General features: G+C 61.3%; 61 protein-coding genes and 2 pseudogenes (1 of these 63 running past the window's edge). 27 read left to right on the forward strand and 36 right to left on the reverse strand.

All coding sequences use genetic code 11. The features are described 5' to 3' along the window. Positions 1–122: 122 nt before the first annotated feature. Genes AC1Q9F_RS27205 through AC1Q9F_RS27215 form a run of 3 tightly spaced genes read right to left on the reverse strand, consistent with a single transcriptional unit; the run spans position 123 to position 2,375 of the window. Complete coding sequence (locus AC1Q9F_RS27205) at positions 123–533, reverse strand: SRPBCC family protein (RefSeq protein ID WP_102718238.1); 411 nt, start codon at positions 531–533, stop codon at positions 123–125. Between the two features lie 25 nt (positions 534–558). Continuing rightward, positions 559–1,356 carry an SDR family NAD(P)-dependent oxidoreductase gene (locus AC1Q9F_RS27210; RefSeq protein WP_007952959.1) on the reverse strand — a complete coding sequence of 266 codons (798 nt, stop codon included), beginning with the start codon at positions 1,354–1,356 and terminating at the stop codon, positions 559–561. Next, positions 1,353–2,375 (reverse strand): aldo/keto reductase, encoded by a 1,023-nt coding sequence (locus AC1Q9F_RS27215; RefSeq protein ID WP_492618683.1) that lies wholly within the window; start codon positions 2,373–2,375, stop codon positions 1,353–1,355. Before AC1Q9F_RS27215 ends, AC1Q9F_RS27210 begins: the two co-directional genes overlap by 4 nt. Before the next feature lie 112 nt (positions 2,376–2,487). Between AC1Q9F_RS27215 and AC1Q9F_RS27220 the strand changes: the two genes are divergently transcribed. Together AC1Q9F_RS27220 and AC1Q9F_RS27225 are read left to right on the forward strand one after the other, a co-directional pair. Then, the gene (locus tag AC1Q9F_RS27220) at positions 2,488–3,381 is read left to right on the forward strand and encodes a LysR substrate-binding domain-containing protein (protein ID WP_492618682.1); all 894 of its coding nucleotides are present in this window, start codon (positions 2,488–2,490) and stop codon (positions 3,379–3,381) included. A gap of 63 nt (positions 3,382–3,444) precedes the next feature. Beyond that, entirely contained in the window at positions 3,445–4,371 is a 927-nt protein-coding gene (locus tag AC1Q9F_RS27225) for a LysR substrate-binding domain-containing protein (protein WP_492618681.1), read from the forward strand. On the opposite strand, the gene AC1Q9F_RS27230 is transcribed toward AC1Q9F_RS27225, so the two are convergent. Together AC1Q9F_RS27230 and AC1Q9F_RS27235 are read right to left on the reverse strand one after the other, a co-directional pair. Further along, positions 4,286–4,885, reverse strand: coding sequence for a DinB family protein (locus AC1Q9F_RS27230; protein WP_262161191.1), 600 nt, complete (start codon positions 4,883–4,885; stop codon positions 4,286–4,288). The two genes, AC1Q9F_RS27225 and AC1Q9F_RS27230, sit on opposite strands and share 86 nt — an antisense overlap. 108 nt (positions 4,886–4,993) lie before the next feature. Next, positions 4,994–5,911 carry a pyridoxal-phosphate dependent enzyme gene (locus AC1Q9F_RS27235; RefSeq protein WP_492618680.1) on the reverse strand — a complete coding sequence of 306 codons (918 nt, stop codon included), beginning with the start codon at positions 5,909–5,911 and terminating at the stop codon, positions 4,994–4,996. Positions 5,912–6,043: 132 nt separating this feature from the next. Here AC1Q9F_RS27235 and AC1Q9F_RS27240 point away from each other — a divergent pair, with 132 nt between their 5' ends. Further along, positions 6,044–6,703, forward strand: coding sequence for a methyltransferase family protein (locus tag AC1Q9F_RS27240; protein WP_492618679.1), 660 nt, complete (start codon positions 6,044–6,046; stop codon positions 6,701–6,703). Here the strand turns inward: AC1Q9F_RS27240 and AC1Q9F_RS27245 are convergent. Together AC1Q9F_RS27245 and AC1Q9F_RS27250 are read right to left on the reverse strand one after the other, a co-directional pair. Beyond that, on the reverse strand, positions 6,661–7,365 hold the full coding sequence (locus tag AC1Q9F_RS27245) for an HAD family hydrolase (RefSeq protein WP_492618678.1): 705 nt from the start codon (positions 7,363–7,365) through the stop codon (positions 6,661–6,663). The genes AC1Q9F_RS27240 and AC1Q9F_RS27245 overlap by 43 nt on opposite strands. Positions 7,366–7,428: 63 nt before the next feature. Beyond that, positions 7,429–7,842 carry a response regulator gene (locus tag AC1Q9F_RS27250; RefSeq protein ID WP_085602624.1) on the reverse strand — a complete coding sequence of 138 codons (414 nt, stop codon included), beginning with the start codon at positions 7,840–7,842 and terminating at the stop codon, positions 7,429–7,431. A 188-nt stretch (positions 7,843–8,030) separates the two neighbouring features. Here AC1Q9F_RS27250 and AC1Q9F_RS27255 point away from each other — a divergent pair, with 188 nt between their 5' ends. Then, complete coding sequence (locus tag AC1Q9F_RS27255; protein ID WP_474731315.1) at positions 8,031–8,972, forward strand: class I SAM-dependent methyltransferase; 942 nt, start codon at positions 8,031–8,033, stop codon at positions 8,970–8,972. Positions 8,973–8,978: 6 nt separating this feature from the next. Here AC1Q9F_RS27255 and AC1Q9F_RS27260 read toward each other — a convergent pair whose 3' ends face one another. Further along, complete coding sequence (locus AC1Q9F_RS27260) at positions 8,979–9,752, reverse strand: helix-turn-helix transcriptional regulator (protein WP_492618677.1); 774 nt, start codon at positions 9,750–9,752, stop codon at positions 8,979–8,981. Between the two features lie 112 nt (positions 9,753–9,864). On the opposite strand from AC1Q9F_RS27260, the gene AC1Q9F_RS27265 reads away from it, so the two are divergent. Then, on the forward strand, positions 9,865–10,968 hold the full coding sequence (locus AC1Q9F_RS27265) for a polyamine ABC transporter substrate-binding protein (RefSeq protein ID WP_492618676.1): 1,104 nt from the start codon (positions 9,865–9,867) through the stop codon (positions 10,966–10,968). Positions 10,969–11,007: 39 nt separating this feature from the next. Beyond that, positions 11,008–12,126, forward strand: coding sequence for a DmpA family aminopeptidase (locus AC1Q9F_RS27270; protein ID WP_492618675.1), 1,119 nt, complete (start codon positions 11,008–11,010; stop codon positions 12,124–12,126). A gap of 18 nt (positions 12,127–12,144) precedes the next feature. Here the strand turns inward: AC1Q9F_RS27270 and AC1Q9F_RS27275 are convergent, their stop codons facing one another. After that, positions 12,145–12,729: an NAD(P)H-dependent oxidoreductase gene (locus AC1Q9F_RS27275; RefSeq protein WP_492618674.1), complete on the reverse strand. Its 585-nt coding sequence runs from the start codon at positions 12,727–12,729 to the stop codon at positions 12,145–12,147. Between the two features lie 100 nt (positions 12,730–12,829). Between AC1Q9F_RS27275 and AC1Q9F_RS27280 the strand changes: the two genes are divergently transcribed. Further along, positions 12,830–13,462 carry a TetR/AcrR family transcriptional regulator gene (locus tag AC1Q9F_RS27280; RefSeq protein ID WP_492618673.1) on the forward strand — a complete coding sequence of 211 codons (633 nt, stop codon included), beginning with the start codon at positions 12,830–12,832 and terminating at the stop codon, positions 13,460–13,462. Positions 13,463–13,655: 193 nt separating this feature from the next. Here the strand turns inward: AC1Q9F_RS27280 and AC1Q9F_RS27285 are convergent, their stop codons facing one another. Next, positions 13,656–14,282 (reverse strand): TetR/AcrR family transcriptional regulator, encoded by a 627-nt coding sequence (locus AC1Q9F_RS27285; RefSeq protein ID WP_262195702.1) that lies wholly within the window; start codon positions 14,280–14,282, stop codon positions 13,656–13,658. 156 nt (positions 14,283–14,438) lie between these two features. On the opposite strand from AC1Q9F_RS27285, the gene AC1Q9F_RS27290 reads away from it, so the two are divergent. After that, the gene (locus AC1Q9F_RS27290; RefSeq protein ID WP_492618672.1) at positions 14,439–14,879 is read left to right on the forward strand and encodes a hotdog fold domain-containing protein; all 441 of its coding nucleotides are present in this window, start codon (positions 14,439–14,441) and stop codon (positions 14,877–14,879) included. Between the two features lie 71 nt (positions 14,880–14,950). On the opposite strand, the gene AC1Q9F_RS27295 is transcribed toward AC1Q9F_RS27290, so the two are convergent. The 3 genes from AC1Q9F_RS27295 to AC1Q9F_RS27305 all read right to left on the reverse strand — a co-directional run bounded on the left by AC1Q9F_RS27295 (position 14,951) and on the right by AC1Q9F_RS27305 (position 17,220). Then, positions 14,951–15,637 (reverse strand): GNAT family N-acetyltransferase, encoded by a 687-nt coding sequence (locus AC1Q9F_RS27295; RefSeq protein ID WP_492618671.1) that lies wholly within the window; start codon positions 15,635–15,637, stop codon positions 14,951–14,953. Between the two features lie 66 nt (positions 15,638–15,703). Next, the gene (locus AC1Q9F_RS27300; protein WP_492618670.1) at positions 15,704–16,261 is read right to left on the reverse strand and encodes a YceI family protein; all 558 of its coding nucleotides are present in this window, start codon (positions 16,259–16,261) and stop codon (positions 15,704–15,706) included. A 53-nt stretch (positions 16,262–16,314) separates the two neighbouring features. Next, the gene (locus tag AC1Q9F_RS27305; protein ID WP_492618669.1) at positions 16,315–17,220 is read right to left on the reverse strand and encodes a LysR family transcriptional regulator; all 906 of its coding nucleotides are present in this window, start codon (positions 17,218–17,220) and stop codon (positions 16,315–16,317) included. Positions 17,221–17,342: 122 nt separating this feature from the next. Between AC1Q9F_RS27305 and AC1Q9F_RS27310 the strand changes: the two genes are divergently transcribed. Next, entirely contained in the window at positions 17,343–18,779 is a 1,437-nt protein-coding gene (locus AC1Q9F_RS27310) for an amidase (protein ID WP_492618668.1), read from the forward strand. A gap of 6 nt (positions 18,780–18,785) precedes the next feature. On the opposite strand, the gene AC1Q9F_RS27315 is transcribed toward AC1Q9F_RS27310, so the two are convergent. Both AC1Q9F_RS27315 and AC1Q9F_RS27320 read right to left on the reverse strand, forming a co-directional pair. Continuing rightward, positions 18,786–19,784, reverse strand: a complete 999-nt coding sequence (locus tag AC1Q9F_RS27315; protein WP_207983195.1) for an acyltransferase family protein — start codon at positions 19,782–19,784, stop codon at positions 18,786–18,788. Between the two features lie 83 nt (positions 19,785–19,867). Continuing rightward, positions 19,868–21,223, reverse strand: a complete 1,356-nt coding sequence (locus AC1Q9F_RS27320) for an MATE family efflux transporter (RefSeq protein WP_433898054.1) — start codon at positions 21,221–21,223, stop codon at positions 19,868–19,870. 147 nt (positions 21,224–21,370) lie between these two features. Here AC1Q9F_RS27320 and AC1Q9F_RS27325 point away from each other — a divergent pair, with 147 nt between their 5' ends. Both AC1Q9F_RS27325 and AC1Q9F_RS27330 read left to right on the forward strand, forming a co-directional pair. Further along, positions 21,371–21,937, forward strand: coding sequence for a chorismate mutase (locus AC1Q9F_RS27325; RefSeq protein WP_492618667.1), 567 nt, complete (start codon positions 21,371–21,373; stop codon positions 21,935–21,937). Between the two features lie 126 nt (positions 21,938–22,063). Continuing rightward, positions 22,064–22,345: pseudogene (locus AC1Q9F_RS27330) on the forward strand (hypothetical protein); the annotation flags it as partial. 213 nt (positions 22,346–22,558) lie between these two features. Here the strand turns inward: AC1Q9F_RS27330 and AC1Q9F_RS27335 are convergent. Both AC1Q9F_RS27335 and AC1Q9F_RS27340 read right to left on the reverse strand, forming a co-directional pair. Further along, positions 22,559–23,647 (reverse strand): polyamine ABC transporter substrate-binding protein, encoded by a 1,089-nt coding sequence (locus tag AC1Q9F_RS27335; RefSeq protein WP_492618666.1) that lies wholly within the window; start codon positions 23,645–23,647, stop codon positions 22,559–22,561. Between the two features lie 51 nt (positions 23,648–23,698). Then, complete coding sequence (locus tag AC1Q9F_RS27340; protein WP_492618665.1) at positions 23,699–25,000, reverse strand: NAD(P)/FAD-dependent oxidoreductase; 1,302 nt, start codon at positions 24,998–25,000, stop codon at positions 23,699–23,701. Positions 25,001–25,160: 160 nt separating this feature from the next. On the opposite strand from AC1Q9F_RS27340, the gene AC1Q9F_RS27345 reads away from it, so the two are divergent. Next, complete coding sequence (locus tag AC1Q9F_RS27345; protein ID WP_492618664.1) at positions 25,161–26,045, forward strand: LysR family transcriptional regulator; 885 nt, start codon at positions 25,161–25,163, stop codon at positions 26,043–26,045. Positions 26,046–26,097: 52 nt separating this feature from the next. Here the strand turns inward: AC1Q9F_RS27345 and AC1Q9F_RS27350 are convergent, their stop codons facing one another. Together AC1Q9F_RS27350 and AC1Q9F_RS27355 are read right to left on the reverse strand one after the other, a co-directional pair. Then, positions 26,098–26,481 carry a c-type cytochrome gene (locus AC1Q9F_RS27350; RefSeq protein ID WP_492618663.1) on the reverse strand — a complete coding sequence of 128 codons (384 nt, stop codon included), beginning with the start codon at positions 26,479–26,481 and terminating at the stop codon, positions 26,098–26,100. Positions 26,482–26,536: 55 nt separating this feature from the next. Further along, on the reverse strand, positions 26,537–27,868 hold the full coding sequence (locus AC1Q9F_RS27355; RefSeq protein WP_492618662.1) for an aminotransferase-like domain-containing protein: 1,332 nt from the start codon (positions 27,866–27,868) through the stop codon (positions 26,537–26,539). Between the two features lie 89 nt (positions 27,869–27,957). Between AC1Q9F_RS27355 and AC1Q9F_RS27360 the strand changes: the two genes are divergently transcribed. After that, complete coding sequence (locus tag AC1Q9F_RS27360) at positions 27,958–28,851, forward strand: DMT family transporter (protein ID WP_085602576.1); 894 nt, start codon at positions 27,958–27,960, stop codon at positions 28,849–28,851. A gap of 3 nt (positions 28,852–28,854) precedes the next feature. Here AC1Q9F_RS27360 and AC1Q9F_RS27365 read toward each other — a convergent pair whose 3' ends face one another. Further along, positions 28,855–29,676 carry a cupin domain-containing protein gene (locus AC1Q9F_RS27365; protein WP_492618661.1) on the reverse strand — a complete coding sequence of 274 codons (822 nt, stop codon included), beginning with the start codon at positions 29,674–29,676 and terminating at the stop codon, positions 28,855–28,857. Between the two features lie 134 nt (positions 29,677–29,810). Here AC1Q9F_RS27365 and AC1Q9F_RS27370 point away from each other — a divergent pair, with 134 nt between their 5' ends. Continuing rightward, a complete protein-coding gene (locus AC1Q9F_RS27370; RefSeq protein ID WP_492618660.1) occupies positions 29,811–30,329 on the forward strand; it encodes a carboxymuconolactone decarboxylase family protein in 519 nt (172 codons plus the stop codon). Between the two features lie 17 nt (positions 30,330–30,346). Here AC1Q9F_RS27370 and AC1Q9F_RS27375 read toward each other — a convergent pair whose 3' ends face one another. After that, positions 30,347–31,792, reverse strand: coding sequence for a SulP family inorganic anion transporter (locus AC1Q9F_RS27375; protein ID WP_492618659.1), 1,446 nt, complete (start codon positions 31,790–31,792; stop codon positions 30,347–30,349). 174 nt (positions 31,793–31,966) lie between these two features. On the opposite strand from AC1Q9F_RS27375, the gene AC1Q9F_RS27380 reads away from it, so the two are divergent. Beyond that, positions 31,967–32,266 (forward strand): DUF7693 family protein, encoded by a 300-nt coding sequence (locus tag AC1Q9F_RS27380; RefSeq protein WP_207983209.1) that lies wholly within the window; start codon positions 31,967–31,969, stop codon positions 32,264–32,266. Positions 32,267–32,271: 5 nt separating this feature from the next. Here the strand turns inward: AC1Q9F_RS27380 and AC1Q9F_RS27385 are convergent, their stop codons facing one another. Continuing rightward, on the reverse strand, positions 32,272–32,730 hold the full coding sequence (locus AC1Q9F_RS27385; protein WP_207983210.1) for a GNAT family N-acetyltransferase: 459 nt from the start codon (positions 32,728–32,730) through the stop codon (positions 32,272–32,274). Positions 32,731–32,854: 124 nt separating this feature from the next. Between AC1Q9F_RS27385 and AC1Q9F_RS27390 the strand changes: the two genes are divergently transcribed. Further along, entirely contained in the window at positions 32,855–33,496 is a 642-nt protein-coding gene (locus AC1Q9F_RS27390) for a TetR/AcrR family transcriptional regulator (protein ID WP_492619429.1), read from the forward strand. 9 nt (positions 33,497–33,505) lie between these two features. Here the strand turns inward: AC1Q9F_RS27390 and AC1Q9F_RS27395 are convergent, their stop codons facing one another. The 3 genes from AC1Q9F_RS27395 to ggt form a co-directional block, all read right to left on the reverse strand. Then, on the reverse strand, positions 33,506–34,525 hold the full coding sequence (locus tag AC1Q9F_RS27395) for a lysozyme inhibitor LprI family protein (protein WP_492618658.1): 1,020 nt from the start codon (positions 34,523–34,525) through the stop codon (positions 33,506–33,508). A 109-nt stretch (positions 34,526–34,634) separates the two neighbouring features. Continuing rightward, positions 34,635–35,168, reverse strand: coding sequence for a cysteine hydrolase family protein (locus AC1Q9F_RS27400; protein ID WP_492618657.1), 534 nt, complete (start codon positions 35,166–35,168; stop codon positions 34,635–34,637). 66 nt (positions 35,169–35,234) lie between these two features. Then, the gene (gene ggt / locus AC1Q9F_RS27405; RefSeq protein ID WP_492618656.1) at positions 35,235–36,962 is read right to left on the reverse strand and encodes a gamma-glutamyltransferase; all 1,728 of its coding nucleotides are present in this window, start codon (positions 36,960–36,962) and stop codon (positions 35,235–35,237) included. Positions 36,963–37,098: 136 nt separating this feature from the next. Here ggt and AC1Q9F_RS27410 point away from each other — a divergent pair, with 136 nt between their 5' ends. Beyond that, positions 37,099–37,614 carry a methylated-DNA--[protein]-cysteine S-methyltransferase gene (locus tag AC1Q9F_RS27410; RefSeq protein ID WP_207983214.1) on the forward strand — a complete coding sequence of 172 codons (516 nt, stop codon included), beginning with the start codon at positions 37,099–37,101 and terminating at the stop codon, positions 37,612–37,614. Here the strand turns inward: AC1Q9F_RS27410 and AC1Q9F_RS27415 are convergent. The 4 genes and pseudogenes from AC1Q9F_RS27415 to AC1Q9F_RS27430 all read right to left on the reverse strand — a co-directional run bounded on the left by AC1Q9F_RS27415 (position 37,611) and on the right by AC1Q9F_RS27430 (position 40,707). Beyond that, positions 37,611–38,201 (reverse strand): NUDIX domain-containing protein, encoded by a 591-nt coding sequence (locus AC1Q9F_RS27415; RefSeq protein WP_207983215.1) that lies wholly within the window; start codon positions 38,199–38,201, stop codon positions 37,611–37,613. The genes AC1Q9F_RS27410 and AC1Q9F_RS27415 overlap by 4 nt on opposite strands. Before the next feature lie 143 nt (positions 38,202–38,344). Further along, positions 38,345–39,370: pseudogene (locus AC1Q9F_RS27420) on the reverse strand (chitinase); the annotation flags it as partial. 40 nt (positions 39,371–39,410) lie between these two features. Then, complete coding sequence (locus AC1Q9F_RS27425) at positions 39,411–40,046, reverse strand: lytic polysaccharide monooxygenase auxiliary activity family 9 protein (RefSeq protein ID WP_207983217.1); 636 nt, start codon at positions 40,044–40,046, stop codon at positions 39,411–39,413. Positions 40,047–40,269: 223 nt separating this feature from the next. Then, positions 40,270–40,707: a hemerythrin domain-containing protein gene (locus tag AC1Q9F_RS27430; protein ID WP_492618655.1), complete on the reverse strand. Its 438-nt coding sequence runs from the start codon at positions 40,705–40,707 to the stop codon at positions 40,270–40,272. Between the two features lie 137 nt (positions 40,708–40,844). Between AC1Q9F_RS27430 and AC1Q9F_RS27435 the strand changes: the two genes are divergently transcribed. Then, positions 40,845–41,270: a GNAT family N-acetyltransferase gene (locus AC1Q9F_RS27435; protein WP_011334932.1), complete on the forward strand. Its 426-nt coding sequence runs from the start codon at positions 40,845–40,847 to the stop codon at positions 41,268–41,270. A gap of 62 nt (positions 41,271–41,332) precedes the next feature. Here the strand turns inward: AC1Q9F_RS27435 and AC1Q9F_RS27440 are convergent, their stop codons facing one another. Then, positions 41,333–41,683: a hypothetical protein gene (locus tag AC1Q9F_RS27440; protein WP_007958217.1), complete on the reverse strand. Its 351-nt coding sequence runs from the start codon at positions 41,681–41,683 to the stop codon at positions 41,333–41,335. Positions 41,684–41,818: 135 nt separating this feature from the next. Between AC1Q9F_RS27440 and AC1Q9F_RS27445 the strand changes: the two genes are divergently transcribed. From AC1Q9F_RS27445 to AC1Q9F_RS27485, 9 genes are all read left to right on the forward strand, one after another. Beyond that, on the forward strand, positions 41,819–42,148 hold the full coding sequence (locus AC1Q9F_RS27445; RefSeq protein WP_207983220.1) for a DUF6388 family protein: 330 nt from the start codon (positions 41,819–41,821) through the stop codon (positions 42,146–42,148). A 25-nt stretch (positions 42,149–42,173) separates the two neighbouring features. Next, on the forward strand, positions 42,174–42,875 hold the full coding sequence (locus tag AC1Q9F_RS27450; RefSeq protein ID WP_207983221.1) for a YoaK family protein: 702 nt from the start codon (positions 42,174–42,176) through the stop codon (positions 42,873–42,875). Between the two features lie 100 nt (positions 42,876–42,975). Continuing rightward, positions 42,976–43,368: a sulfurtransferase complex subunit TusD gene (gene tusD, locus AC1Q9F_RS27455; RefSeq protein ID WP_492618654.1), complete on the forward strand. Its 393-nt coding sequence runs from the start codon at positions 42,976–42,978 to the stop codon at positions 43,366–43,368. A 1-nt stretch (position 43,369) separates the two neighbouring features. Then, a complete protein-coding gene (tusC, locus tag AC1Q9F_RS27460; protein ID WP_007958208.1) occupies positions 43,370–43,726 on the forward strand; it encodes a sulfurtransferase complex subunit TusC in 357 nt (118 codons plus the stop codon). Continuing rightward, positions 43,726–44,019: a sulfurtransferase complex subunit TusB gene (gene tusB / locus AC1Q9F_RS27465; protein ID WP_085687391.1), complete on the forward strand. Its 294-nt coding sequence runs from the start codon at positions 43,726–43,728 to the stop codon at positions 44,017–44,019. The genes tusC and tusB overlap by 1 nt, the downstream gene beginning before the upstream one ends. Continuing rightward, positions 44,016–44,351: a TusE/DsrC/DsvC family sulfur relay protein gene (locus AC1Q9F_RS27470; protein WP_011334938.1), complete on the forward strand. Its 336-nt coding sequence runs from the start codon at positions 44,016–44,018 to the stop codon at positions 44,349–44,351. The genes tusB and AC1Q9F_RS27470 overlap by 4 nt, the downstream gene beginning before the upstream one ends. Next, positions 44,348–45,349, forward strand: coding sequence for a glycosyl transferase family protein (locus AC1Q9F_RS27475; RefSeq protein WP_492618653.1), 1,002 nt, complete (start codon positions 44,348–44,350; stop codon positions 45,347–45,349). The genes AC1Q9F_RS27470 and AC1Q9F_RS27475 overlap by 4 nt, the downstream gene beginning before the upstream one ends. Before the next feature lie 45 nt (positions 45,350–45,394). After that, positions 45,395–46,420, forward strand: a complete 1,026-nt coding sequence (locus AC1Q9F_RS27480; protein ID WP_492618652.1) for a hypothetical protein — start codon at positions 45,395–45,397, stop codon at positions 46,418–46,420. Between the two features lie 145 nt (positions 46,421–46,565). Then, entirely contained in the window at positions 46,566–47,567 is a 1,002-nt protein-coding gene (locus AC1Q9F_RS27485; protein ID WP_492618651.1) for a glutathione S-transferase family protein, read from the forward strand. Positions 47,568–47,612: 45 nt separating this feature from the next. On the opposite strand, the gene cysG is transcribed toward AC1Q9F_RS27485, so the two are convergent. From cysG to AC1Q9F_RS27515, 6 genes are all read right to left on the reverse strand, one after another. After that, entirely contained in the window at positions 47,613–49,007 is a 1,395-nt protein-coding gene (gene cysG, locus AC1Q9F_RS27490; protein ID WP_179694435.1) for a siroheme synthase CysG, read from the reverse strand. Next, entirely contained in the window at positions 49,008–50,288 is a 1,281-nt protein-coding gene (gene serS, locus AC1Q9F_RS27495; RefSeq protein WP_492618650.1) for a serine--tRNA ligase, read from the reverse strand. A 15-nt stretch (positions 50,289–50,303) separates the two neighbouring features. Further along, complete coding sequence (gene crcB / locus AC1Q9F_RS27500) at positions 50,304–50,678, reverse strand: fluoride efflux transporter CrcB (RefSeq protein ID WP_007958188.1); 375 nt, start codon at positions 50,676–50,678, stop codon at positions 50,304–50,306. Continuing rightward, positions 50,678–52,000 (reverse strand): replication-associated recombination protein A, encoded by a 1,323-nt coding sequence (locus AC1Q9F_RS27505; RefSeq protein WP_064597723.1) that lies wholly within the window; start codon positions 51,998–52,000, stop codon positions 50,678–50,680. The genes crcB and AC1Q9F_RS27505 overlap by 1 nt, the downstream gene beginning before the upstream one ends. Before the next feature lie 24 nt (positions 52,001–52,024). Continuing rightward, positions 52,025–52,645, reverse strand: coding sequence for an outer membrane lipoprotein periplasmic chaperone LolA (lolA, locus tag AC1Q9F_RS27510; RefSeq protein WP_007958184.1), 621 nt, complete (start codon positions 52,643–52,645; stop codon positions 52,025–52,027). Between the two features lie 78 nt (positions 52,646–52,723). Beyond that, positions 52,724–53,180, reverse strand: the end of a protein-coding gene (locus tag AC1Q9F_RS27515) for a DNA translocase FtsK (protein WP_045121862.1). The gene runs 1,952 nt beyond the window's last position; only the last 457 of its 2,409 coding nucleotides appear in the window; the start codon falls outside the window, past its right edge — the gene reads right to left on this strand; its stop codon occupies positions 52,724–52,726.

The raw sequence follows: 53,180 nt of genomic DNA on the forward strand, positions 1-53,180 counted from the left end.
ATCGTTCCCACGCTCTGCGTGGGAATGCCTCAAGGGACGCTCCGCGTTCCAGCTCTGGAAGGGACGCGGAGCGTCCCTTCCAGAGCTGGAACGCGGAGCGTGGGAACGATCAGTGAACAAACTTAAGCGGGGTAGTTCGCGCGCAGTGCCTCGAGCCCACCCTGATAGATCCCGCTGAACAGCGCCACCACTTCCTCATCGCTCACGCCCTTGGCCGTAAAGCGTCCCGACCACGTCACCTTCGCGCCCTGCCCTTGGGCCTCAACACGAATCGTCGCCAGATAATCGGTGGCCGGAAACGGTGCCTGCAGAATCGAATAGCTGTAGGTTTTGCCCGCGTTATCGAACGTTTCCAGACGCTCGACCACCACTGCGCCGTCAGCGGTTTGCAAAGTGCGAACGCGCCCGCCTTCGCTCAGTTCGCTGTTGGGAATGAACGGCAGCCAGTCCGGCAAGGTGTTGAAGCCGCCAATCAATTGCCAGACCTGATCGGCCGAAGCCGGAATGTCGATCGTTGCTGATGCTGTTGCCATAAATAAAAAGTCTCTCTCGATGAATTCAGATAGTCAGGCTGTCGACCACGCCGCCATCGACTCGCAAAGCGGCGCCGGTGGTGGCCGAAGACAGCGGTGAAGCGATATAGGTGACCAGGTGCGCGACTTCTTCGACATCCGCCACGCGCTGGATGATCGAGCTCGGACGGGCCCGGCGCACAAAGGCGTCGGCTTCGTCCCGCAGGCTGCGGCCAGATTCGGCGGCGGCATCCTTGAGCATTTCCTCGACACCGTCGGTGAAGGTCGGCCCCGGCAGGATCGCATTGACCGTAACCCCGGTGCCCGCCAGGCGTTTGGCCAGGCCATGGGACACCGCGAGGTTGGCGCTTTTGGTCACGCCGTAGTTGATCATGTCGGCCGGGGTGGCCACGCCGGATTCCGAAGACAGGAAGATCACCCGGCCCCAGCCCTGCTCGACCATCGCCGGCACGTAATGCCGCGACAGGCGCACGCCGGAGATCACGTTGATTTCATAAAAGCGCGTCCACTCATCGTCCGGCGCGTCGAAGAAATCCACGGCGTTGTAGATGCCGAGGTTGTTCACCAGGATGTCGGCTTTCGGTTCGGCGGCGAACAGTTTCTGCGCGCCTTCGGCCGTGCCCAGATCCGCCGTCAGACCGCGCAGTTGCGCGCCCGGCACCTTGTCGCGAATGCTCGCCAACGCCTGTTCGACCTTGGCCGCGTCGCGACCGATCACCACCACCGTGGCGCCCGCCTCGGCCAGCGACTGGCTGATGCCCAAACCGATGCCCGCCGTGCTGCCGCTGACAATCGCCAGTTTTCCGCTCAGATCGATCTTCATGCTTTCACCTCGTCGATGGGTAATGGTGCACGTTCGGACACCAGTTTCGCTTCACGCATGGCCTGCCAGAAACCGGCCGGAATGACCGCCGACAGCGCCGCCACATCTTCAGCGATGCGCCCCGGTTTGCTCGCGCCGGGAATCACTGCCGCCACGGCCGGATTGGCCAGCGAGAATTGTAGTGCAGCCGCTTTGACATCGACGCCGTGAGTCGCGGCGATGCGTTTGATCTGCTCGACCCTGGCAACGATTTCAGGGCTGGCCTTCTGGTATTCGAAGTGCGCGCCACCGGCCAGGATCCCCGAGCTGTAAGGGCCGCCGACAACGATTTCAACGTTCTGTGCCCGCGCCGAATCCATCAAGCGCTGCAGGGCGCGGTCGTGGTCAAGCAAGGTGTAGCGGCCAGCCAGCAGAAAGCCGTCAGGCTGCGCCTCGGTCAGGTCCAGCGTCAACTCGCACGGCTCAACCTTGTTCACACCCAGGCCCCAACCCTTGATCACGCCTTCTTCGCGCAGGCGGGTCAGGACTTTGAAGGCGCCGGTGCGGGCCTGATTGAAATACTCCAGCCATTGGTCGCCGTAGAAATCCTGAGCGATGTCGTGGACCCAGACGATGTCGAGGCGATCGGTTTTCAGACGCTTGAGGCTGTCTTCGATCGAACGCAAGGTGGCGTCGGCGCTGTAGTCGTTGACGATCTTGTTCGGGCGACCATGTTCGAACACCCCGCTTTTCTCGCCCAGATCCCGGGCGGCGGCGTCTTCGACTTCATCGAGAATCACCCGGCCAACCTTGGTGCTGAGCACATAGTCGTCGCGCTTGTAGCGGGACAGCGCTTCGCCGAGGCGGATTTCCGAGAGGCCCGAGCCGTAGAACGGCGCGGTGTCGAAGTAACGCACGCCGGCATCCCACGCCGCATGCACGGTGGCCTGGGCTTCGTCTTCAGGAATGGCGCGGAACATGTTGCCCAGTGGCGCGGTGCCGAAGCCGAGTTGGCCGGGGAGTTTGTCTTTCAAGCTCATGATGCTGTCCTCGTAGTTCGTGGTCGGTGTTGACCATTGAGCAGATCCTAGATTGCGCCACTCAGACCGTCCAAGACATAATCCGAAGCACTTGAGTCCCTGAAGGTCTGACATGATCGACATCCGCCAATTGCGCTACTTCGTCGCCGTCGCCGAGGAAGAACACGTCGGCCGCGCCGCCGAGCGCCTGCACATTTCCCAGTCGCCCCTGAGCCGGCAGATCGCCCAGCTCGAAGAACGCCTGGGCCTGACCCTGTTCGAACGCAGCCAGCAGCGCATCCGCCTGACCCGCGACGGCCAGACCTTTCTCGCCGAAACCCGAGCCCTGCTGACCCACGCCAATCGCCTGGAATCCCTCGGCAAACGCCTGGGCCGTGGCGAAGAAGGCGGCCTGTGCATCGGCTACATCGAGAACGCGATGCACGCCGGGGTCTTGCCCAATGCCTTGCGCGTACTGCGGGTGGATCGGCCCAACGTGCACGTTGCGCTGTACAACCTGAGTTCCGCCGAACAACTGGAAGGCCTGCGTCAGCGTAGCCTCGATATCGCGCTGGTCAGTGAGCCGCCGACGATCGACGACCCTGACCTGCTGGGCTTTCAGGTACTGGACGACCCGATGCTGTTGGCATTGCCCGAACATCACCCTCTGAATCAACTGGCATCGCTGACACCGGCGGATCTGGCCGATCAGGAATGGATCGGCGTGCAGCCTCGCCAGGGGGCAGACGATGAGTTCGTCAGCGCCTGCATCCGCGCAGGTTTTACCCCGGATGTGCGAATGCAGGCCACCGAGCCGTTTACCGCGTTGGGGCTGGTCGCCTCGGGCCTGGGGATCGCGATGATCCAGAAAGGCCTGAGCCATAACGCACCGCCGGGCGTGGTGCTGCGGGAAGTGCCGTGGCTGGCGTTCACCACACCGTTATGGGCGGCGTGGCACCGGATCAACCTGCGGCCGCTGGTGGAAACGTTTCGCAAGGTATTGACCGGAGTCGATCCCGCCCGGTGACCCGACAGCCCAAGACTTTGCTGCTTTACTGAGAAGACTCAAAAAACCAGTGAGTCTCCCGGCATGAACCGCAATGACCTGCGTCGCGTGGACATGAACCTGTTGGTGATTTTCGAAACCCTGATGTTCGAAAAGAACCTGACCCGCGCCGGGGAAAAGCTGTTCCTCGGCCAGCCCGCCGTCAGTGCTTCACTGGCCAAACTGCGCGACCTGTTCGACGACCCGTTGCTGGTGCGCAATGGCCGCGTGCTGGAACCAACCCAGCGGGCGCTGGCGATCCTCAAGGAATTGCAGCCGGCGATGGACACCATTTCCGGGGCGGTCAGCCGGGCCAAGGATTTCGATCCGCTGAGCAGCCGTGACGTGTTTCGCATCGGCCTCTCGGACGACGCCGAGTTCGGCCTGCTGCCGCCGTTGCTCAAGCAATTGCGCGAGGAAGCGCCGGACGTGGTGGTAGTGATCCGCCGGGTAAATTTCCTGCTGATGTCGTCGATGCTGGCGTCCGGGGAGATTTCCGTCGGCGTTAGCTACACCACGGAACTGCCGGCCAATGCCAAACGCAAGAAACTGCGGGACCTGCGCTGCAAAATCCTGCGCGGCGACGACCGTCCCGGCGAACTGACCCTCGACGAATACTGCGAACGGCCCCATGCGCTGGTGTCGTTTTCCGGGGATCTGGGCGGTGCCATCGATAACGATCTGGCGCGGATCAATCGATCGCGTCGCGTGGTATTGGCGGTGCCGCAATTCGCTCCGCTGCGGGCGATTCTGGCCGGCACCGATATGCTCGCCACCGTGCCCGACTTCGCCGCCTGCGCATTGGTCGAAGGCAGCAGCGTGTTGCGCGCCGACGACCCGCCGTTCGACATCGTGCCTTCGGAGCTGTCAATGGTCTGGAACGGGGTCAACGACAACGATCCGGCGGAACGCTGGCTGCGCTCGCTGATTGCCCATCACATGTCGGCGCCTCTTCCACCGCAGGCGCACTGATCGGCTTGAATCCCGGATCGACCTCGCGCAGGTACACCGGCAGGTCGGTCATCGGCGGCATCTGCGGGATCTCGAAATACATCTGCACCACCCAGCCACGGTGGTAGTTGTTGTGGTTGATCACGTGCATCAGGATCGCGCCGGCATTCATGGTGCCGCCATCGCCGGAGACGAATTTGAAGTCGATCGAGCGGTTCAGCGAGGCTTCGGTCTGCTGTGCGCTCCAGGTGCGATACCAGCCGTCGACTTCCTGCTGGGCCTGACGCAACTCGCCGAGGTCGGCGTGCACCAGATCATGAGACGTCGTGAAACCGTGCTCGCGCCCTTCAAGGTGCGCCTGCCAGATCCGGTCGACCACGTAGATGTGGTTCAACGTACCGATCATGTTCTTGAAAACCGTCTTGCGCTCCCTCGTCGTCTCCCCCGCCGGCAGCGCTTGCAGGCTGTCGAACAGACGCTGATTGGCCCAGGTCTTGTAGTCCGTGAGCAGATGGGCCGTGGCCAGATTGATCATCGCGGGTCACCGTAGGCACGAAAAAGGGCTCCGCCTAGGATAGACCTCTCCTGTGGGAATGGCGGTAGTGCTGACTATTGGTCGAAGGGAAATACCTTCCGCTTTCGCTCAAGCCCCCAACCGCGCCCACCCCGCCACCAGCTGCGCACTGATACTCACCCCACCACAAACGATGACCACCACATCCCGAGCCCCCGCCAGCACCGGATGGTCGAGATACGCCACCGCCAGCGAAACCCCGCACGCCGGCTCCACCAATTGCCGCAAATCACTGGCATATCGCACCACCCCCATGATCGCGTCGTCATCCGACAGCACCAGACACTCATGATCAAACTCGCCGATATGTTCAACCGGCCAAGCTGCCACTTGCGCGGCGCCGAGGGAGGTGGCGACTGTGTCGATGCGGCTCAGGCGCACCAGATGGCCGGCCTGGACGGCCGCGGCGAACGAGGCGGCGCCTGTGGTTTCGCACGTGATGATGCGGCAGTCGCAGCGGTCGTGGCGCTGCAGCCCGGTAAGGATGCCCGCCAGCAAACCACCGCCGCCGACCGACGTGACCACAGTATCGACCTGCGGGCAGTCGTCGAGGATTTCGTCGACCATCGTGCTGTGCCCTTCCCACAACACCGGGTGATCGAAGGCCGGCACGTATTCGGTGTCTGCCGCGCTGGCCAGTTCCCGCGCTCGCTGGTTGGCTTCGTCCCAGACTTTGCCGTGGACGACGACCTCCGCGCCGGTGCGGCGAATACGCGCGCGGGTCGCTTCGGGCGTTGTGTGCGGCACCACGATGCAGGCTTGCAGGCCCAGGCTGACCGCTGCAACCGCCGTGGCCAGTCCGGCATTACCGCCGGACGGGCACACGACCTTGCGCTTGCCCTGCGCCGCTGCCTGACTGCACAACAAGCCCATCCCGCGCAGCTTGAACGAGCCGCACGGTTGCAGGTTTTCCAGCTTCAGCCAGATGCGCCGGGACGCGGTCGACAGGGTCGGATGGAGGATCAGCGGCGTGCGGATGTGCAGCATGGCGGACTCCCGAAGCGGCGGATCGGATGATCGGAACGTCTCTGCCTGAAGTTTAGTCCACGCCCCTGCCGACGGTTAAACGCCGGGGATCCTGCCGGGATCTACACTGAACGGAACAGCCGTGAGGTGCCTATGAAAATGTCTGCGCAAATGACCGTGGTCGCCGTGCTCGCCACCCTCGCCTATCTGGGTCTGGCGATGTGGGGCATCGGTGGCGTGGCGGTGTTTTTTTCTCACGGCGCGTTGGTCGTGGTGGCGCTGGCCACGCTGGCCATGGTGGTGGCGTCGTTGTTCACGGAGGTGAACCTGAGCACCGGCGAACGCGAAGATCGGGCCAATCGCTGGGTGATTCCGGCGTTCGCCGTGATCGGATTGGTCAGTGCCTTTCTGCCGGCCTACTGCGACCGCATCGGTTTCTGGACCATCGGCCGCGAAGGCACTCGATGGCTGGGAGCGCTGCTGTTTATCGTCGGGGGCGGATTACGGTTGTGGCCGGTGTTTGTGCTGGGCCATCGGTTCAGCGGGCTGGTGGCGATTCAGCCGGGGCATCGGCTAGTGACCGAGGGCATCTACCGGCATCTGCGCAACCCCAGTTATCTGGGGCTGGTGATCAATGCGATCGGTTGGGCGCTGGCCTTTCGCTCGGTGGTCGGCCTGTTGCTGGCGGCGCTGACGCTGATCCCGCTGATCGCCCGCATCCACTCCGAAGAGGCCCTGCTGCGCACGCAGTTCGGCGCCGAATATGACGCCTATTGCGCCCGCAGCTGGCGATTGGTGCCCGGGGTTTTTTGAGGTTGCAGGCGCAACTGGCCGTCGCTGTCGATGCTCAGCGCAACATCGCGGTAACTGGCGATGGTCGCGTGCTCGGTTTCAAGCGGATGTTGGTGAGTCGTGGTGATGATCATCAACGGCGCGCCGGCGGCTTCAGCGGCCTGAATGCCGACGGTGGCGTCTTCGAAAATCAGGCAGTCCGCAGGCTCCAGGCCCAAGCGTTTGGCGGCCAGTCGATAACCGGCCGGATCCGGTTTGCCGGCGGTCACGTCTTCAGCGGTGATCATCACCGCAGGCTCCGGAATCCCTGCCGCCGCCATCCGCCGCAACGCCAGATCCCGTGGCGCCGAGGTCACCATGGCCCAACAATCCGCCGGCAACGATTTGAGAAACGCTGCCGCGCCGGGGATCTCGACAATGCCTTCGACGTCTTCGATTTCCGCTTCGGTGATGAACGCGGCTTGCGCCTCGGCGTCCACGCCCGGCAGATTCAAACGCATGATGGTGTCGATGGCGCGCACGCCGTGGATGGTCGGCAGGAACGTCTCGACGTTCACCCCGTGGCGCACGGCCCAGGCGGACCAGATCCGCTCGGCGGCGGCGATGGAGTTGAGGACGGTGCCGTCCATGTCGAACAGGAACGCGCCGAACGCGCGGTTGAAAACAGCATCGTGAGCAGACAAAAGATCACTTCCTCGCAAGGGGCCGGGCAACGATGCCCGGCAATGTAGCACTTGCGGGACGCTTCAGTGCAGACGCGGCGCCTTGGATTTGAACGCACCGTCCACGCAATCAAGCAACTGACCGATGGCCCACGGCTTCTTGATGAACGCCACCGGATGCTTCACGCCCGAGGTTTCCGGTGTTTCATAACCGGACATGACCATCACCGGTTTGTCCGGCCAGCGCTCGCCGACCAGATTGGCCAGGTCCGCGCCGTTAAGGGTGCCGGGCATGGTGATGTCGGTGAGCAGCAGCGCGACTTCCGGCGCGTGCTTCTCCAGATATTGCGAAGCCGCATCGGCGCTGGTCTGCGGCTCGACCTTGAAACCTTCCTCCTGAAGAATTTCGCACAGAAACTCCAGAATCAACGGATCATCCTCGACTACCAGAATCAACCCGCCAGGAAGGTGCGCGCTCGACGTCGGAATTGGACACATGAACTGGCACTCCCTGAATTGCATGAACGATTTAGCGGCTTGATCCCGCTGCTTATCTGGTATGAGCAGCACCTTCTACAGAAATTCATTTTTGATACAGGTCTTTTCGATAACAGCCGTTCGACGGGCAGTCGCCGGCGCGTAATTGCGGTTAAAATGCGCGCCCTTTTGCTGGCCGATCCCGATTGATGAACCCTCAAGCCCTCGCCGTCCTCCATGCCCACCTGCTTACCGCGCTGACTTCGGCACCGGCCGAAACCCGGCGCCTGTTCCATGGGCGCGGGCGTTGCTGGCCGGGGCTGGAGCAAGTCACCGTGGACTGGCTGCAAGGTGTGGTGCTGGTGTCGTTGTTCAAGGAGCCCGAGGCTTCGCAGCTGGAAGACCTCAAGCGTCTGTTGCTGGAGATCACCGGCTCGGCTCCATGGCAGCAGTCCGGCGCTCACACTTTGCTGATCCAGCACCGTTACCTGCCGCAAAGCACCGCCGAATGGCTGCTCGGTGAAGAAATCGACGAAATGACCATCGTCGAGGGCGGGCTGAAATACCGCGTGGATCTGGGCCGCAAACAGAACGCCGGGCTGTTCCTCGACATGCGTTATGGGCGCAACTGGGTGCGCGAACAGGCGGCGGGCAAACGGGTGCTGAACCTGTTCGCCTACACCTGCGGCTTTTCGGTGGCGGCCATCGAGGGTGGCGCCAGCCATGTGGTCAACCTCGACATGTCCCGCGCCGCGCTGAGCCGGGGCCGTGACAATCACCGGTTGAACGGGCATGACCTGAGCAAGGTGAGTTTCCTCGGCCATGACCTGTTCAAATCCTGGGGCAAGGTGATCAACAGCGGCCCTTACGACCTGGTGATCATCGACCCGCCGTCGTTCCAGAAAGGCAGTTTTCTGCTGACCAAGGATTACCAGCGCGTGCTGCGTCGCCTGCCGGAATTGCTCACGGCGCAGGGCACGGTGCTGGCCTGCATGAACGATCCTTCGTTCGGTTCGGATTTCCTGATCGATGGCGTGACCCAGGAAGCGCCGAGCCTGCGTTTCGAACAACGGCTGGAGAACCCGCCGGAGTTTCCGGATATCGATCCGGAAAGCGGTCTGAAGGCGCTGCTGTTCAAGCAGATCGGCTGATTCCGGTCAGCGCGGGCGCAGCACCAACGCAAACAGCTCACCATGCCCGGTGACGTTGAGCTTGTGATAGAGATTGCGCCGGTGCACCTTCACGGTCTCCGGCGAAATGTTCATGTGCTGAGCGATGGCCTTGCTGGAAAAACCCTGGAGAATCAGGCGCGCCGTGTCGATCTCGCGCGCTGTCAGGCGGGCGTCGAAACGGTCCAGCAATGCGGCCAGATCACCGACCGGCGCCTCAACGACTGCGCCTTGCGGCGGCATCAACTGCACATGCCGGCGCATCGCTGACAGCACCCAATCCCGCACGCAGACCAAACGCCCCTGCTCCTGCAAACTGAACGCCGTCGAACGGCCCATCGACAATCCCAGCACGCCGCCGTCGATGTTGACCAGAAATTGCAGCTCATCCGCACCGACCACAGAACGGAAGTAGCTCAGGTAGTACTCGCTGTGCAGAAACTGGTCCGGGGCCACGGACGCGAGACTGTGCAAACCGTCGGCGATCCCGGCGCAGGCGGCCTGATAGAACGGATCAAGCAGGTACATGCCGGCGCAGTAACCGGCCAGTTCTTCCTGCTCGTCGGCGCGCCCCTGACTGTCGAAGTCGATCAACAATTGCGGCGGCCGCCCCGTCTGCATCACCGCCACCAGCGCATTGTCCAGCGGTACCAGCAATCGCAGCGTATCGACCAGCGCCCGCCAGAAACCGTCCTGACCGACCGTAGCGAACACTCGCGACAGGCTCTGATGCACCGGCAATTCCTGCAGCAACGCGTCCACGCACTACCCCTTTTGAGTAACCCATGATGGGAATGGGTGCGGCGCAGCCCGCCCGATAGGCTGACCACTCCTGTTCATCACCGGCCTGCCAACAGGCCAGGAGTGCCGCATCATGCGTGGTCATCGTGGGTATATCAACCTGGGTCTGATGGGCGTTTTGTCCGCTGCGCTGAGTGCGCAGGCGGCCGATGCACCGAGCGTGCATGTCTACAACTGGTACGACTACATCGGCCCGAACACCCTGCATGATTTCAAGCGTGACAGCGGTATCGAACCGGTCTACGACACCTTCGACAGCGCCGAAGTGGTGGAAGGTAAACTGATGACCAGCCGCAGCGGCTACGACGTGGTGGTGGCGAGCAACTTCAGCTTGCCGACCTTGATCAAGGCCGGCGCCCTCGCCCCGCTGCCCCGCGATCAACTGCCGGGCTGGAAGAATCTCGACAACGATCTGCTGAGCAAACTGGCCAACAACGACCCCGGCAACCAGTACGCCGTGCCGTATCTGTGGGGCACCAACGGCATCGGCTACAACGTCGACAAGGTGCGCACCGTGCTGGGAGACAAGGCCCCGGTGGATTCCTGGGATCTGGTGTTCAAGGAAGAGAACCTGGCCAAACTTGGCGAATGCGGCGTGGCGATGCTCGATTCGCCGTCGGAAATGCTCCCGGTCGCGCTGCATTATCTCGGCCTGCCGCCCAACAGCACCAAGGCCGAGGATTATCAGAAGGCCGAAGCGCTGCTGTTGAAACTGCGCCCGCACATCGCCTACTTCAACTCCTCGAAATTCATCAGCGATCTGTCCAACGGCAACATCTGCGTGGCGGTCGGCTGGTCCGGCGCGATGCTCGAAGCCAAGACCAATGCCGAGCAGGCCGGCAACGGCGTGAAGATTCAGTACAGCCTGCCGAAGGAAGGCGCGCCGGTGTGGTTCGACACGCTGGTCTTGCTCAAGGACGCACCGCATCCGGCTCAGGGTCTCGCGTTCATCGACTACCTGCTGCGGCCCGATGTGATTGCGCCGGTCAGCGATCACCTGTCCTACCCCAACGGCAACCGCGCCGCCACGGCGCTGGTTGCCCAGACCACCCGCGACAACCCGGCGGTGTACCCGTCAGCCACCGCGATGGCCACGTTGTACACCCTCGAGCCCTTGCCCAAAGCCACCGAACGGGTGCGCACGCGGGTGTGGAGCAAGGTCAAGAACGGTCAGTAACAGCCCTTCAAATCACTGCCTTCAACAGAGAGAACATCAATGAAACCACGTGCCCGCGATCTCCATATCCGCATCGGTCAACTGCAACCCGGCCCGCTCAACGCCATCACCGACGTACCCGGCGTACGGGTCGGCCACAGCAACGTGCGCGGCCGCAGCGCCAGCGGTCGTGACATTTGCAGTGGCGTCACTCTGATCGAACCACGTGCCGGATCGACCAATGCCCAGCCGTGCTTCGCCGGCGTCCACGTGCTCAATGGCAATGGCGATGCCACCGGGCTGGAATGGATTCGCGAGGCCGGCCTGCTGACCAGCCCAATCGCTTTCACCAACACCCACAGCCTCGGCGTGGTGCGCGATGCCTTGATCGAACTGGATCGCGCGCAGCAACCGGACGACGGTCGGCTCTACTGGAACATGCCGGTGGTGCTGGAAACCTTCGATGGCTTGCTCAACGACATCAACGGCTTTCATGTGAAGCCCAAGCATGTGGCCGAAGCGATGAGCAATGCCGTTGACGGCCCGGTGCAGGAAGGCGCGGTGGGCGGTGGCAGCGGCATGATCTGCCATGAATTCAAGGGCGGGATCGGCACCGCGTCGCGCCGCTTGAGCAAGGCTCAGGGCGGCTGGACAGTGGGCGCCATCGTGCAGGCCAACCACGGGATTCGCAGCGAGTTGCGGGTCGACGGCTACCCGGTCGGGCGCTACATGGAACAAGCGGATTCACCATTTCTGCGCGCTTCGTTGCCGCATCCAGGCATGGGTTCGATCGTGGTGTGCCTGGCCACTGATGCGCCGCTGCTGCCACATCAATGCACACGACTGGCGCAACGGGCGAGTCTCGGTCTGGCGCGCACCGGCGGCGGCAACGAGGATCACAGCGGTGACATCTTCATCGCCTTCGCCACCGGCAACGGTCATATCCCGCCCGCTGCTTACGAAGGCAAAGGCGCATCGACTTGCGATGGCTTGCGAATGGTCAACAACGATCACATCAGCGAGCTGTTCCTAGCGGCGACCGAAGCGGTAGAAGAAGCGATCATCAACGCCTTGCTGGCCAGCGACAGCACCGAAGGCAACGGGCATTCGGTGCCGGGGCTGGATGCTGCGACCCTGCTCGCAGCCCTCGAAAAGGCTGGCTGGCCGGGTGCTCGCTGAGACTGTTCCCAAAAAGTTTTAGCGAAACAGCCCTTGTCCGAGTTTGCGCGCCGCCTGCAACTGCATCGCCGGATCGCTCGACTCGGACTCCAGCAACAATGCCGAGCCCGCCACCGTCGCCCCGCAGTAATCGAAAATCCCGTGATCGATCTGCGTTTTCATCGCCGCGCCGTACCCGTGGCGCTCGTAAGTGCGCACATCCGCCCCGCCGAGTCCGACGAGGTGTACGCGCAGTCGTCCAAGCTTCTTCAGCGTCTTGTCACCGTCGAAATCGTACGCCCAGCCATTGCTGAACACCCGGTCGACCCAGCCCTTTAGCAGCGCCGGCATCGACCACCAGAACACCGGATAGACCAGCACCAGCGCGTCGGCGCGATCGATGCGTGCCTGCTCGGCCAGCACGTCCGCCGGTGGTGCGGATTCGCGGTGATGCACCGCCCAGTCGGCCACGCCAAAGCGCGGATCGAATTCTTCGGCGTGCAGGTCGGCGATTTCGAAGGTGTTGGATGGATCGCTCTCCGACAGACCTTTGGCAATCTGCTGCGCCAACGCGTGGGTCAGCGAACGTGGATCATCGTGATCTACAACAATCAATGCGTGCATGGGGAAATCTCCGGTTGGTGTTTGCTGACCAAGGGCTTATCCTTTCGATAAGCTACTATTGGTAAGTTACCATCAGTAAGTTACGTTTGGTATATAAGCAATGTCAACCACTGAAACCCCAGAATCCGCACAACCCCGTCGCCGCCTGTCCCGGGAAGACCGCCAGCGCCAGTTGCTCGACATGGCCTGGCAGCTGATTCGCGAAGAAGGCACCGATGCCCTGACCCTCGGTTATCTGGCGGAAAAGGCCGGCGTGACCAAACCGGTGGTCTACGACCATTTCACCACCCGCGCCGGTTTGCTCGCGGCGCTGTATCAGGATTTCGACAAGCGCCAGACGGCGCTGATGGACGCGGCGCTGGCCAATGCCGAAGCGACCTTGAGCGGCACCGCGACGGTGATTGCCACGGCGTATGTCGATTGCGTGCTGACTCAGGGCAACGAGATTCCGGGGGTGATTGCGGCTCTGGCGAGTACGCCGGAACTGGAGAGGATCAAGCGCGAATACGAGGCGATTTTCCTGGAGAAGTGCCGCAGCGTCCTCTCGCCTTTTGCTGACGGCGCAGAGATCGGACAGCCAGGACTACGCGCCATGCTCGGCGCCGCCGAAGCCCTGTCGCAAGCCGCCGCCACCAACGAAATCAGCGCCGAACAGGCCCGCAACGAGCTGTTGGCAACCATCATTGCGATGGTCGAAAGAGCCGCCGCCCGCGCCGCCAAAGCAGGTGACTGACGGTACTTGAGCGCATCCCCTCACCTTCCTACGATGGAACTACGCAGTCGTCTGGTCCGCCAGGCCGTTGCGTAGGTGCGGGTGCTCTGAACCCCAATCAAGCCCGCACCTGGCTTCATGCGCATCTTGAGCCTCGCGGGCTCTACTTCCTCCCCATCAAAGAGTCTTGAGGCTCTTTTTTTGTCTCTGAAAATCAGCGTTCGGGTTCTCGACGGATCGAACGCCACGTGGCCTGGGCCAGCAATTCACGATAAGCCTTCGGACTGCCCTGCACTCGTCCGGACAACCACGCGCGGCAATAGCTGTCGGCCTGCCCGACGATCAGCGACGGCAACAGCTCGGCCGGGCATTCGTTGAGTTCAGCCGCGCGCCCGGACTCGGCCAGCCAGGTGCGCAGGCCGAGGTTGCGGGTCTTGTTGCGCTCGGCCAGTTCATCCTTGTGCGGGCCCCGGGTCACGGCATAACGCGCGTGATACTGGAACCGCGCCCATTCCGGTTGATTCTCGACCCAATCCACGTAGCTGTAGACCAGCGCCTGCACGCCCTCTTCGGTGGTCGTCGCGCCAGCCAGATAGGCGTCGCGCAGGCGCGCCTGATCCTCCAGCGCGGTGAAGAACAGCGCGGCCACCAGCCCTTCCTTGTTGCCGAAATGATGGTAGATCGCCCCGACGCTGGTGTCGCATTCGGCACGGATCATTTCGATGGTGGTGGCCTCGATGCCCTGCTCGTTGAACAGACGCAGGGCCTTGCGAAAGATGTCGCGCTTGAGTTCGGCGCGGCGACCGGGGTAGCTGCGTTCGAGTAGATCTGCGGTGTCCATGGGCATTGAAAATCCGGGTAAAGGGCACGTCCGTGCCGGTGATCGAAACGCGCACAGGTTGACAGATTTCCCGCGGACAGAATACCGTTCCGTTACAGAACAATGTTCTGTTACGGAACATGATTCTGTAAATCCCCTAACCGCGAGGCTTCACCCATGAGTCAGTTTCTCAGCATGTTCAACAGCGTCGGTTCCCAGGCGTTCAGCCAGATGGCCTGCCAGGTCGCACCGTACTTCAGCACCATCAATCCACTGGTGACCGAGTTGCGGGCAGGTTCCGCGCAGGTGCAGGTTCCGTTTCGCCGCGAGATCACCAACCACCTCGGCACCGTCCACGCCATCGCCCTGTGTAATGCCGCCGAACTGGCAGCCGGGATGATGACCGACGTGTCGATTCCCGCCGGCGCGCGCTGGATTCCAAAAGGCATGATCGTCGAATACCTTGCAAAGGCCAAGACCGACGTAACCGCCGTGGCCAATGGCAAAGGACTGGACTGGCAGACCGAAGGCGACAAGATCGTGCCGGTGGATGTCCACGACGCCGAAGGCAGGAAAGTGTTCACGGCGCGCATCACCATGAACGTGAAACTGTCCTGAAATCACCGGCACAAAAAAGCCCTTGCTGCGCTGATCGCAACAAGGGCTTTCGTCGTTTCAAAGAGAAGGGATCAGTGAACGGTCAGGCGTTGGCGGACAAATTCTTCGGTGCGCCGAGTGACCTGATCCAGATGCCGGTCGCGCTGTTTCTCGGCGTCGAGCATTGCGCGCTTGCCATGTTTTTGCAGCAGGTAGGTGTGGATCTGCTGCACTTCCAGCGAACGGTAGATCGGTGTCGTGTCGATAAAACCGCGCAGCCCGTTGCTGCGGTAGTGCCGGGTGCTCATCAGCACCTGCGTCTCCAGTTGGCCCAGTACTTCAAAGCCCAGCGCCTCGAAATACGGCACCTTGCCGATGCTGCAGGTCAGCTCGGTATGGGGATAGCGCGCCACCATGTCCGCGATCAACGAACGGGCCACGCCCTGACGCCGATGCCCCTCGCGCACCGCCAGATAGGCCACGTTGCACGCCTCCCAGTCGCCCTGCACCGGCAGGTACAACAGGAAACCGATCACTTGCTCCGGGTCATCGTCATCGGTGGCCACCAGCAATTCCACCTCGGTGCCCTTCTCGCCGTTCAACGCCTCCAGATACAGATGCACCTCGTAGCCGACCGCGTACTGATAGACGTTGTACAGCAGGTTGCTCGGGCCAAGGCCGATGGCACTGATGTCGGTCAGGTTGTCGACGACCATCTGCAGGATCTGGCTGTTGACGCCTTCGGGGCATGGGGATTTGTAGTGGGTGATGCGGGGCATGGCGGGCGGACTCCGGCGGAAAACGCCGCCATCATACCGCGCCAGCGCGCTTGCGGCCGAACACCGTCACTGCTGCGGCGCCACCACCTTGAACTTGATGTCGATGTCCTTCGACACCACGGTATCGGCCCACTCCCCCGCGCCGAGGCCGAACTCATCGCGCTTGAGCACCAGTTCACCGTCGAAGATGCCGATTCTGCTGTCGGGTTTGAGTTGCACCGGGACTTGCACCTCACGTGTGATGCCTTTGAGGGTGAGGTGGCCGTCGACCAGATAACGGTTGTCGCCGGCCGGCCGGAAACGGGTCGATTCGAAAACCGCCACCGGGAATTTATCGGTGTCGAACCATGCCGGTTTCACCAGCTCGGTGTTGGCGTCTTCGCTGCCGGCGTCGATGCTGGTGAGGTCGATGTGCAGCGTGGTGCGGGCACTGGCGAGGTTGTCGGTGTCGAAGTCCAGCGTCGCGTCGAACTTGCCGAACGTGCCGTACATCCGCGAGCCCATCTGGTTGTAGGTGAAACTGATCTGGCTGGCGGTGGTGTTGACCCGGGTGTACTCCACCGCCTGCGCAGCAGGGACGACAATCAGGCAACACGCGGCAGCCAACAACAATCGAATCGACATGGAATGCTCCGGCGCCCGATGGGTCTCGAATGACTTAAGCAAACATCCGGCGGTTACGCCACCTCGTCGGCCATGCGCGCCTTCAAGTAGCCGATCAGCGCCGTCACCTTGGGCGATGGCAAATGCTCGCGGGCCGTCACCGCGTTGAGATCCTGCGGCGGGCCGATCCACTGCGGCAGCACTCGGATCAGACGTCCGGCCTGCACATCGGCCTTCATGCTCTGCTCCATTCCCAGGCTCAGCCCTTCACCCGCGAGCAACGCGTCATGCAGCAGCGCCGGATCGTTGGCCAGGATGGAAGGCTCGACGCGATAGTCTTTCAGGCGCGCGCCTTCGCGACGCAACGGCCAGACATAACCGACATCGCGCCGGGCCTGATGCAGCGTCAGCGTCTGATGATGAATAAGCTCGTCAGGATTGTCCGGCGTACCGTGGCGCGCCAGATAATCCGGGGCCGCGTAGATGCCCGTGGGAAAACTCGCCAGCCGACGGGCAATCAGGCTCGAATCCGGCAACGCACCGAGACGCAGCGCTACATCGATTTCCTCCCCCACTAGGTCCAGCGGCACATGGGAGGCCAGAACCTCCAGACGAATTTCCGGGTACGCCTGACGAAATCCCGCCAGCAACGGCGCAAACCAGCTGACCCCGAATGAAAACGGCACCGTCACCCGCAACCAGCCGCGTGGCCCGTCACGCAACTGATGCACCGCGCGCTCGGCGTGCTCAAGGGTATCGGCGAGGGCCTTGCAGTGTTCGTAATACACCGCGCCCGCTTCGGTCAGGCTCAACTGGCGCGTGGTGCGCCGCAGCAGCTGCACGCCGATGGCCTGTTCCAGCTCGCGCACCCGACGACTGACCGTGGTCTTCGGAATCTGCAACGCATGAGCGGCCGCGGTGAAACTGCCGAGGCGCACCACGCGCACGAAAACCAGCGTGTCGTTCAGGTCACGGATCATTTGCAGGCCTTCCGTCAATCAATGAATTGTGCCAATCACGGCACATTGCATGCCGCGATTATGGGCTAATCACAATAAGACCTGCGACCTAAGATCGTTGCTCCTTTCCTGGAGTGCCTCTGATGAACCTCAACGAATACGCCGAACATGACGCCATCGGGCTGGCACAACTGGTCGCGTCGGGCGACATACGCGCCGAAGAACTGGCGGCGCTGGCCATCGAAGCCGTGCAGCAGGTCAACCCGTCGATCAACGCGGTCATCGAACACTGGACGCCAACGGTGACCACCGGCAGCGGCCCTTTGGCCGGGGTGCCGTTCCTGATCAAGGATCTGGCGATCACCGCTGCCGGGCGAGGCAACGAACTGGGCAGCCGACTCGCCCAAGGTGTGGTTGCGCAGAGTGATTCTCACCTGATGCAACGCTTCAACGCCGGCGGATTGATGACGCTGGGCCGCACCACCACCCCGGAAATGGCGTTCAGCACCGAAACCGATTCCGTCCTGCAAGGGCCGACCCGCAACCCCTGGGATCCGCAACGCTCGGCCGGCGGCTCCAGTGGCGGCGCCGGGGCTGCCGTCGCCGCCGGCATTGTGCCGATCGCCCACGCCACCGATGCGGCAGGCTCGATCCGCGTGCCGGCGGCGTTCAACGGTCTGGTCGGGCTCAAGCCGACGCGCGGGCGCAGCTCTCACGGGCCGGTGATGGATGAAGTATTCGCCGGGCTGGGCGTGCAACTGGGTCTGTCGCGGACCGTGCGTGACAGCGCGGCGTTGATGGATGTGGTGCAAGGCTGCGCGCCGGGGGACCCGTACCACACGCCCGCACCGGCTGACGGCTTTCTGGCCCAGGTCGGCCGAGATCCGGGACGGCTGCGAATCGGTGTGCTCGACACGCCATGGAACGGCGGCGCCGTCGACAGTGAAATCCGTGACGCCACCCACCGCGTCGCTCGCGAGCTCGAAGCGCTCGGCCATCAAGTGGACGTCGTGCAAGCCCCGCTCGGTCTGTCATGGGAGGCCTTCGTCGACGCCAACGCACACATCTGGTGTGCCAGCCTGGTGCGCTGGATCGACCATCTCGCCAGCAGCACCGGCCGCCCCATCGACCAACGCACGCTCGAACCGGCCACGCTGGCCTGCTACGCGTTCGGCGAGCAATCCCGTGGCGTGGACTTCGCTGGCGCGCTGGAGGTGCGAAACAGCATCGCCCGGCAAGTCGCGAACTGGTTCGAATCCATCGACATCCTGCTGACCCCGACCCTGCCGCAATTGCCACAAGCCGTCGGCACCTACAATCGCGACGCCGAGACTCTTGATGGCCGGCAATGGACGGCGCGGGTGTTCGAGCACTCACCGTTCACCCCGGTGTTCAACGTCGCCGGGACGCCCGCCATTTCATTGCCACTGGGAATGTCGCACAGCGGGATGCCGATCGGCGTGCAACTGGCTGCCCGCTTCGCGGCCGACGATGTCTTGCTGCGACTGGCTGCGCAACTTGAAGCGGCAATGTCGTGGCGACATCGGCGTCCGAAGATCTGGACCGGCCACACGGGCTGAAGTCAGTCAGGCAACCGATTCGCTGCCGGATGTCTGCACCACGTTTGAGCGCACGCCGGCCCGCAGCACGTGACGCAGCTTCAGGGCCGGCCGTTCGATGGCATGGTAGGACACGATGCTCATGGCAAATGACAGCACCATCACGGCTTCGACGTACCAGCCGATGTAGGCCAACGGCCAGAGGGCGCGCAGTAAATACATCGCCACAAAGTGATTGAGAAACACGCCATAACTGATGTTGCCGAAGAACTCGTCCAGCGGATGCTGGCGCAGTTTCGTCAGCAGGAACACGGCAGGGATGCCCAGAGCGACGCCCAGTGTGACCTCGGCATTGAAGGGGCGACGTTCGATCCAGCCGGCCATGATCGCGACGAACAACAATGCCGCCCCCACAAAGGTGCTCATGACGATCAGTCGGTCTTTGACATGCGCGTTATACAGATAGCTGCCACAGAGGAACATGAACAACACGCCCGGCAGCAGCCGGTAACCATAGACATCGGTGTTGATGTAGCCCAGGCACGCGACCATGAACACGACGACGGACAGAACAAACGCCACGCCGCGCATTTTGAAGATGAGCAGAAACGGAATCACCAGATAGAAACACAGCTCCAGCCCCAGCGACCACGCTGGCGGCATGAGCTGGTTTCCGGAAAGGCCGAACATGTAGAAATTCAGCGGCACGATCGCCAGGCTCGCGACGATCTGCTTGAGCGTCAGTTCGGCAGCCTCGGGCGTACCGGGCAGCAAGAAATAGACTACAGCGCAGCAAAGGAACAGATAAAACAGGAATTGCGGGTAGAGCCTCAACGCCCGATCCAGGTAAAACAGGCCGACTTTATCCACCGCTTTGTAGTTGCGTTCGATGAGCGAGGTCATGACGAAACCGCTGATGATCAGAAACGAGATCACCGCCACCACACCGGGGTTCAGCCCCGCGAATTTGATCCCCATGTGGGACAAGGCCACCAGCACCGCCAGCAACAATCGATAAACACCCACGAACCCGCTCCAATGTCCTTATCGTTATGGGCGGCTAAGCTACGACGCTTTGCGACAGGAAAACAGTTATTTTTCGTTGCGTCCTACACCAGTCGCTCGATCTTCTGATGCTTCCAGACCCGTGTGTAATACAGCGTCTGCAACACCAGCATCCCCAGATACGCAATCGGAAACGCCATCCACACACCCTGCAGACCGAACTGCCCGTCCAGCCAGTAGGCCGCCGGCAACTGCACGCCGAGCACGCAGATGATCGCCACGCCCACCGGCACCAGCACCGTGCCGCTGGCGCGCATGATGCCGCCGATGATCGCCTGGAAACCGAAGATCAACAGGCTCCACAACATGATGTGCAACAGGTGCTCGGCCATCGCCCGGGTCGAGTCTTCGGTCAGGAACAACCCGAGCAACCAGTGCGATAACAGGTAACCCGCCAGGATCAAACCACCGGTCAGGCACACGTTGATCCACAACCCGGTGCGCAGGATCGGGCCCATCCGCTCCAGCCGTCCGGCACCGATCGCCTGGGCGCCGAGGATCGACGCGGTGATCGCAATCGACAGCGCCGGAAACTGCACGTAGTTGACGATCTGAGTGACCGCGCCGTAAGCCGCCGTCGCCTGCGAACCGTGTTGGTTGACCAGCGCCAGAATCACCAGCTCCGACAGCGACAGCACAATCATCTGCACCCCGGTCGGCAGACCGATGCGCAACACCTTGCCGAGAATCGCGCCGTCCAGACGCAACGCCGCAAAGAACTCGCGATCCGGCGCCAGCGGATGGCCCTTGCGGATCAGGCTCCATGACAGCCACGCCATCGCCGCCAGCGTACCGGCCAGACCGGCGAACGCTGCACTTTGAATGCCCAGTTGCGGCAAACCGAACCAGCCGCGAATGAACGCCGGGGTCAACGCCAGCCCGACCACGGTCGACAGCAGCAGCGCCAGCATCGGCGACAACGTGTCGCTCACCCCGCGCAACAACTGCGTGAACAGCACGTAAACCAGCACAACCGGCAAGGTCCACATCATCACGCGGGCATAGGCCACCGCATCATCCAGCACGTCCGCCGGCGTGCCCAAACCCTGCAAGGCCTGGCGCGCAAACACACTGCCCAACACCGCCGCTACCAGCCCGATCAATACCCCCAGCAACAATGTCGCCCCGGCGATCGCCTTGACCATATGCGACTCACGCGCCCCCCACGCCTGACCGATCAGCACCCCTGCCCCGGCGCCCAGACCGATGACCAGCGCGATAAAGAAAAAGATGATCGGAAACATGCCGGACACCGCCGCCAGCGCCTGCGTGCCGAGCATCTGACCGATGTAGATGCTGTTGACCGTGCCCGACATCGATTGCAGGAAGTTCGACAGCACCATCGGGGCCAGGAACAGCAGGTAGGTTTTCCAGAGGGGGGATTGAGCGGGGGTTTGCATTGAGGGTCCGTCTCGGGTGGGAGCTGATGACAGAGTCTAAGGTATGCAATGGCGTTCAGGTCGTACCCGTTTACATTAAAACTTCGTAATCTGCACCTTGACCAATCTGCATAGCCTTTCCATCACGACAGGAAGTGAATCCCTCCCATGCGCCGTTCCCCGTTTCTGCTGAGTTGCACCTTATTGACCGCTCTGGCGACGACCGTCCACGCCGCCCCCGCGCCCTCGCCCGAGGTGGTGCAAGGATTGGTGAGCACCTTGAACGAACGCCTGAACATCGGCGACCTCGTCGCCCTGACCAAATGGGACAGCGGCAAACCGATCCAGGACAGTCCTCGTGAAGCACAGGTGATCGACAACGCCCGCAAGTTGGCCACCGAACGCAAGCTCGACCCGGAAGATGTCGCGCAATTGATCGCCGCGCAGATGGAGGCCAACAAACTGGTGCAATACGGTTTGCTCGCACAATGGCAAGCGGCCGGTGCCGCGCCGGACACACCACGCCCGGATCTGGGCAAGCAGATTCGCCCGCGTCTGGACGAGTTGCAAACCCGTCTGCTGCAGCAATACGCCGACTTCACACCCTACCGCCACGACCCGAACTGCCCGGCGTGGCTGGCCAAGGCGCGCACCGGTCTGACCCGCGATGCGCTGCATGAACTGGCCCTGACCCGCGCCACCGGAGAGCTGTGCATTCGGCCGCTGGTGCCCTAGAACAAGGGTTTTGGCATTCATTGCTGGCGTCGATAGTCACCATCAGTTCAATGAAGTTCTCATAAAAAATCCGCGGCGTAACATCGGCTCAATACCAAACAAACAACACCCCTGGAGCACACGATCATGAAACGCCAAATCCTTCTCGGCATCGCTTTCTCGGTTCTTGCAGTCAACGCTTTTGCAGCCAAACCCGCCCACACCATGATCGCCGAAGGCGGTTCGGATCGGTTGATTGAAAGTCGTTTGGCTGAGGGTGGTTCGGATCGTTTGATCGAACGTCGTGTGGCTGAAGGTGGCGCTGATCGTCTGATCGAACGCCGCGTTGCTGAAGGTGGTTCCGATCGCTTGATCGAACGCCGCGTCGCTGAAGGTGGTTCCGATCGCTTGATCGAACGCCGCGTCGCCTGAATCTAACGCTCTACCGCTGCACAAACAAAAAGCCCGGCCTGATCAGCCGGGCTTTTTCACGTCCTACCGGTGCTTATTGCACGGTTTTCAGTTTGACCACGTCACCGGAGATCTTGGTGGTGTAACCGGTCAGGACCGCACCGATCAGAGCGGCGCGCACTTTCCCGCAAGTGATGGCGCATTAGTGTCAACCCAGACCATGTTTCATGTTCAGGTGTTGGTTTTAAGCCGCGTCCACAAGCGTGTTGTCAACCGGGCAATCGCCGCCGGCAGTTCTTCCACGGTGAACAACTTCTCCATCACCGCTTTCGGCGGATAGATCGCCTGGTCCTGTCTCACTGCCGGATTCAGAAACTCATCGGCCGCCGCGTTGGGGTTGGCGTAGTGAATGCTGTTGCTGATATTGGCGATCACCTTCGGCTCAAGCAGATAGTTCATGTAGGCGTAGCCGTTCTTTTCGTGGGGTGCGTTTTTCGGCATGACCACCATGTCGAACCACAAAGTCGTGCCTTCGTCGGGAATCGAATAGGCGATGTCGATTCCGTTCTTCGCTTCCCGGGCACTGGCAGCCGCCTGCACGATATCACCGTTGAAGCCGATCACCGCGCAAACATTACCGTTGGCCAGATCGCTGATGTACTTGGACGCATGGAAGTACTGCACGTACGGGCGAATCTTGAACAAGGCGGCTTCGGCCTTTTTGTAATCCGCCGGTTCATGACTGTGCGGCGGCAAGCCCAGATAGTTGAGCGTAATCGGCAGCACTTGGGTCGGGTTGTCGATGATCGCGACACCGCACTGGCTCAACTTCTTGATGTTGTCCTCTTCGAAAAACAGCTTCCACGAACGAGTGACATCGGTGTTGCCGAAGATTGCCTTGATCTTCTCGACGTTGTAGCCGATGCCGGCGGTGCCCCACATGTACGGATAACCGTATTGATTGCCCGGATCGTTGACTTCGAGTTTCTGCATCAACTGCGGATCGAGATTCTTCCAGTTCGGCAGTTGCGACTTGTCGAGTTTCTGAATGGCACCCGCCTTGATCAGCCGCGACAGAAAATGGTTCGACGGGCTGACCACGTCGTAACCGGTATTGCCGGTCATCAACTTCGATTCCAGCACTTCGTTGCTGTCGTGGATGTCGTAAGTGGCCTTGATGCCGGTGTCTTTGGTGAAGTTGGCCAGAGTGTCGTCGGCGATGTAACTGCTCCAGTTGGAGATGTTGACGGTTTCATCCGCCAGGGCGAACCCTGAACCGGTGGCGAGCAAGACCGCCAGGGAAAGTGTGTGGACGCGCATGTTCTGTCACCTGAATTGAGTGGCTTTTGTTCTTGTGGGATGTGCGAATTTTCAGATTTCTGTTCTGGCCCTGACCGCCTCCACGCGCATGCGCAACATGGCGCCGATATCGAAGAAAGGTCGCGGCGGCAGCCAGCCGGGTTCGGCCCGATGCATCACGGATTGCAGCAGTGGCGAATCGACGCCGGATGCCAGTTCGGCCAGCAGTCGTCCCCACAGGGTTCCGCGCGCCACGCCCGAGCCGTTGCAACCGGCGACGGCAAACACGCCCTCTTCCACCTGGTCGAAATACGCCTGACCGCTGCGGGTCGCGCTCAAATGGCCGGTCCAGGTGTATTGGATGTCGTGCTCGCCGAGGAACGGGAAGCGTCGTTGCAAACCCCGGACATGGTGTTGCCGACGCAGCGCAAGTTCGCTGTTGGAGAGGTCCCGCGTGCGATATTCGGCGGTGTTGCGGATCATCACTCGGCGATCCGGCGTCAGTCGAACCGTGGCGCCCAGGGGGCGGGTCGAGAGCACGCCCCACGGTTCAACGGCGCCGATGGCGGCGAACTCCTGATCCGTGAGCGGGCGCGTGAGGCTGGCGCTCAGTTCCATCGGGAACGTGGCGCTGTCATCGATGCCGACCCGTGGAATGAATGCGTTCAGGCAGACCAGAACTTGTTTAGCCTCCACGCTGCCTTTATCCGTATTGGCCCGAATCCGTCCCTGACTCAAACGCTCGAGTCCCTTGATGTCGGTGTTTTCGTACACGCTGACATTGCCCGGAAGCGCATCGAGCAAGCCCCTCACGTATTTAGCCGGTTGCAGCAACGCGTTGCCGTTACCGCACCAGATCGCAGCCTGATAGTGACGGGTGCCAAGTTTGCGGCTCAGTTCTTCGCCTTGCAGAAACTCCGCGCGGGCACCGAGCACCCGCAGCGTGGCCAGTTTGGCGTCGACCTGATTGAGCTTGGCCGGATCATTGACCGCAAAGAAATAGCCGCTGTCCCGAAAGTCGCAATCGATGGCGTGCCGGGCAATCCGTTGTCGGACTTCTTCACTGGCGGCGCGGGAAATCATCGTGTCGACTTCAAATCCGGCAAAGCCCTGCCCACCGATCAATTCGCTGTCCGCCGGATGTTCATGGGCGACGACGAAACCCGAGTTGCGCGCCGAAGCGCCCTGCGCCGCTCGCTGCCGATCAACCACGACAATCCGCGTCTGCGGGTGCATCTCGGCCAGATGATGGGCAGCGCTGAGACCGGTGATCCCGGCGCCGATCACCAGCCAGTCGGCCTTTTGCGCGCCGCTCAGGCGATCACGCTCCGCAGGGTTTGCGGTTTGCGCGATCCAGCCACAGACATTTTCCATGCATCACCTCATTCGACAGTCGTTCGGCGGCTTGCCTTCCAACCGTGGCCATGCGTGAATCGCATGCCTACGTGGTGAAGATCACCGCCAGAGCTAGAATCTATAAGGTCTTCGAACACCTCACCAACGCTAAGAAATCATCGAGGCATTCTGAAAACGCATGGATAAAATTCGCCACGTCCCGTCGCTGCAAGCCATGCAGGCGCTGGTGGAAGTCGCCAACTCCGGCAGCTTCACCCAGGCCGCGCAAAAGCTGTGCCTGACCCAAAGCGCCGTCAGCCGGCAGATCCAGCAGCTGGAAAGCCATTTCAACGTTCCGTTGTTTTTGCGCACCAGCCGCAGCCTGCGCCTGACCCCGGAAGGCGAGCAGGTTCTGGCCAGCGCACGGAGCATTTTCGAGCAACTGAAAACCCTCGAAGAACGCCTGACACCGCAGAAACGCCCGTTCCGGATTCGCATGCATGTGTCGTTGGCGGTGCGCTGGTTGTTGCCGAAACTCAGCGACTTTTATCTGCGTCATCCCGAGGTTTCGCTGGCGATCGAAACCGTCGCCACCGAAATCGTCGAACCGACCAGCGACAGCGACGCCTACATCCTTTACCTGCCGACGGCATCGAGTGATCCAGACTGCCTGACCCTGTTTCAGGAGACCCTGGTGCCGGTCTGCGCCCCGAGCCTTGCCGATGCCCCGCGCTCAGTGGAAGAACTGCTGCGTTTCCCGCTGCTGCATCGCTCGGCGGATCGTCAGGCCTGGATCGAATGGCTGGCGGCGAACGACGGGCAACCGCTGGACGATTACCGACACATCCCGTTCAACCTCGATGAACTGGCTCTGGATGCGGCGGCCCGAGGATTGGGAGTCGCAGTGACGGACATGACGCTGGCGGCGGAATCCATCGAGCGTGGCGTGTTGGTAGTGCCATTCGGGTTACCGCTGAAAACCGGGGGGATTTATTCGTTGTGCTTGCAGCCGTCGGCGGCTGCGCACCCGGCTTGTGCGGTGGTAATGGGGTGGTTTGCCGGGCAGGCTGAGCGCGCGACATGAGTACGATTTTCACGCGGGAGCTGCCTTGAGCAGCTCCCGCACCGGATCTTCATTACTGAGAAAACGTCTGCAAATACGCCAACAGATTATCGATCTTCTCCTCGTCACTCAGCCCCCAAAAGATCATCCGCGTCCCCGGCACCACGCCCTTCGGGTCCTTCAGATAAGCCGTCAGCGTTTCACGATCCCAGGTCACGCCGGAGTTTTTCATCGCGTCGGAGTACACGTAATTCGCCGACGTCCCCGCCGGGCGACCGATGATGCCATTGAGTTCCGGGCCGAATCCGGGGCGGGCGGATTCGCCGACCTGATGGCAGCCACCGCACAGGCGCGGGAAGATTTTGGCGCCGGCCTCGGCGTCACCGGCAGCCAGTGTTGGCGTGCTGAACAGGCCTGCGTTGAGGATCAGGGCGAACGTTAATGCAGCGTTTTTCATCAGGGTTTTCCAGATCTTCGGCGGCGCCAAGGGTAATCGCGCGCGGCCAGTTGCGCTACAGGTAGGCGCCCACGACCTGACGGACTTTGAGCAAGGCTTGACGCAGGACAAGCATGTCCACCGATCCCAACGCCAGACGAATCGCGTGGGGCACATGGGTGGAAACGGTGAAGGGTTCTGCGGTGGTGACGGAAACCTGTTCCTGCATCAACTCGACCACGATGTGGTCGGCCCGAACATCTTCCGGCAGCGGCAGCCAAATGAAATATGAAGAGGGATGGCCGACAGTCGACAAGCCTTCGAGGATCTGCGCAGCCAGAGCTTGCCGGGTCTGGGCGTCGCTGCGCTTTTGTGCTTCGAGCAAAGTGACGGTGCCGTCGTCGAGCCAGCCACAGGCGATGGCGGTCATCACGCCGGGGGTGTTCCAGGTGGTGGCGCGGATGATCCGTTCCAGCGCCGCCACCTGTTCGACCGGCGCGGCGATGAAGCCGACCCGCAGGCCGGTGGCGATGTTTTTCGACAGACCCGACACGTAGACCGTGCGCTCCGGCGCCAGATCGGCCAACGGCGGTGGCGGGTTATCGACCAGAAAGGCGTAGGCCGCGTCCTCAATGATCGTCAGATCATGCCGGCGGGCAATCGCGACCAAATCCTCGCGTTGCTCCAAAGGCATCACCCAGCCCAGTGGATTGTGCAGGGTCGGCATGCTGTAAACCGCACGCACCGGGCGCTGACGGCAGAGTTTGTCGAGGGCCGCCAGATCGGGGCCCTGCTCATTGACGGGAATCGCAACTACTTCCAGATGCAGCGCTTCGGCCAGCACTTTGAATCCCGAATAGGTCAAGGCGTCGGCGGCGATCACGTCACCGGGCTTGAGCAGCGCCATCAGCGTTACCGCCAGCCCTTGCTGGGCGCCGTTGACGATCAGCACCTGCTCGGCCTCGATACTCAAACCCCGCATTTGCAGATGCCGCGCGACCGAGGCCCTTTCGTGATGGCGACCGGCGTGGGGCTGATAGCGCAGCAGCGCTTCTAGATCGCCGGACAGCGCCAGTTGCCGCAACGCGGTGCGCAGCAGCTCGGCCTGCCCCGGCAATGACGGGTAGTTGAAGTTGAGGTCGATCATGCCGACCGCGACGTCTTTCTGGTCGATCCCCTGCCCCGGCAACAACGACGTTTCCCGCACAAACGTGCCGCGCCCGGCTTCGCCGCTGACCAGACCCATGGCTTCAAGCTCGGCGTACACCCGCGAAGCCGTGACCAGCGCCAGCCCTTCACTCGCTGCCAATTGCCGGTGGGTCGGCAAACGGGTGCCGGGCAACAGGCGACCGGCGCGAATGTCGGCGGCATAGGTGTCGACGAGGGTCTTGTAACGAGAGCGCGGCATGTCGGGCTGTATCCATGACAATTCTTTGATTGTGCTGATTCTCGTCCCTAGGATTGCTTCAACGCAACCCACCTTTGAGCGCAACGCGTATGGAACGAACCACTCAACTCGGCACCCCGGCCCTGGAAAAAACCAGCGGCTGGATCAACGGCTTCATCGGCGTCGTGATCTTCAGCGGCTCGCTGCCCGCCACGCGGCTGGCGGTGCTGGAATTTGACCCAGTGTTTCTCACCGTCATCCGCGCGACCATCGCCGGCGCCCTGGCGTTGTGCTTGCTGTGGCTGTTTCGCGAACGGCGTCCGGCGCGGGATCAGTGGTTGTCATTGCTGATCGTTGCGCTGGGCGTGGTCGTGGGTTTTCCGTTGTTGACGGCTTTGGCGCTGCAATACGTGACGTCGGCGCATTCCATTGTGTTTGTAGGATTGCTGCCGCTGGCGACGGCGATTTTCGGCGTGCTGCGCGGCGGTGAACGGCCGCGTCCGGTGTTCTGGATTTTTTCGGTGCTGGGCAGTTCGCTGGTGGTCGGTTTTGCGATCTCACAAGGCCTGACCGCCTCGCCCACCGGTGATCTGCTGATGCTGGCGGCAATTCTTGCCTGCGGCCTCGGTTACGCCGAAGGCGCAAAACTGTCGCGCACCCTCGGCGGCTGGCAGGTGATCTGTTGGGCGCTGGTGCTGTCGTTGCCGGTGATGGCCGTGCTGAGCGTGTGGCTGGCGCCCGCTTCGTTCAGCGGTATCAGCGTGTCGGCGTGGGTGTGCCTGGCGTACGTTTCGCTGTTCAGCATGCTGATCGGCTTCGTGTTCTGGTATCGCGGGCTGGCTCAGGGCGGGATTGCGGCGGTCGGACAGTTGCAATTGCTGCAGCCGTTTTTCGGCCTGGCACTGGCTGCGACTTTGCTGCACGAGCATGTCAGCGTCGGCATGTTGGTGGTCACGCTGGGGGTGATCCTGTGCGTGGCCGGGGCGAAGAAATTCGCTAAATAGTTTTCAGCTCGCACCGGATTTCCATTCTCGCGGGCTGAGCCCGGTCTTGCGCCGAAACGCCCGGGCCAGCGCCGACGGACTTTCATAACCGACCTCTTCGGCGATCAGGGCAATCGGCCGCCCCTCGCGCAGACGTTTCTGCGCGAGGCTGATCCGCCAGCTCACCAGATAATCCACCGGTGTCTGCCCCACCACCCGCCGAAAGTGCTCAGCAAAACCGGCGCGGGACAGGTTGGCGGCGCTCGCCAGTTCGGCGACGCTCCAGGCCTTGGCTGGCTGATCATGCATCAGGTTCAAGGCTCGGGAAATCTTCGGATCGGCCAGCCCCGCCATCATGCCCGGTTGCTGGTTGCGACTGCTGATGAGGTGGCGCAGCAGCAGAATCACCAGCAATTCGAACAGGCGATCCATCACCGCTTCGCGGCCGCAATGGCCGTCGAAAGCTTCCTTGAACAACCACTCCAGGGTGTTGGCCATTTCGGGAAGGTCGGTGAGTTTCAGCACCAGATAATCCGGCAGCGCTGCCGCCAAAGCATTGCCCGCGCCGCCGTCGAACGTCAGCGATGCGCACACCAGTTGCGTGCCCATGGCTTCGTTGGCGAACAAGCGATGGGCCATGGGGCGGGGGAAAAAGATCAGGGTCGGTTCATTGAGCGAGATTTCAGGATCATTGCCCGGTTTGAGCAACAACTCCCCCGCCTGCAACAGGTGCACATGCCCGCACACCTGATCGCCGCCGTAGGCGCTCACCCCGCAGAACGTGCCGCTGTGAAAGGTGCCGGCATTGACGCCGAAATGGCTGAGCAACGTAGAAAGGCGATCCATGATTGATTCTCGCAACGACAGGTTTGGACGATCTGTCGCATATCCTCGACGATTTGCACCCAAAGCACCAGCCGCGCTCCGTAGCATTCACTCCATCCCCGGCGCACTTCGCACCGGACTTTCGGAGAATCACCATGAGCCGCATCGCCCCTCTCAGCCTCGAAACCGCCACCGACGCCACTCGCCCGACACTTGAAGGCGTGCAGAAAAAAATCGGCTTCCTGCCCAACCTGTTCAAGACTCTTGCCACTGCGCCTGTCGCGCTGGATGCCTACGTGCAAATCTCGGCCATACTGGGCAAGACTTCACTGAGCGCCAAGGAAAAAGAGGCGGTGTATCTGGCCACCTCGCAAGTCAACGGTTGCGATTACTGCCTGGCGGCGCACACCCTGTTCGCCAGCAAGGCCGGGCTGGCAGCAGAAGAAATCATCGAAGCGCGTCACGGTCGGCTGAATGCTTTTGCCACCCTCGCCCATCAACTGACCGAAACCCGTGGTCATCTGAGCGATGAACAGATTGCCGCCGCCCGCGCCGCCGGTATCGACGACAAGAAGATCATCGAAGTGATCGCCGTCGTCGCCGCGCAAACCCTCACCAACTACCTGAACAACGTGGCACTGACCGACATCGATTTCCCCGCAATCGATGCCTGATCAGTGATCGGGGTCGATCAGTCGTGATCGACCCCGGCGCGTTTCAGCAGTTTCTTGCAGCGCTCGGACAGATGAAACACCTGCAACTGCTTGCCCGCCTTGGCGTAGCGTTCGCGCAAGGTTTTCAGCGCGGCGATGGCCGAATAATCGACAAAGCTCAAATGCCGGCAATCCAGCGTCACCCGTTGCGGGTCAGTGGCCGGGTCGAATTGATTGAGGAACGGCGTGGTCGAGGCAAAAAATAGCGTGCCGTGCAGGCGATAGAGTTTGCTGCCATCCGCTTCCAGGTGTTCATCGGCGTACAGCTCACGCGCTTGCTGCCAGGCAAAATTCAGCGCGGCAATGATGACACCGCACAGCACTGCCGTGGCCAGATCGGTGAACACGGTGATGGTCGTTACCGCGATGATCACCAGCACATCGTTGAGCGGCACTTTGTTCAGCACCCGCAGCGAAGCCCAGGCAAACGTCTGTTGCGACACCACGAACATCACGCCCACCAGCGCCGCCAGCGGAATCCGCTCGATCAGCGGCGACAGAAACAGAATGAACAGCAGAATCAACACGCCCGCTACCACGCCGGACAAACGCCCGCGCCCACCGGAGCTGAGGTTGATCACGGTCTGGCCGATCATCGCGCAACCGCCCATGCCGCCGAACGCACCGGAAACCACGTTTGCCGCGCCCAGCGCCACGCATTCGCGATCCGGGTAGCCACGGGTTTCGGTGATTTCGTCGGTAAGGTTGAGGGTCAGCAGGGTTTCGAGCAGGCCGACCAGCGCCATCAGAATCGCGTAAGGCGCGATGATGCGCAGGGTGTCCAGCGTCCACGGAATGTCCGGCAGCGCGAACGTCGGCAGGCCGCCGGCGATGTGCGCCATGTCGCCGAGTGTGCGGGTCGGCAGACCGAGCAGATAAACCAGCAAACCGACGCCGAGGATCGCCACCAGCGCCGGCGGCACGGCGCGGGTCAGGCGCGGCAGGATGTAGACGATGGCCATGGTCAGCAGCACCAGCCCGGTCATCAGGTACAGCGGCGTGCCGCTGAGCCACTGCTCACCGCTCTTGAAATGCTCCAGTTGCGCCAGCGCGATGATGATCGCCAGCCCGTTGACGAAACCGAGCATCACCGGGTGCGGCACCATGCGCACCAGTTTGCCCAGCCGTAACAGCCCGAACGCCATCATGATCAAACCGCCGAGCAACACCGTCGCCAACAGATATTGCACGCCGTGTTGCACCACCAGCGCGACGATCACCACCGCCATCGAACCGGCTGCGCCGGAGACCATGCCCGGTCGGCCACCGAACAACGCAGTCAGCGTGCAAATGATGAAGGCGCCGTACAGGCCCATCAGCGGGTTGAGGTGAGCCACCAGCGCAAACGCAATGCATTCGGGCAACAGGGCAAACGAGGTGGTGAGTCCGGCCAGGACATCGGCGCGCAGACGAATCGGTTTCATGGCTTACCTGACAGAGCGGCCAATGGGCGCGGCCGCATGCATTTGCGCAAAAGAGCGCCGCGGAAAAAGAGGGTTGCGGATGTTACGCAAATGCACCGGCGTGGGCCAGTGATCGCTGACATGAACGGGTTGGCGCTCTATGCTTGCGCGCTTCATCGATCAACGGGTTTGAACATGTCACCGCTATCCACTCGTGAGGTCTGTCAGCGCTTGCGCGATGCGGCGCTGGGCGTTTGCGCACTACAGCGTATTGCGCAGGAATCCGGGCCCGGCCAGATCCCGGTCGACATCGACGGCTGGCAGCTGTTGCTCGACTTTGACGGTCAGCGCCTGCACCACTGCCTGCAATGCCGGTGCCCGGAAGATCGGGTGTGGCAACTCGACACGACTCAGCGTTTCGGCACCGACCCGGTCAGCCTGCTCAGCACCTGGGAGCTGGCGCAGATCGAGCGGCTGCTGACCCGGGCCGACTAAACGGATCAGCCCTGCCGCAAGTCCAGCAGGTAGGTGTAATAGCCAGTGTCGCGTACCCAACCGAGTGATTCGTACAAACCCTGGGCTGTGAAATTGTCGGTGGCGGTTTCCAGCACCAGTCCCTTGGCGCCGGTTTCGACGGCGAAGTCGCGGGCGGTGTTCATCAATAGTCGCCCCACTCCACGGCCCCGAGCGGCCGGCGTGGTGAACAGGTCGCTAAGCAGCCAGGTGCGATGGGCATCAATCGAGGAAAACGTCGGATACAGCTGCACGAATCCCAGCGCCTCACCGCTTTCATCCTCAACCAGAAAAATCGCCGATTCATTGCCGGCCATGCGCTCGGCGATGAAGGTCCGTGATTGCTCGAGATTCGATGGCTGGCCATAGAAACCGCGATAGCCGTCGAACAGCTTCGCCACCGCGTCAAGGTGAATCGTCGTGGCGCGCAGTGCCTGAAGGGTCATTGTCACTTTCCTGAGGTTACCGAAATTGAAACCAGCATAGCGCTGGGGAGCGAGTTCGCTGGCTTATTCGCTATATAGTTTTGTATATTGCGAACCCGAAATGGCCAGACCCTCCATGCCGTCCATGAGCAGCATCCGCGAACGCAACCAGCAACTGATCCTGGCCGCCGCCAGTGAAGAATTCGCCGCCAACGGCTTCGACGCGACCCAGACCCGCGACATCGCCGCCCGCGCCGGTGTGCCCAAGGCCAACCTGTATTACTACTTCCAGAGCAAGGAAAACCTCTACGGCAAAGTGCTGCTCGGCTTCGTCGAACCGTTGCTGGAAGCCTCGGCGGTGCTGCGCGAGAGCGACGATCCGCTGATCGGCCTGCGCGCCTACGTCGCCGCCCGCATCCGCATCGCCCGCGAGCATCCGGCGATCGCCAAGGTTTTCAGCGGTGAATTGTTGCTGGGTGGTCGCCAGTTGCCCGACGAATGCCGCGACCTGTTGCACGGTGAGGCCCGGCGTAACGTCGAGTGCCTGCGCAGCTGGATCGACCGCGGGCTGCTGGCGCCGGTCGATCCAGAGCATTTGATGCTGTTTATCTGGTCGGCGACGCGCACCTACACCAACATTGGCTGGCAGATGGGGCGCATCACCGGGCGGGAAGTGCCGCAGGATGAGGATTATGCGGTGGCGGCGGAGACGATTACGCGGTTGGTGTTGAGCGGTGCGGTGTCCGAGCCGGTGAGTGATATTCGCAGGTTGATGTTTGCGACTTGACCGGGAGAGTCAGGGCATCAGGTCCAGAGGTAGTGTCGCCTCTCCCGCCAAGCGTTCACGCCACGCCAGCAACACATCAGGCACCCGCTTTTTCCATTTTGGAACGTTGGTGTAATACCGCGCCCTGACTTTGCGTTGCTCATCGAAAACCAATAGCACCAGCCAAACTCGGCCTCCCGGCGCGCTCATCAGAATCGCCGCGTTGCTGGAAGCCAGGCCTCGCAGCCAGAACTCATTGACCTCACCTTCCGGCACATCACCAGAGGTCTCGCCGGCGGCCATTGAGCCACTATTTTGCAGCAGCGTCTGATAGTCATTTTTGAGCAACGTGCGTAATGCCTGATCTTCTTGCTGCGTACGTACAACGCCAAGGCTCAGCAAGTCGTATTCAATCGCAATCGGTTGGTCAGATGCCACATACCTTCCACCGTAGTAAACGCCCATCCCGCCGCCACAAGCCCCCTCACCTCCATCGGAATCAACATCCAGCAAACCGTTGAGCGCGCTGAACTTCAGGGTGCAGTTGCCTTCAGCGAAATGCGCTACAACACCGTCGATTGTGGCCACACCGTCCATGTCACCAGAGTTGCCACCATTTGACGCAGAAACATCAAAGGCAATATGCGTGGCGTCCACACGCTTGGTTGTGACTTCTGCCGCCGATGAAACGCCCCACGGAATCATCTGCCAGGTGGCATCCCAGCTGAAAGGCTTGACCACGTATTCAAGCGCTTTCAGACGCATCAAATATTCACGGCGCAGGCAGGAGCTATTGGCAGCGCATTGATTGCGCTGTTTCAACCATGAACGCTGATCAGCCTTGAGCGCTTGCGGATCAGCAACCTGCACCACCGCTGTCCGCCAGAGCGCCCCAAGTTTCTCATCGAGACTCGAAGTATACGGATCCGCACAAACGGCTTTTTCAACCGGGCTGGAAGCGCCAGCACAGTCGAAACTGGCAGCGTGGGTGTGGGCAGCGAATACGAAAGACGTCAGCAGCAAGGCGTGACGGAGATTGAAAGCGAGCATCGACAGATTCCATTCCTGAGGCGGCGGCAGTATGCCGGGCCCGGGCTATCGATGCTCTGGATTTTTCACTGGTTGCTCGCGGGCAACCGGGCTCTTGCGCAAGAAAGAGTCAGAATGTGATCCCGGCCGCCGGCTTCACATCGATCCGCGCCACGGAACCGGTCAGGTGCGCCCAGTCCTTGTTGTGTTCGGCAATGATGTCTTCGGCGCTCATGTTGCCGTTGTCGACGGTGGAATGTGCGTCGGCCGCCAGTTCCACGTCGTAGCCCAGTTGATGGGCCTGGCGCACGGTGGCATTGACGCAGTAATCGGTTTGCAGGCCGCAGATCACCAGGCGGTCGAAGTCTTCCCGGGGGATCAGTTTCTGCAGGTTGGTCTGGTAGAACGAGTCGTTGGCGGTCTTGTCGACGCGCAGATCGCCGGGTGTGGTGGCCAGGCCGTCAGCCAGTTGCCAGCCTTCGGCACCGTGGGCGAACGGACTGTCCTTTTCGTTGTGCTGGATCAGCACCACCGGCACACCGGATTGGCGCGCGCGGGTAGAGAGGCCGTTGATGGTATCGATCACCCGTTTGATGTCGTGGCACTCGTATTCGCCTGTGCACAGAGCGCGCTGGACATCGATGATCAGCAATGCGGTGGTCATGGTGAGCCTTCCTTGATCGGTCCTTGAGACAGGGGCGGACGTGTGCCCGCCCCCTTTTTACTCTGCTCAGTAACCCAATGACAACCCGGTGTTGCGCCGTGGATCGTTGGCGCCGTAGAAGCGGTTCTTGCCGACCGGTTTACCACCCAGCGACGGCGCACCGACCAGAATCGCGGCGATGTGGTTGGCGTCCTGCGGACCCGCGAACTTGTGGCCCCAGCTCTCGAGAATCTTCTTCGTGTCGGGGCTGGCGGCGAAGTCTTCGAGGTTGGTTTCCTCCGGCATCCACTGCTGGTGGAAGCGTGGCGCGTCGACCGCTTCCTGCAGGCCCATGCCGTAGTCGATGACGTTGAGCATGGTCAGCAAGGTCGCGGTAATGATGCGGCTGCCCCCCGGCGTACCGACCACCATCACCACCTTGCCATCCTTGGTGACGATGGTCGGGCTCATCGATGACAGCGGCGCCTTGCCCGGAGCGATGGCGTTGGCTTCGCCCTGCACCAGGCCGTACATGTTCGGCACGCCGACCTTGGAGGTGAAGTCGTCCATTTCATCGTTGAGGATCACCCCGGTCTTGCTCGCCATCACGCCCGCACCGAACCAGTCGTTGAGGGTGTAGGTGACAGAGACCGCGTTGCCCCACTTGTCGACGATCGAATAGTGCGTGGTGTTGCTGCCTTCATGGGGCGCGACGCCGGGTTTGAGTTCCGCCGACACACCGGCCTTCTGCGGCTGGATCGCGTTACGCAGCTTGGTCGCGTAGTCCTTGTCCAGCAGGTGTTCGATCGGGTTCTTCACAAAATCCGGGTCGCCCAGATAGCTGTTGCGATCCACGTACGCGTGGCGCATCGCTTCGATCTGGTAGTGCATGCCCTGGGCCGAATGGAAGCCCAGATCCTTCATCGGATAGCCTTCGAGAATGTTCATGATCTGGCAGATCACGACGCCGCCGGAGCTCGGTGGCGGTGCCGATACCACGTGATAGCCGCGATAGTCGCACTCCACCGGGGCCAGTTCGCGGGTCTTGTATTTGTCGAGGTCGGCCTGGGTGATGATGCCCTTGTTGGCTTGGCTGGACGTGACGATGGCGTCGGCCACCCATCCTTTGTAGAAACCGTCGGCGCCTTTTTCGGAAATGGTGCGCAGGGTTTTGCCCAGGTCCTTCTGCACCAATTTCTGCCCGACCTGCATCGGTTCGCCGTTGCTCAGAAAGATCGCACCGGAATCCTTGATGTCCTTCTTGAACACGTCAGTGGCGTATTCCAGCAGCTCGACGTCGCCCTGCTCCAGTTCGAACCCGTCTTCGGCGAGTTTGATGGCTGGAGCGATCATTTCCTTGCGCGGTTTGGTGCCGTACTTGCTCAGCGCCAGCTCCATGCCGGACACGGTGCCCGGAACGCCGACCGCGAGGTGGCCACGGGTACTCAGGTCCGGGATGACATTGCCGTCCTTGTCGAGGTACATGTTGGCCGTCGCGGCCAGCGGGGCTTTTTCGCGGAAGTCGAGGAAGGTCTTGCGTCCGTCCGCCAGCTGAATGGTCATGAAACCACCACCACCGAGGTTGCCCGCAGCCGGGTAAACCACCGCCAGTGCATAACCCACGGCGACTGCCGCATCCACCGCGTTGCCGCCACTTTTCAACACGTCGACACCCACGTGAGTCGCCAGGTGCTGGGCGGTGACCACCATGCCGTTTTCGGCAGCAACCGGGGCAACCGAGGCGGCATGGGCCATGAGGCAGCTGAGCGCCAATGAGGTCGCAATCAGCGATTTGGCAAAAGGTTCGTACTTCATGAGTCGGTCTCTTCTTTTTATAAGGTAGGAAAGCGCTTCAAGAGCATCAGCCAGTATGGTCGCGATTACGGTTTGCGCCTCCCCGATCCGGCAGTATGCTGGGCGCAGCTTTCGCCCCCGTACCGGAGTTTTTCCCATGGCCTACACGTTCATCACCCTGCCCTCGCCTGTCGGCGAGTTGAAGCTGGTCGCGAACGGCTCACGTCTGGCCGCCATCCTCTGGGAAAACGACAAACCGAACCGGGTGCGCCTCGGACCGATGAACGAAGCACCGGCCAATCCGGTGTTGATGAAAACCGCACGACAGCTGGAAGAATATTTTGCAGGAACGCGAAACGCGTTCGATCTGGAGCTGGACTTTGCCGGCACCGAGTTCCAGAAAAAGGTCTGGGCCGCGTTGCTGACCATTCCGTTTGGTGAAACCCGCACCTACAGCCAGATCGCCGAACAGATCGGCCACCCGAGCGCGGTGCGTGCCGTCGGCGCGGCGAACGGGCGCAATCCGATATCGATCATTGCGCCGTGCCATCGAGTCATTGGCGCCTCAGGCAAACTGACCGGTTTTGCCGGAGGCCTGGAAGCCAAGGAGCGTCTGCTGACCCTGGAGGGTGGCCAGTGGTCGGACATCGGTAAAACCGGTGACTTGTTTTAACCGCCAAACAGGTTATTCATCGCTGCGTATTGCAGCAGCATGATGGTCTTGGCATCGCAGATCTCGCCTCGATGGAACGCCGCCAGTGCGTCGTCGAAACGCCACTCCAGCACTTCCAGTTCTTCGGTCTCGTCTTCCAGACCGCCTCCCTCACTGACCTTTGACGAGGCATCGTACTCGGCGATGAAAAAGTGCAGTTTCTCGGTCACCGAGCCGGGGCTCATGTAGGCCTCGAACACCTTCTTCACGTCATGCACGCGGTAACCGGTCTCTTCCTCGGCCTCGTCGCGGATGCGTTGCTCCGGCGCAGCACCTTCAAGCAGTCCGGCCGCCACTTCAATCAGCAAACCGTCGTGACCATTGACGAACACCGGCAGGCGGAACTGTCGAGTCAGCACCACGGTGCGCTGCTCACGGTTGAACAGCAGAATCGCCGCGCCATTGCCACGGTCGTAGACCTCGCGGGTCTGACGCTGCCAGTCACCGTTGTTGCGGTGATAGTCGAAGGTGATTTTCTTCAGCAGATACCAGTCGTGGGACAACACCTGGGAATCGACGATGTTGACCCGCTCGGCTGTGTTGGACATGACGCCTGATCCTTTTTTGTCATCGGAAGATGGCCATGGTAGGTGAAATGATGCGAGCCGCCGACGAAAAAAAGCCCGGCAGCGCTACCGGGCTTTTCATTCATTGACTACTGATGAGCCACGTTCACCGTTGCGGCATCAGCGCCCTGCGCCGCAGACGGCGTCCCGTGAATCAGCGGTCCATAGCGCCGACTGAATTCCCAGTTGTACGGCACGCGATCCTTGCTGGTGCCGTTGTCCCAGTTCACCGACCAGGTCATCAGGCCCTTGATCGGATGCCCTTTGACCGCCAGGCGTTTCATCGCGTTGCCGACCACGGTTTTGTCGATCACGTAACCGGTGGCGGCGGCATCGACGTTGGCCGGCAGGCCGATGACGAACTTGTCCGCCGGAATCTTCGTGAAACCGCGAGTGCCGGTCACCAGGCTCTCGGTCAGGTAATAGAGGAAATCCTCTTTCATCGCGTCGTTGTTCTGGGCGATCCACGCTCCGTTGCCGTTATTGGCCTCTGGCACCCAGACCCCGTCGCCACCCTGGTTGTAGAACTGCGGAGCGATGAAGTCGTAATAGCCTTCCAACGCTTGCAGATAACCGACGTATTTGCCGGAGGTGGTCAGGTACGGAAACTCCGGCGCCATGCTGATGATGAAATGTTTGCCCTGGCCTGCGTAGTGATCCTTGACCAGTTTCAGCGCGGCCGGCAGGACGGTCTTGTTGGCAGCGAAATCAATCGCGCTCTGTTCAAGATCGATATCCAGTCCGTCGAAGCCGTAGGTTTCCACCAGACGGATGATTTCGTTGGCCAGCGGTTGCTCTTGGCCGGCACGCAACTCGATGTGCGCATCGGCACCGCCCAGGGAAATCAGCACGGCCCGTCCCTGACTGTTGAGCACGCCGACCTGACGACGGAACTCGGCATCGGAAACGTTGAACGGCTTGAAGGTCGGTATCCCGCTGCCCTTCATGAAGGCCACCGCGACCACGTTGTATTCCTTCGGCACGTTTTCCAGCGCGATGTTGGCGAACTGGCCGCGCTGGTAACCATCGCTCGGGCCGGCCGGCCAGTTGTGCCAGAAGCCCATGAGGATCTTCTTGCCGGCAAGAGTCGGCATCAGCGACGCCGAGTCGCTGGCCTGGTTTTTCAATAGGGTGAAGTCGATATTTGACATGTTCTAATCCTTCAGAACGTGTGGGTTTGACGTTGCGGGCTTATTTGAAGTCCACATCGAAGGCCTGATAGAAGGCGTTGCCGGTGTTGGCGACGATCCACATCAGGACGATGACGTGATGACCCTGCTTGTTGCCCGGAAGTTTCACGGCGTGGTTGACCTTGGCTTTCAATTCCGCCGAATGACTGTAGTACGGCACTTGCGGATAGAAATCCTCGGCGAAGGGTTGCGCGTCCAGTTGCGCTCGGGTGATGCGTTGTTTCGGGTCCCAGCCATCCTTGGTGATCAGCCAGCGGTAACCGCGGGTGGTGTGCGGCGCGGTGTACTCCCATTTGACCTCAAGGGTCTGGCCGGGAGTGACATTGAGCAGCGGCCAGGAAAACGGACGCCCGAGTTTCTTGCTCATTTCTTCTGCGGTGAAGTTCACACAGTCACGTGCGTCGTTCTTGCCGCCACTGAGAATATAGCCGTCAGCCGGCGGTACGACGCTCGGGTTGTCGCTTTCGAAAGGCGCCGGAAACGGACCGGCCGCGAGTGCCGGGAAGTTCTTGCCGCCTTCCATTTCATTGACCTGCCAGCCGCCGAGCAATCCTTGCTCGATGGCCACCGCGCCGCGGCTTGCAGGGGAAATGACGCGACCGTGTCGCAGTTGGGTCTGAGCTTGTGGTTGGTTCATGTTTTTCACTCCGTTGATTTAAGAACTCTCCTGTCCGAGGAGAGGCCTTCAAGCTAACGGAGGGGGATTTTTTGTCCACCGGCGGTTTTGTCGCAGTCTGCCTTGGCGAAACTCGAAAAACGCCGAGAACACTGTATAAAAACACAGTACATTACGACGATGCTCACCCGACGCATGGCAAAAAGACTACACCGCGTTATTACAAAAACCTGCATTCACCGGTTCAAGGAAGCTGCGCCCTGAACTCCTTTTCATACTGCCCGGCGAGCTGTTCCTTTTGCTTGTCGTCGAGCAACTTGCCGGCCATCTGGAAGAACTTCTGCTCTTCTTCCTGCAGGTGGTGATGGACCTTCTCCGAGAGCTTTTTCGCCGTGGCCAGCCAAGCTGGGCTGGACATCTCGGTCTCGTCGAGTTCTTCCATCATTTCGTCCATCTCATGGTGCTCGGCGATGGCATGGCGACTGAGGTCGACACCGTTGTCGAACTCCATCAGCGGGATATAGAAGTGGCGCTCTTCGGCCGTTTCGTGGGCCTGAAGCTCAGCCTTCAGCTGCTTGTAGGCCTCGACCCTTTCCGGGCTGTCACCGCTGGTCTTGATCAGCGATTTCGCATAGGTCCGCTGACGGTCGTGGCTTTCACGCAGGGCTTCGAAAATGTTCATGGAATCTCCCAGGCAAACGCGTTCCGGATGGACGCCCTAAAGGGCTAGACCCCGGCGCAGGAGCGACGGTTCCAAGCGATTGCTTCAATCGGCTGCGGCGCGATAGGCTGGCGATTCATTACTACAAGGAAGACGACATGACGTTGCGGATCGAGCTGTCACAGGACCCCACCGAAGAACAGCGCGCAGCCATCCTGGCGCCCCTGCGTGCCCATAACATCGCCAAGGCCGGGCCTTCGCTGTACGAACCGGTCGCGTTGCTGGTGCGCGACGATAACGACGCGATCCTCGGTGGCCTTTATGGGCACACGTTCTATCGGTGGCTGTTTATCGAGTTGCTGGCGGTGCCGGAAGAAGGCCGGGGACAGGGAATCGGCTCGAAGCTGATGAACATGGTCGAGGAATTCGCCCGGGAAAAAGACTGCGTAGGGATCTGGCTCGATACCTTTGATTTTCAGGCGCCCGGGTTCTACAAAAAACTGGGGTATACCGAGTGTGGCGAGATTGTGGATTATCCGCTGGGGCACAAGCGGCATTTCTTCCAGAAGCGTTTGATTGATTGAATTCAGCGACCCTCGCCCGCAGGCTGGCGAGGGTCGCAAATTTCAACGCATTCAGCCGCCCGTTACAGACAGGTCGCCAGCGCCGCCAAGCGGCGCTTGGCCACAAAATCATCCTTCTGCGCGTAGTAATTCAGCACGGTGCCGGACGCATCCGTGGTCAGGTCGACAAACGACTCCGCCGAGCGCGTGTAGACCGTCGAACCGCCCTTCTTGCCCGGTTGCAGATAAGCCGCTGCGTCCACGCCGAACACCGCTTCGTCCTGCCAGGCGAATTGCACGCACTGGGCCACGACTTTTTCGGGTTTGTCCGAATTCAGGGTCTTGTAAGGGGTTTGCGTGCGGGCGTCTTCCATCGCCGAACCCGCGCAACCGGCCAGCAGGGTTGCCGCCAGCGCCACCATCAGCATTCGCATTGCATTCGCTCATTCGGAAAAAAACGGACTGTATCACCGCAACGCCAAAAATCGTTCTGCTTTACTGCATTTAGAGCGCGACACATGCCGGCCGCTGCGGCACATTAACGGTCATCAGCCTTACAAGGAAAGCCCATGGCGCCTACTGACCAGCGACACGAACAGGCCCTGAAACTGTTTCTCGATGCGCGTCCGGAACTGCGCGAAGCCCTTGACCACCTCAACCCGCTGCTGGCCCAGGCCAAGGGCGAAACCCAGGCGCAGTACCGCGAAGAACGCCTGCACGAAGCCTTCGAGGCCGAGGCCGAAAGCCAGGGTTTGTTTGCCTGGGAGCTGACGTTGCAGCTCACCGCCGCGACGTCCGAGGAGTATCAGGCGCAACGCCTGGAAGTGCATCGCGAAGTGGCGGAAATGGCCGGGATGGACTGGCTGGAATATTGCGATCTGTATGGCATAGAACCGTAACCCCTGCACAAGGACGCTTGCCTCGATGCTGCCTTCCACCTCGACCCACCGTGCCAGCCCCGGACATCTTCACATACAGAAATGGCGCGGCCGTGTGGGGCTGGCGCTGGTTGCCAGCCTTTCGGTACTGGCCGGCATGACCGACGCCATAGGCTTCATGGCCAGCGGCGATTTCGTTTCCTTCATGAGCGGCAACACCACACGGCTGGCCGTGGCGATCAGTGATGGCGACAGCGCACTGACCGGACGGCTGATCCTGCTCGTCGCGACGTTCATTGTCGGTAATGCCCTCGGGGTTGTGGTCAGCCGACTGGGTGGTCGGCGGGCGCTGCCACTGTTGTTGTCCATCGCCGCCCTGCTCTGTTTGGCAGCCTGGCCCTTTGACACGCAATTGCCGGCCCTGCTGGCGGCAATCATTGCGATGGGCATGCTCAACGCGGCGGTGGAAGAAGTGAACGGTCTGCCGGTCGGGCTGACGTACGTCACCGGCGCGCTGTCACGATTCGGCCGTGGATTGGGCCGGTGGGTGCTCGGCGAACGGCGAAGTGGCTGGCGGGTGCAACTGGTGCCGTGGAGCGGGATGCTGGTCGGGGCCATTTTGGGGGCGGTGCTGGAACATCATCTGGGACTCAAGGCGATGCTGGTCAGCGGTCTGTTCGCCGCTGTACTGGGGCTGCTGACCCTGAAGATTCCGCGGCGCTGGCAGTTGGGCTACATGCCGCGCTGACGGACGCCTGCTCGCATCGAGACGGGCGCAGGAAACATCCACTTCGCCGCCCCGCCGAGAAAGCTTTATCATGGCCGCAGTTTTGCTGATCGAGTCCGTCATGAAGTTCGCCATTGCGCTGTTTTCCGCCGCCCATGCGCCCTCCTCGCGCCGCGCCCTGCTGTTCGCCCAGGCTGCACTGGCCGGCGGGCATGAGATTGTCCGGCTGTTTTTCTATCAGGACGGGGTCCACAACGCGTCCGACGCCGTGGTCACGCCGCAGGACGAGCTGGACCTGCCCAAGCAATGGCGAACCTTTATTACCGAACAAAACCTCGACGGCGTGGTGTGCATCGCCGCCGCCCTGCGCCGTGGCGTGTTGAATGCCGAGGAAGCCGGGCGTTATCAGCGTGATGCCGTGGCTGTCAGCGTACCGTGGGAATTGTCCGGCCTCGGCCAGTTGCATGACGCGGTGCAGGATGCCGACCGCCTGATCTGTTTCGGAGGCGCATGACATGGCCAAGTCCCTTCTGATTATCAGCCGTCAATCGCCGTGGTCCGGCCCCGGCGCCCGCGAAGCGCTGGACATCGTGCTGGCCGGGGGCGCCTTCGATCTGCCGATCGGTCTGCTGTTTCTCGACGACGGCGTGCTGCAACTGGCCGCCGGACAAAACGCCAAGGCCCTGCAACAGAAAGACCTGAGCGCCAACCTGCAAGCGCTGCCGATGTTCGGCGTCGAAGAGCTGTTCTACTGCGCCGACAGCGCCAGTGCTCGCGGCCTCGGCGATCGTTCGCTGGACGAGGCGCAGCCTTTGGCCGCCGAGCAAATCACCGCCCTCATTGACCGTTACGACCAGGTGATCACCCTCTGATGTCGACTTTGCATGTGTTGTCCCACTCCCCGTTTGGCGACGAACGCCTGACCAGTTGCCTGCGCCTGCTTGGTTCTGCCGATGCGCTGTTGCTGTCTGGCGATGCCGCTTATGCACTGCAACCCGGCACCGCGCCGTTCATTGCGCTGGAATCCCGCAAGGTGAAATTGTTCGTGCTGGCCGAAGACGCGCAAGCCCGTGCCGTGCAGGTTCCGGACTGGGCCGAAGCCATTGATTACCCGGCCTTCGTCGAGCTGTCGATCCACCACGACAAGGTCAACTCCTGGCTATGAATGCGCTGACCGTCGGCGCCCGCGCCATCGAACTGGACAAGGACGGCTTCCTGGTCGACCTCAACGATTGGTCGGCCGAAGTCGCCAGCGCCCTCGCCGCTGCCGAAGATATCGAGCTGAGCCCGGAGCACTGGGAAATCCTCGAACTGCTGCGCAGCTTCTACGCCGAATTCCAGTTGTCCCCGGCCACCCGGCCGCTGATCAAGTACACCGCGCTCAAACTCGGCGCGGAGAAAGGCAACAGCCTGCACCTGAACCGACTGTTCAAAGGCACCCCTGCCAAACTCGCCGCGAAACTGGCGGGCCTGCCCAAACCGACGAATTGCCTATGACCGACTATCCAGCGCTGACCCTCGAAACGCCCGCCGAGCACCCGTTCGCCCAGTTCGTGCGCATCCTCGGCAAGGGCAAGCGCGGCGCCCGTGACCTGACCCGCGAGGAAGCCCGGGAAGCCATGGGCATGGTGCTCGACGAAGCGGTCGAAGAAACCCAGCTCGGCGCCTTCCTGATGTTGCTGCGGCACAAGGAAGAAAGCGCCGAGGAAATGGCCGGCTTCACCGAAGCCCTGCGTGAACGCTTGCAGGCGCCGGCGCTGAACGTCGATCTGGACTGGCCGACCTACGCCGGCAAAAAACGTCACCTGCCGTGGTATCTGCTGGCGGCCAAGTGCCTGGCGCAGAACGGCGTGCGTATCTTCATGCACGGCGGCGGCGCGCACACTGCCGGGCGCTTGTATTCCGAACAACTGCTCGGCGAACTGAATATTCCGCTGTGCCGCAACTGGCAACAGGTCGGCACGGCGCTGGACAACGGTGGCCTGGCGTTCATGCCATTGGTGGACTGGGCACCGCAGCTGCAACGGATGATCGACCTGCGCAACACCCTCGGCTTGCGTTCGCCGATCCATTCGCTGGCGCGAATCCTCAATCCATTGGGCGCGCGTTGCGGCTTGCAGAGTATTTTCCACCCCGGCTATCAAGCGGTGCACCGCGATGCCAGCGGCCTGCTCGGCGACACGGCGATCGTGATCAAGGGCGACGGCGGCGAAATTGAGATCAACCCGGATGCCGACAGCCACTTGTACGGCACCACCGGCGGCGAGAGCTGGGACGAGGAATGGCCGCAGCTGTCGGCGCAGCGTCACGTCAAACCGGCATCGCTGGATATCGAGCATTTGAAGGCCGTCTGGCGTGGCGATGTGATCGACAGTTACCCGCAAATGGCGCTGATTTCGACCATGGCGTTGGCGCTGCGCGGCCTCGGTCAGAGCCGTGAACAGGCTTTCGAAACCGCCAGACAGTATTGGGAAAACCGAAACCATTCGGTATGAAGAACATCAATGCTACCAACCCGCTTAACTCAGTAGGAAGAGCCTGTGAGAGACGACTTTAAGGAAGAAGTAAAAAGAACACTTGCATTACGCGCTGGAACAAAATGCTCAAACCCAAACTGCCGGCGCTCTACCTTTGGTCCTCGCACCGAACATAATCAAACTGTGAATATCGGCGTAGCAGCGCATATCCATGCTGCTTCGGAAGGAGGGGCGCGATACGATAAAAATATGCTTAACGAGGATCGTGCGAATATCTCCAATGGCATCTGGCTTTGTCAGAGTTGTGCGAAGCTCATCGATAATGACGAAAAAAGATATTCACCTCAGATGCTGCGCGAATGGAAAGCGAGTGCTGAGGAGTCTGCCATTCGAGCACTCGAATATCGCGAGTCAGCAGTAGAAGGATCGGTGACATTCACACTTGAAAAACCTGTCCCGACGGTACACATCAAGCTGACTCCACATTTTGCTCTGATTACCCCTCCTGATGATTTCAAGCTAATCATCAATCGGCTAGCCGTCGCTGCCGCCAAAGAAGAGTTCCTGAGCCTGCAAGTAGAACTTATCGAACTAGAGGAAATGGTTGCGGCGTTTCCAGATGAAGTCCAACAAATACGATTTCGGGCCGAGCGTATCGGCAAGGCAGCACAAATCGCCGACACTATTCAGTTACTGTGTTCTAAAAAGGTTCAGGATTGGCTGCCATTTGTAGTCACTGACAGCACTGACCGTGTGACCGTCGCGAACGCAATCCTTCATTGGTATACAAGCGGCCATTACGCTCCTGGGACAAAGCTGGATGTATGGCGCGACAGAAACCCTCGCCTGAGTGCACCTGTATATCTCACAAAGCCAGAAGTTGACGCCATGCTATCCAAATTCGAATTCAATTCGATGCAGGATCTGGCTATGGGTGCAGGTTGGAGGGCGGCTGACGAGCTTCCGGCAGACATCATTATCGGGAAGGTATTGCCACGTATCCTCATTGAAACTCAGATCCGGAAAGTCAGCGCCTCGGAGGTGCAGGAAACTCTTGTGCTCGCTAGCTGGCACATTGGCCAAGGATAGTAGAGGTTGTCACCCTTAGTCTGCGGGGTGAGCTCCCTCAAAGTATCGACTTAACCGATCATAAACGCCCGATCTTTGCGCTTTTTGTTCGAACTCATCGGAATAGACTCGGCTCCAACGAATATTGGTTTCTGGAGTCTTGATCATGGGTTTACTCGTCGACGGCCGCTGGCAGGACAAGTGGTACGAAAGCAGCAAGGACGGCGCGTTCCAGCGCGAACAGGCGCAGCGTCGCAACTGGGTCACTCGCAACGGCGAGCCGGGCCCGAGCGGTGAAGGCGGTTTTGCCGCCGAAGCCGGGCGTTATCACCTTTATGTCTCCCTCGCCTGTCCGTGGGCTCATCGCACGCTGATCCTGCGCAAGCTCAAAGGCCTGGAAAGCCTGATCGATGTTTCCGTCGTCAGCTGGCTGATGCTGGAAAACGGCTGGACCTTCGATCAGAACCTCGGTTCGACCGGCGACAAACTCGACCACTTCGATTTCATGCACCAGCGCTACACCGCTGACACCCCCGACTACACCGGGCGCGTCACCGTGCCGGTGCTGTGGGACAAGAAGCTCAAGCGCATCGTCAGCAACGAATCGGCGGAGATCATCCGCATGTTCAACAGTGCCTTCGATGATCTGACCGGCAACGATCTGGACTTCTATCCGGCGCCGTTGCGTGGCGAGATCGATGCGCTGAACGAGCGGATCTACCCTGCCGTGAACAACGGCGTGTACCGCGCCGGTTTCGCGACCTCGCAAAATGCCTATGAAGAAGCGTTCGATGATGTGTTTGCCGAACTGGATCATCTGGAACAGGTGCTGGGCGCCAACCGTTATCTGACGGGCGAATACCTGACCGAGGCGGACGTGCGGTTGTTCACCACACTGATTCGTTTCGACGCGGTTTACCACGGGCACTTCAAATGCAATCTGCGGCGGATCAGCGATTATCCGAATCTGTCGAACTGGCTGCGGGAGATGTACCAGTGGCCGGGCGTTGCCGAGACTGTGGATTTCCAGCACATCAAGAATCACTACTACGGCAGCCACAAGACCATCAACCCGACCGGGGTGGTGCCGAAGGGGCCGGAGCAGGATTTCACTGTTGCCCATGACCGGGGCCGGTTGGGCGGCAAAGGGGTTTGGCGCAGAGGTTGAAAGCAGGATCGTTCCCACCGCGTGGGAACGATCCCTTCAGAGTCGTCAGATTTGACCCTGAGCGCCCTCGAACCACGCCAGTTTCTCGCGCAATTGCACCACTTCGCCGACGATCACCAGCGTCGGCGCATGCACTTCATGCTCCGCCACCAGACGCGGCAGGTCAGCCAGCGTGCCGGTGAAGACCCGCTGATTGACCGTGGTGCCCTGCTGGATCAGCGCGGCCGGGGTTTCCGCTGCACGACCGTGCTTGATCAACTGCTCGCAGATGATCGGCAACCCCACCAGGCCCATGTAGAACACCAACGTCTGCGCCGGCGCGACGAGGTCGGCCCACGGCAGATCGGTGGAACCGTCCTTCAAGTGCCCGGTGACGAAACGCACCGACTGCGCATAATCGCGATGAGTCAGCGGAATCCCCGCATACGCCGCGCAACCGCTGGCCGCCGTGATCCCCGGCACCACCTGGAACGGGATGCCATGGGCCGCCAGTTCCTCGATCTCTTCGCCGCCACGGCCGAAGATGAACGGATCCCCGCCCTTCAACCGCACCACACGCTTGCCGGCCTTGGCCAGATCCACCAGTTGCTGGTTGATCTGATCCTGCGGCACGGCGTGATCGGCGCGACGCTTGCCGACGTAGACACGCTCGGCATCACGGCGGCACAGTTCAAGAATCGCCGGAGCCACCAAGCGGTCGTAAAGCACCACATCGGCTTGCTGCATCAGGCGCAAGGCGCGGAAAGTCAGCAGATCCGGATCGCCCGGCCCTGCGCCCACCAGATAGACCTCACCCGTGGTAACGCTCGCTTCGCCATCGATTTTCGCCTGCAACAGACGCTCGGCCTCGGCGCCCTGCCCAGCCAGTTGACGATCGGCAATCGGCCCCTGAAACACGTCTTCCCAAAAACCGCGACGCTGCTGCACATCGGGAAACAGGCCTTTGACCTGATCGCGAAACCGCGCAGCCAGACCGGCCAGATGACCGTAGGTCGAAGGAATCCAGGTTTCAATCTTGGCGCGGATCAGCCGGGCCAGCACCGGCGCATCGCCGCCACTGGAGACCGCGATGATCAGCGGTGAACGGTCGACGATTGCCGGGAAAATCACGCTGCACAACGCCGGAGCGTCGACTACGTTGACCGGCACGCAACGCCGATGGGCATCGGCGGAAACTTGCGCGTTCAACGCTTCGTCGTCGGTGGCGGCAATGATCAGCCCGCAACCGTCCAGATCCGTTTCGGCGTAGCCACGCAGCAGGCATTCGCCACCGCTGGCGGCAACCAGTTCGCGCAGTTGCGCCTCGATTTCAGGTGCGACCACCCGCAGCAGCGCACCGGCATCGGCCAGCAGGCGGGACTTGCGCAAGGCAATTTCCCCCCCACCGACGACCAACACACGACTGCCGCGCAGGTTGTGAAACAGCGGCAGATATTTCATTTAGCCGATGACCTCAAGGCCACCCATGTACGGCTTCAGCACGTCCGGCACGCGGATCGAACCGTCGGCCTGCTGGTAGTTTTCCAGCACGGCAACCAGCGTACGACCGACCGCCAGGCCGGAACCGTTCAGGGTGTGCACCAGCTCAGGCTTGCCGGTTTCCGGGTTGCGGAAACGCGCCTGCATGCGGCGGGCCTGGAAGTCGCCGCAGTTGGAGCACGACGAGATTTCGCGGTATTTGTCCTGGCTCGGAATCCACACTTCCAGGTCGTAAGTCTTGACCGCGCTGAAGCCCATGTCGCCGGTGCACAGCGCCAGGGTACGGTAAGGCAGCTCCAGCAGTTGCAGGACTTTCTCGGCGTTGGCAGTCAGGCCTTCCAGCGCTTCCATCGACTTCGACGGCTCGACGATCTGGACCATTTCAACTTTGTCGAACTGGTGCTGACGGATCATGCCGCGGGTGTCACGACCCGATGCGCCGGCTTCGCTGCGGAAGCACGGAGTGTGAGCAACGAACTTGATCGGCAGCTGTTTCGAATCGACGATCTCACCGGCCACGATGTTGGTCAGCGATACTTCGGCGGTCGGGATCAGGTACAGATCGGCTTCGCCTTCGCGAGAGATCTTGAACAGGTCTTCTTCGAACTTCGGCAGTTGACCGGTGCCTTGCAGCGCCGGGGCCTGAACCAGATAAGGCGTGTAAGCCTCTTCGTAGCCGTGCTCGGTGACGTGCAGGTTGATCATGAACTGCGCCAGTGCGCGGTGCAGACGGGCTATCGGGCCACGCAGCAGCGCGAAACGTGCGCCGGACAGCTTGGCGGCGGTTTCGAAGTCGAGCCAGCCGAACTTCTCGCCCAGGGCCACGTGATCCTGAACCGGGAAGTCGAAAGCAGTCGGAGTGCCCCAGCGACGGACTTCGACGTTGCCGTCTTCGTCTTCGCCGACCGGCACCGATTCATGCGGCAGGTTCGGGATGCCCAGCAGGATCGAATCCAGTTCGGTCTGGATCGCGTCCAGCTCGACTTTACCGGCGCTCAGTTCGCCCGCCATGCGCTCGACGTCCGCCATCAGCGGCGCGATGTCTTCGCCGCGCTGCTTGGCCTGACCGATGGATTTGGAACGCGCGTTACGCTCAGCCTGCAGTGCTTCGGTGCGGGTCTGGACGGTCTTGCGCTGTTCTTCCAGCGCTTCGATGCGCGCGACATCCAGGGCAAAGCCACGGGAAGCCAGGCGGTCCGCTACGTCCTGAAGGTTGCTACGTAACAGTTTGGAATCGAGCATGTCGGTTTCTCGTTATCAAAGTTTGGTCAGGGACAGGCCGGCCCAGGTCGCGAGCAGCCCGCCGAATACGCTGATGGCCGCATAGCCCAGGGCCAGCGGCACTTGCCCGCTTTCCAGCAGGCGCACCGTATCCAGTGAAAAGGATGAAAAAGTCGTCAGCCCCCCGAGGAAGCCGACCATCAACCCGGCACGTACCTCGATCGGTACTTCCGGGCGTATCAAAAACAGGCCGTACAGCACGCCAATCAGCAGACAGCCCACGATATTAACGGCCAGCGTCGCGGTATAGAAGTGCCGCGGCCAATTGGCGTTGACCCAATTACCGGTGGCGAAGCGCAACAAGGTGCCGGCAATCCCGCCGACGGAGACTGCAACGATCAATGGAACCACTATTTTCTCCGCTGCCGGGGGCTTAAACGATCAAGTTGGGCGAGGTGGTTGAGCTTTTCGCCGATCTTCAACTCCAGGCCACGCGGCACCGGTTGGTAGAACGGAATCGGGTCTAGTTCTTCCGGGAAATAGTCTTCGCCAGCTGCGTAGGCGTCCGGTTCGTCGTGGGCGTAACGGTATTCGTCGCCGTAGCCCAATTGCTTCATCAATTTGGTCGGCGCATTGCGCAGGTGCAGCGGTACTTCCAGCGAACCGTGTTCGGCGGCGGCGCGCAGCGCGGTCTTGAAGCCCATGTACACCGCGTTGCTTTTCGGCGCACACGCCAGATAAGTGATGGCCTGAGCCACTGCCAACTCACCTTCCGGGCTGCCGAGACGTTCCTGCACTTCCCACGCGGCCAGGCACAGGCTCAGGGCGCGGGGGTCGGCGTTGCCGATGTCTTCGCTGGCCATGCGCACCACGCGGCGGGCCAGGTACAGCGGATCGCAGCCGCCGTCGATCATCCGCGCAAACCAGTACAGCGCGCCGTCCGGATTGGAGCCGCGCACCGATTTATGCAGCGCGGAAATCTGGTCGTAGAACGCTTCGCCGCCCTTGTCGAAACGCCGACGGGTGTCGCCGAGCAGGCTTTGCAGCAACTCGGTGCCCATCTCGCTGTGGTCTTCGGCCAGGTCCGAGGCATTTTCCAGCAGGTTCAGCAGGCGCCGGCCATCGCCATCGGCGGCGGACAGCAACATCTGAAAGCCTTCATCGCTGAGGGTCAGGTGACGCTTGCCCAGACCACGCTCTTCGGTGAGCGCGCGGTGCACCAGTTTGCGCAACGCCGCTTCGTCGAGGCTCTTGAGCACGTAGACCCGCGCCCGCGACAGCAATGCGTTGTTCAGTTCGAAAGAAGGGTTTTCGGTGGTGGCGCCAATGAAAATCAGCGTGCCGTCTTCAACGTACGGCAGGAAGGCGTCCTGTTGAGACTTGTTGAAGCGGTGCACTTCATCGACAAACAGGATCGTGCGCTTGCCGTACTGGCCGGCCTGCTGCTTGGCGATTTCCACCGCCTGACGGATCTCCTTGACCCCGGCCAAGACCGCCGAGACCGTTTCGAAGTGCGCATCCGACACTTCCGCCAGCAACCGCGCCAGCGTGGTCTTGCCCACGCCCGGCGGGCCCCAGAAGATCATCGAATGCAGGGCACCCTGCTCCAGCGCTTCGCGCAAAGGCTTGCCGCGAGCGAGTACGTGCTCCTGACCGACGTACTCATCCAGATTGGTCGCCCGCAAACGGGCGGCCAATGGCTGGGCAATCGGTGCACTGCGAAACAGATCCATCACGTACCGTTGAAACCTCTGTGTTTATTCCTGGATCACATCGGCACCCTTGGGGATGTCGAACTTGAACTTCGATGCAGGGACCGCTTCGTTGGCCTTCACACCGGTGAACAGGATGTTGGTGCGCTGGCCGACGCTGTCGATCAGTTGCATGTCATTGACCAGACCGTTGCGGAACGACAGGCGCAGGCTGTCGAACAGGGTGTCCTTGGTTTTCGGCTTCAGGGTGAAGTCGATCACGCCGCCGGCCTCTTTGGCACTGATATCGAAGCTCTGGCTGATCTTCGATACGTCGCCGGACAGCAACAGGGCTGGAGTCTGGGTCAGGCGCTCATCGAGTTTCTTGATGGTGGCCTGTTCCAGATCCGGGTCCCACAGGGTGACTTTCTTGCCGTCGGACACCATGGTCTGCTCGGCGGGCGCATTGGTGTGCCAGTAGAACAGGCCTGGACGCTGCAGCGTCATGTCGCCGGTGGTTTCCTGCAACTGGGTGCCGCTGCCGTCGAGGGTCAGCTGGGAAAAATTGGCGGTCAGGGTCTTGGATGTTTCGAGCAATTGGGTCAGGCGAGCCACATCCTTGTCATCGGCGTGAGCCGTGAGGGTGGTCAGAGCCAGTACCGGCAGCAACATGCGGATAAGACGCATGGGAGTCCTCTTGAATACTCGTGGGAAAGTGGACGGCGCTTCATGCACCGTCCATTGCATTTGGATCAGGGTATCGAATCAGTCGCGTACCGGGCCAGGGGCCAGGACTTCGCGGGAACCGTTGGTGTTCATCGACGTCACGACCCCGGCCATTTCCATGGCTTCGATCATGCGCGCGGCACGGTTGTAGCCGATCTTCAACTTGCGCTGTACAGCGGAGATGGAGGCGCGACGGCTTTCCAGTACGAACTGCACGGCTTCGTCGTACAGCGCGTCGGCTTCCGGATCATCACCGTCACCGCCGCCGCTGCTGCCTTCGAAACCACTGCCCGCCTCTTCGACACCGTTGAGGATGTCGTCGTTGTATTCCGGCGCGCCGCGCAGTTTCCAGGCTTCCACCACCCGGTGAACTTCATCGTCGGACACGAAGGCGCCGTGAACCCGGATCGGCAGGCTGGTGCCCGGCGGCATGTAGAGCATGTCACCGTGGCCGAGCAGTTGTTCGGCGCCGCCCTGGTCGATGATGGTCCGGGAG

The sequence above is a fragment of the Pseudomonas sp. GW823-FHT04A03 genome (assembly GCF_058796615.1).

What these genes read in the sequence shown, in the direction of transcription:
- AC1Q9F_RS27205 (WP_102718238.1), bottom strand. Translation starts at nt 533, where the DNA reads ATGGCAACAGCATCAGCAACGATCGACATTCCGGCTTCGGCCGATCAG.
- AC1Q9F_RS27210 (WP_007952959.1), bottom strand. Translation starts at nt 1,356, where the DNA reads ATGAAGATCGATCTGAGCGGAAAACTGGCGATTGTCAGCGGCAGCACG.
- AC1Q9F_RS27215 (WP_492618683.1), bottom strand. Translation starts at nt 2,375, where the DNA reads ATGAGCTTGAAAGACAAACTCCCCGGCCAACTCGGCTTCGGCACCGCG.
- AC1Q9F_RS27220 (WP_492618682.1), top strand. Translation starts at nt 2,488, where the DNA reads ATGATCGACATCCGCCAATTGCGCTACTTCGTCGCCGTCGCCGAGGAA.
- AC1Q9F_RS27225 (WP_492618681.1), top strand. Translation starts at nt 3,445, where the DNA reads ATGAACCGCAATGACCTGCGTCGCGTGGACATGAACCTGTTGGTGATT.
- AC1Q9F_RS27230 (WP_262161191.1), bottom strand. Translation starts at nt 4,885, where the DNA reads ATGATCAATCTGGCCACGGCCCATCTGCTCACGGACTACAAGACCTGG.
- AC1Q9F_RS27235 (WP_492618680.1), bottom strand. Translation starts at nt 5,911, where the DNA reads ATGCTGCACATCCGCACGCCGCTGATCCTCCATCCGACCCTGTCGACC.
- AC1Q9F_RS27240 (WP_492618679.1), top strand. Translation starts at nt 6,044, where the DNA reads ATGAAAATGTCTGCGCAAATGACCGTGGTCGCCGTGCTCGCCACCCTC.
- AC1Q9F_RS27250 (WP_085602624.1), bottom strand. Translation starts at nt 7,842, where the DNA reads ATGTGTCCAATTCCGACGTCGAGCGCGCACCTTCCTGGCGGGTTGATT.
- AC1Q9F_RS27255 (WP_474731315.1), top strand. Translation starts at nt 8,031, where the DNA reads ATGAACCCTCAAGCCCTCGCCGTCCTCCATGCCCACCTGCTTACCGCG.
- AC1Q9F_RS27265 (WP_492618676.1), top strand. Translation starts at nt 9,865, where the DNA reads ATGCGTGGTCATCGTGGGTATATCAACCTGGGTCTGATGGGCGTTTTG.
- AC1Q9F_RS27270 (WP_492618675.1), top strand. Translation starts at nt 11,008, where the DNA reads ATGAAACCACGTGCCCGCGATCTCCATATCCGCATCGGTCAACTGCAA.
- AC1Q9F_RS27275 (WP_492618674.1), bottom strand. Translation starts at nt 12,729, where the DNA reads ATGCACGCATTGATTGTTGTAGATCACGATGATCCACGTTCGCTGACC.
- AC1Q9F_RS27280 (WP_492618673.1), top strand. Translation starts at nt 12,830, where the DNA reads ATGTCAACCACTGAAACCCCAGAATCCGCACAACCCCGTCGCCGCCTG.
- AC1Q9F_RS27285 (WP_262195702.1), bottom strand. Translation starts at nt 14,282, where the DNA reads ATGGACACCGCAGATCTACTCGAACGCAGCTACCCCGGTCGCCGCGCC.
- AC1Q9F_RS27290 (WP_492618672.1), top strand. Translation starts at nt 14,439, where the DNA reads ATGAGTCAGTTTCTCAGCATGTTCAACAGCGTCGGTTCCCAGGCGTTC.
- AC1Q9F_RS27295 (WP_492618671.1), bottom strand. Translation starts at nt 15,637, where the DNA reads ATGCCCCGCATCACCCACTACAAATCCCCATGCCCCGAAGGCGTCAAC.
- AC1Q9F_RS27300 (WP_492618670.1), bottom strand. Translation starts at nt 16,261, where the DNA reads ATGTCGATTCGATTGTTGTTGGCTGCCGCGTGTTGCCTGATTGTCGTC.
- AC1Q9F_RS27305 (WP_492618669.1), bottom strand. Translation starts at nt 17,220, where the DNA reads ATGATCCGTGACCTGAACGACACGCTGGTTTTCGTGCGCGTGGTGCGC.
- AC1Q9F_RS27310 (WP_492618668.1), top strand. Translation starts at nt 17,343, where the DNA reads ATGAACCTCAACGAATACGCCGAACATGACGCCATCGGGCTGGCACAA.
- AC1Q9F_RS27320 (WP_433898054.1), bottom strand. Translation starts at nt 21,223, where the DNA reads ATGCAAACCCCCGCTCAATCCCCCCTCTGGAAAACCTACCTGCTGTTC.
- AC1Q9F_RS27325 (WP_492618667.1), top strand. Translation starts at nt 21,371, where the DNA reads ATGCGCCGTTCCCCGTTTCTGCTGAGTTGCACCTTATTGACCGCTCTG.
- AC1Q9F_RS27335 (WP_492618666.1), bottom strand. Translation starts at nt 23,647, where the DNA reads ATGCGCGTCCACACACTTTCCCTGGCGGTCTTGCTCGCCACCGGTTCA.
- AC1Q9F_RS27340 (WP_492618665.1), bottom strand. Translation starts at nt 25,000, where the DNA reads ATGGAAAATGTCTGTGGCTGGATCGCGCAAACCGCAAACCCTGCGGAG.
- AC1Q9F_RS27345 (WP_492618664.1), top strand. Translation starts at nt 25,161, where the DNA reads ATGGATAAAATTCGCCACGTCCCGTCGCTGCAAGCCATGCAGGCGCTG.
- AC1Q9F_RS27350 (WP_492618663.1), bottom strand. Translation starts at nt 26,481, where the DNA reads ATGAAAAACGCTGCATTAACGTTCGCCCTGATCCTCAACGCAGGCCTG.
- AC1Q9F_RS27355 (WP_492618662.1), bottom strand. Translation starts at nt 27,868, where the DNA reads ATGCCGCGCTCTCGTTACAAGACCCTCGTCGACACCTATGCCGCCGAC.
- AC1Q9F_RS27360 (WP_085602576.1), top strand. Translation starts at nt 27,958, where the DNA reads ATGGAACGAACCACTCAACTCGGCACCCCGGCCCTGGAAAAAACCAGC.
- AC1Q9F_RS27365 (WP_492618661.1), bottom strand. Translation starts at nt 29,676, where the DNA reads ATGGATCGCCTTTCTACGTTGCTCAGCCATTTCGGCGTCAATGCCGGC.
- AC1Q9F_RS27370 (WP_492618660.1), top strand. Translation starts at nt 29,811, where the DNA reads ATGAGCCGCATCGCCCCTCTCAGCCTCGAAACCGCCACCGACGCCACT.
- AC1Q9F_RS27375 (WP_492618659.1), bottom strand. Translation starts at nt 31,792, where the DNA reads ATGAAACCGATTCGTCTGCGCGCCGATGTCCTGGCCGGACTCACCACC.
- AC1Q9F_RS27380 (WP_207983209.1), top strand. Translation starts at nt 31,967, where the DNA reads ATGTCACCGCTATCCACTCGTGAGGTCTGTCAGCGCTTGCGCGATGCG.
- AC1Q9F_RS27385 (WP_207983210.1), bottom strand. Translation starts at nt 32,730, where the DNA reads ATGACCCTTCAGGCACTGCGCGCCACGACGATTCACCTTGACGCGGTG.
- AC1Q9F_RS27390 (WP_492619429.1), top strand. Translation starts at nt 32,855, where the DNA reads ATGAGCAGCATCCGCGAACGCAACCAGCAACTGATCCTGGCCGCCGCC.
- AC1Q9F_RS27395 (WP_492618658.1), bottom strand. Translation starts at nt 34,525, where the DNA reads ATGCTCGCTTTCAATCTCCGTCACGCCTTGCTGCTGACGTCTTTCGTA.
- AC1Q9F_RS27400 (WP_492618657.1), bottom strand. Translation starts at nt 35,168, where the DNA reads ATGACCACCGCATTGCTGATCATCGATGTCCAGCGCGCTCTGTGCACA.
- ggt (WP_492618656.1), bottom strand. Translation starts at nt 36,962, where the DNA reads ATGAAGTACGAACCTTTTGCCAAATCGCTGATTGCGACCTCATTGGCG.
- AC1Q9F_RS27410 (WP_207983214.1), top strand. Translation starts at nt 37,099, where the DNA reads ATGGCCTACACGTTCATCACCCTGCCCTCGCCTGTCGGCGAGTTGAAG.
- AC1Q9F_RS27415 (WP_207983215.1), bottom strand. Translation starts at nt 38,201, where the DNA reads ATGTCCAACACAGCCGAGCGGGTCAACATCGTCGATTCCCAGGTGTTG.
- AC1Q9F_RS27425 (WP_207983217.1), bottom strand. Translation starts at nt 40,046, where the DNA reads ATGAACCAACCACAAGCTCAGACCCAACTGCGACACGGTCGCGTCATT.
- AC1Q9F_RS27430 (WP_492618655.1), bottom strand. Translation starts at nt 40,707, where the DNA reads ATGAACATTTTCGAAGCCCTGCGTGAAAGCCACGACCGTCAGCGGACC.
- AC1Q9F_RS27435 (WP_011334932.1), top strand. Translation starts at nt 40,845, where the DNA reads ATGACGTTGCGGATCGAGCTGTCACAGGACCCCACCGAAGAACAGCGC.
- AC1Q9F_RS27440 (WP_007958217.1), bottom strand. Translation starts at nt 41,683, where the DNA reads ATGCGAATGCTGATGGTGGCGCTGGCGGCAACCCTGCTGGCCGGTTGC.
- AC1Q9F_RS27445 (WP_207983220.1), top strand. Translation starts at nt 41,819, where the DNA reads ATGGCGCCTACTGACCAGCGACACGAACAGGCCCTGAAACTGTTTCTC.
- AC1Q9F_RS27450 (WP_207983221.1), top strand. Translation starts at nt 42,174, where the DNA reads ATGCTGCCTTCCACCTCGACCCACCGTGCCAGCCCCGGACATCTTCAC.
- tusD (WP_492618654.1), top strand. Translation starts at nt 42,976, where the DNA reads ATGAAGTTCGCCATTGCGCTGTTTTCCGCCGCCCATGCGCCCTCCTCG.
- tusC (WP_007958208.1), top strand. Translation starts at nt 43,370, where the DNA reads ATGGCCAAGTCCCTTCTGATTATCAGCCGTCAATCGCCGTGGTCCGGC.
- tusB (WP_085687391.1), top strand. Translation starts at nt 43,726, where the DNA reads ATGTCGACTTTGCATGTGTTGTCCCACTCCCCGTTTGGCGACGAACGC.
- AC1Q9F_RS27470 (WP_011334938.1), top strand. Translation starts at nt 44,016, where the DNA reads ATGAATGCGCTGACCGTCGGCGCCCGCGCCATCGAACTGGACAAGGAC.
- AC1Q9F_RS27475 (WP_492618653.1), top strand. Translation starts at nt 44,348, where the DNA reads ATGACCGACTATCCAGCGCTGACCCTCGAAACGCCCGCCGAGCACCCG.
- AC1Q9F_RS27485 (WP_492618651.1), top strand. Translation starts at nt 46,566, where the DNA reads ATGGGTTTACTCGTCGACGGCCGCTGGCAGGACAAGTGGTACGAAAGC.
- cysG (WP_179694435.1), bottom strand. Translation starts at nt 49,007, where the DNA reads ATGAAATATCTGCCGCTGTTTCACAACCTGCGCGGCAGTCGTGTGTTG.
- serS (WP_492618650.1), bottom strand. Translation starts at nt 50,288, where the DNA reads ATGCTCGATTCCAAACTGTTACGTAGCAACCTTCAGGACGTAGCGGAC.
- AC1Q9F_RS27505 (WP_064597723.1), bottom strand. Translation starts at nt 52,000, where the DNA reads ATGGATCTGTTTCGCAGTGCACCGATTGCCCAGCCATTGGCCGCCCGT.
- lolA (WP_007958184.1), bottom strand. Translation starts at nt 52,645, where the DNA reads ATGCGTCTTATCCGCATGTTGCTGCCGGTACTGGCTCTGACCACCCTC.